The following is a 54,706-nucleotide window of genomic DNA, read 5'->3' as shown; positions in this document are numbered from 1 at the left end:
TTTAACTCCGTTTTCAGGGATTTCATATATCTAAGTCATTATTTTTCTATTTTGTATAGAATTTAACCCTGCAAAGTAGAATTTACTTCTGCAAAGTAGAAGTTACTTTTGCAACTCACCTATCAGACAAAGGCCTTGCAAAAGGAAGGGAAACATCGAAGGTACCGAAGAAGGACGCAATATTCTGAATGTGCTGGCCAAACACGATTATTTGTAAAAACTCATAAAAATCCCCTATTTGATATAAAACCCCCTAAGAAAGAAACCTCCGCTAAAACAACGCGCACCCGCACGAAACGTTTTAGCGGATGTTTCCTTATCAGGGGGGGAATTTTATTTTGTCATCTATTATTAGATCAACTGTCTTCATGATTCAATTTTGGCTTTAAACTAATTGCTCTAAGCTATTTGCCTGTTTTTATAAGCAATGGTTCCTTCTGCCAGGCATGCAGCGGCGAAAATGATGTTGATGGTAAATACAAGCTGCCAGATGTTATAGATGTCTTTGACCATGTTTGTCATGATCAGGAATACCGGCATGGCATCGACGATGAGGGCCATAAAGCCGCCAAAAAATATTCTTACTATCACCGGCAGTCCCCAGCATGCTGCAGAGATGATGACGGCTCCAAATGAACTGTTCTGATGGGCAGATACACACAGGGTAATAGCACACAATGATAAAAAGGCTTCTAAGGCAAGCATGAGTAAGACTGCCAGATATTTTGAAAACATCACTGACTGATGCCTGATGCTTTCAGACAGTACAAGTCCTGCGATGTTATTGAATCCATTTAACCCATACACAACCTGACATAAGACCAGGTTTATCACCGCAAACCACAGAAAGACAGAAATTGTAAATGTCAAAGCAGCGGCTATTTTTGCCATGACGTCCTTTCTTCTTCCCTCTTCTGTGCTGAAAATCAGCGGCAGCATTTTCGTCTGGCTCTCCTCTGCAAAAATAGTTGACACACTGCAAATAACCAGTATACTTCCCAATATCAGGCCAAACTGCAGCATTTCAACAAATATTTTCCAGCCTGTTGTGTAAGTCAGATAAGGTGTTATCCCCAGTTTTTCACAGTTTTCCCCCAGTTCTGTTTCCGCAATCATATATCTTTCTGTTGGAGTAATGCCGTTTTCCCATGCCCCATTGGTAAAATATCGTGTCACAAAATCATTTAAAAAGTTCCCGTCTCTCCATCCCGGCATATTTTCTTCCAACTTGGATGGCAGACCATATTTTTCAACAATTTGATGAACCTTTTCATCTGTCAGCTCGCCTTCAAATTCTTTCGTGATTTTCTTGTTCATCTTCACAGCCTCATAACCGGAATAAACGCTTCCATCCACTGCAGCTATTTCCCCGCCTACTTCTGCAAACCAAAAATAAGCCAACAACAATGCGGTAGCGGCAAATAGTCCGATTCTAAATATTTTGTTGTGATAGAGTTTGTATAATTCCATTCTATAAAGCCGCATTTTACGTTTCCTCCGCTGACTGTGTTTCATAAAGATAGGCATCTTCAAGAGTCCCCTCCAGAAGTTCTGCCTCCCGCATGGGCTGTTTTTCTGAAATCACTCTTAATTCGATATTTTCACCATTACTTCTCATATTGCTTACAACAAAACGCTGCCCAAGGCACTCGGCTTCTTTTTCCGAAACAATGCATTTCCAAACGTGGCCTTTCACTTTCTCTGTTAGCTCCGCCTCTGTTCCTTCCTGAATGAGTTCTCCGTTTTTCATGATTAAAATGCGGTCTGCAATATACTCTATATCCGACACAATATGAGTAGACAGCAAAACAATTCTGTCTTTGCCTAAGGAACTGATGATATTGCGAAAACGCACTCTCTCCTTCGGGTCAAGCCCTGCTGTAGGCTCATCCAAAACCAGAATTTCCGGATTGTTTAAAAGTGTCTGGGCAATGCCGATTCTTCGAAGCATCCCTCCGGAAAAAGTTTTCAGCTTTTTCCTGCGCACATTTTTCAATTCTACCATAGTCAGAAGTTCTTCAATCCGCTTTTCTGCATCATCTTTCGGCAATGCTTTTAAAGCCGCCATATACCTGAGAAAACGCTCCGCAGTAAAATCAGGATAAAATCCAAAATCCTGCGGCAAATAGCCCAGGAGTTTTCGATATTCTGCTCCCATACCGGAAATTTCAAGATTATCACAGCAAATCTTTCCCTTCGTTGGCTGCATAACACCGCAAATCAATCGCATCAATGTTGTCTTTCCTGCCCCATTTTCTCCCAACAGACCATATACCCCATTTGTAAATGTATAATCCACTTCACGGACGGCATCTTTGTCTTTGTATCTTTTCCAAACATCCATCAATTTTAATTCATGCATAACACATCACCTTTTTCCATTTTATTAAATAGCCTTTTTATCTGAATGACAAATAAAAGTAATGACAGTATAAAGCCTGCTGTCCATATCCGGTTAGCTGCCGTAAACATAATGCCCGGAATAGCCCCGAGAACACCATAGCCAATGGACATCAAAAAGCCACTGATGACAAATAGAAACGAATGCTTTTTTCCTGTTTCCATTGACAAAATTCCCAGGGCAATCATCCCCGACAACAGATAAGGTGTCAGAATATAAAGCCCCACCTGCAATAATCCAACACGCCAGAAGCCATTCAAATAACCTGCCAGCAAAAACAGCACCACAACATTGACCATCCCGGATATTACCATCCATGCAGCCACACATTGCTTTGTATTAAAATAACAGCTTGCTCCCAACTCTGCCATTTTTCCAAAAAACATCTTATCAATCACACCAATGGATGTGATGCTTAAAATTCCTGCTCCCGCCATACACACGGTGATAATTTCATTCTGACTCACTCCGGTATATTGCAGCACCGCAATAAAAATAATGCCCAGACAGATAAGGCCGCCATAAATATAGAAAAACAGTTTATCCATATACTGAAATTGCTGAAGCAGAATATTTTTAACGGACATCCTCAACTGTTCCTGTTTTTCAGTATTTCTACTCTCGACTCCCCTTATATCAATTTCTTGCTGCCTGATTTCCTGCTTCTCGATTCTCCCCGACTCAATTCTCTGCTTCTCTATTCCCTGATTCTCAATTTCCATCAGCACTATCTGATAAGCCATTTGCTTCCTTTTTTCATCAATATGTACCTGCGCATCTGCTCTTTTAAAAAGATTCTTTATTTCACTATCGCTCATCTTCATCCTCCTCCATCATCCTTTTCAACTGACTGATACCTAATCGAAACCGTGACTTTGCCGTGGACACACTGCATCCCATCATACCAGCAATATCTTTAAACTTCATTTCTTCATACATCCGCAGAACAACTACTTCCCTGATATCCGGCGAAAGCGCCTTTAACAGATTCTGCAAATAAATGATATCTTCTGTTTCCTTTATCTGATTTCCTGGTTTCGGTATCTTATCAAGTTCTTCCCATTCAACCGGGGTTTCTGTGCCTTTCTTATCCCGAAAATAATCAAAACAGAGGTTTCTTGCAATCATCAAAAGATATCCTTTGAGGTTTTGATGATGATAAAAAGTTCCGTATTTGATAAATTTTAAAAAACTTTCCTGCGCAATATCATAAGCATCCTCTTCAGATTGAACCATATAAAGACAAAAACGATAAATATCTACATAATATCTCTCAATAATCAGGCCAGCTGCTTCTTTATCTCCATTATGCAGTTTTTGTATCAATTCTCTTTCTTTCATCGTGTTTTCTCCTAATTCAATATCTGTACATATTATATAACCATTGTAAACCGGAAAAAGTTCACCGTGGACAAAAAAACAGACAGCTAAATTTATAACTGCCTGCTAAAAAAGTATTTTCCTTTTTCTGTCTCATTCATGTAACCTCATCCACTCCTCAATAAAATCCCTTATTTCATCAGGATTCTTGAATTCTCTTCGGAATAAAAAATTTGGTCATATCTGTTTTCTCTAATTCCAACAATCGTACCTTTTTGTCAATTCCGCCTGCATATCCCGTCAGGCTGCCATTTGCACCGACCACACGGTGACATGGAATGATAATAGAGACTTCGTTATGCCCTACTGCACCGCCGACTGCCTGTGCAGACATATGATCCATGCCATGCTTTTCAGCCAGTTGTCCGGCAATCTCTCCATATGTCGTTGTCTGACCATACGGAATCTGCAGCAAAATCTGCCACACTTCCTGTCTGAATGCAGATCCGATCGGATGAAGAGGCGGTGTAAAATTCGGTTCTTCGCCGGAAAAATACACATCCAGCCATCTTTTGGACTCTGCAAGAATCGGTGTTTCCCGCACAATATGTTCATCCGGAAGTATGTTGGCAAAGTATTTCTGCCCAACAAACCACAATCCTGTCAGACCGATTTCATCAGCAGCCAACAGGATATCCCCCATTGGTGACTGATATTGACATGTATATACCATCATTTTCCTCCATCTTACTTCTTCTGTGTCTTCGGTTTATAATCTCTCATTCCCGAAATAGCTCCGCCTGCTACTGCCCACAAATACAGACTGGCCACACTGCAGTAAGGACTAAACCGCCTGCGATACTTTTCAAACAACTTCCGGTCAATCTTGCGGTGATGATAAACCATACGAAGTCCACGCTGGATAGCCAGATCATCATAGCTGAATATATCCGGCCGCTGCAGACAGAAAAGCAAGATCATCTCCGCTGTCCATACACCAATTCCTTTCAGAGAAGCCAGTTCTTTGATGGCCGCCTCGTCCGACATCTGAGCGACTGTTTCCAGATCAAAGACGCCCTCATGAACCTTTCTGGCAAAGTCCGTAATATATTCTGCCTTACGAAAGGTCATCCCCAAAGACTGCAGCTTGGAAATGTCCGCTGAAAGAATAGTTACAGCATTCACTTCTCCCAAAGTCTCCTTCATCCGCTGCCAGATGGTTGCCTGTGCTTTCGTAGAAATCTGCTGACCGATAATATGATGAACCACTGCAGAAAACAAATCTGTATCCACTTCTCTTTCTATCATCCCTATCTGATCAATGACTTCTGACAGCTTTTTATCTTTATTTCGAAGATAAGTTATCTCATTTTCACCATATTCAAAATACATCCTTCATCTCCCATCCACACATTCTGCACAGGCCCTCTTCAATTTCTTCATCCAGATTATTCCTTTCATCCATGGCCCTGCATTACACGCTTTGCAGTTCTAACTACCCCCTATCATACCATGAAATATTCCCTTTTACAAGCGAAAAAGCAAACAGTTGTTCTTTTTAGTTTCAAAGGCAACTATTTGCTTCTGCAAAACACTATAAAAATCTATTATGCTGTCATCAAAAATACGTTCTATTCATCTGCACTTCTCAGCTTATGGATCATTTCCTCGCAGATTTCAAGTGCACTCTTGCCGTCAGTCTGAACAACGATATCCGCTGCTGCTTCATACTTTGCTCTTCTTGCTTCCATCAAATCCGCAATATACTCTACATTCTTGTGACCATTCAAAAGCGGACGTTCGTCACTGTCCTTCACGCGGTCAAGAATGGTCTGCGGGTCTGCTTTCAAAAGAACAACCTTGCCGTTCTTCTTCATCTCAGCCACGTTGCGTTCACGCATAGCCACACCGCCGCCACAGGAAATAATGACATTCTGCTTGGACTGCATGTCAATCAACAACTGTGTCTCAAGGTTGCGGAAGTATTCCTCTCCATAAGTCTCAAAAATTTCCGAAATGCTCATGCCCTGCTGTTCGGCGATCACCTGATCCATCTCAACCACATCCATGGCCAGTGCATCTCTCAAAAACGCAGAGATTGTACTCTTTCCTGCTCCCATGAAACCGATCAGCACAATATTGTAATCGAAAAGTTTCTTTCCCTGAATCTTCTTGCTGTTGTAGAGAACTCGCGCATAAATATCAGCAATCTCTTCCTGATGCACATTACCTTTCAATTCTATGTCCAGTGCCTCTTTCTGTCTGCTCTCCTGCTCCGGCTGAAGAATCTGCATCTGATTCTTCTCCTTCAATGCCATAATCTTCTCAACCACATCGAATCGTTTCATCAATATATCTACAAGCTGAGTATCACAGGATAAAAGTTCCTGCCGCAATAAATCCAGTTCCTTCATGTTCCGCTCTCCTTGTTTCTGTAGTTTAACGCTTTAAGTTATTACATTGTACCATAAATTTACAACTAAAGAAACCTGTAATTTCATTTATTTATTTTATTGGTTATCCTGCGCAGTTTTCATACGAACTACAACATTCACAATCATCATCTGAATTTTTCTTTCCAAAAACAGGACCCGCTTTTGCGGGTCCTGATAAAAGATTCATATGTTATGCTTCATCAATGGCTTTGCCGATATCATGACGCATATATTTGTTGTCAAATTCAATCCATTCGGTTGCTTTATAGGCATTAGCTCTTGCTTCTTTCAGCGTTGTGCCTTTAGCTGTGACACCAAGTACACGTCCACCGTTTGTCACAATGCCTTTTTCATTGCGCTTTGTGCCTGCATGGAAACAATAGTAACCTTCATCCGCATGAAATTTCTCAAAACCTGTGATCGGATAACCTTTTTCGTAGGAAACCGGATAACCATCAGAAGCCAGGACAACACAAACTGCCGCATTGTCTTCAAATTCCAGATGCTTTTCAGCCAGTTTGCCGTCGATGCATGCCTCAAACATTTCCACCAGATCTGTCTTCATTCTCGGAAGTACAACCTGTGTTTCAGGATCACCGAATCTGGCATTATATTCCAGCACCTTCGGACCGTCTTCTGTCAGCATCAAACCAACAAAAAGGATGCCCACAAAATCTCTGCCTTCTGCTTTCATCGCTGCCATCGTAGGCTTGAAAATATGCTCCATACAGAAAGCATTCACTTCTTCTGTATAGAAAGGACTTGGGGAAAATGTACCCATACCGCCTGTATTTAAGCCCTGATCGCCATCTTTTGCACGTTTATGATCCTGAGCAGATGTCATCGGTACAATATTGGTTCCGTCACAGAAGCAAAGGGCCGACACCTCACGTCCTGTCATAAACTCTTCCACAACCATCTGATTGCCAGCTGAACCGAATTTCTTGTCTTCCATGATCTCTTTAACACCGGCGCGGGCTTCTTCAAGATTCTGGCAGATAAGAACACCTTTGCCCAGGGCCAGACCATCAGCCTTTAATACGATTGGCATCTTGGCCGTTTCAAGATAATCAAGGGCTGCCTGCGGATCCGTGAAATTCTCATAAGCAGCAGTCGGAATACCATATTTTTTCATCAGATCTTTGGAAAAGGCTTTGGAGCCCTCGATAATGGCTGCATTCTTACGCGGTCCGAATACTCTCAGTCCTTCTGCCTCAAAAGCATCCACAATACCGCCCACCAGCGGATCATCCATGCCGATCACCGTCAGATCAATGGCTTTTTCCTTTGCAAAGGCAACCAGCTTATCAAATTCCATGGCACCGATCGGTACACATTCTGCAACTTCTTCAATACCGGCATTGCCCGGTGCACAGTAAACTTTATCTACAAGAGGACTTTCTGCGACCTTCCATGCGATGGCATGCTCTCTTCCACCGCCGCCAACGATTAATACTTTCATTCTGCTCATCCTTTCTTTCATATATAACTCAAATATCCGCCGATTCCACCAAATCAAAAGGCAGAATCGGCGGATGAACCTATTCAAAATCAACTCACGAATTCCGATACAGGATTCAAAGTCACATTGCAGACTTGGAGTCTTGAAGTCTACTCCTCTACAAACACTCTGCCATCCTTCACATGCACTTTGTCATGGGCGATCAGATCAATAACTTTCGGCATAATCTGCCATTCAGCCTGCTCCATAATTCTGCGCTGAAGCACCTCAGGCGTATCATCCGGGCGTACTTCCACCGGCTTCTGCATGATGATCGGGCCTGTATCAGTTCCCTCATCAACAAAATGCACCGTTGCACCGCTGATCTTCACACCACGCTTTAAGGCAGCCTCATGAACATGCAGTCCATAATAACCGGTTCCACAGAAAGACGGGATCAACGACGGATGGATATTGATCATCCTGTTTCTGTAGGCTTTGATCATCTTCTCTGGCACAACCACCATAAAGCCTGCCAATACAATGAGATCCACACCCCGGGCATTGACAGCTTCCAGCAGAGCATCATTAAAAAGCTCACGATCTGCATACTGTTTCGGAGAAATACATACTGCTTCAATACCGGCTTTCGCCGCTCTCTCCAGTGCTTTTGCCTTTGGATTATTGCTGATCACCACTTTGATCTCTGTGTCGGTGATACGTCCATCGGCAATGCTGTCGATAATGGCCTGGAGATTGGTGCCGCCGCCGGATACAAGTACTGCAATCTTTAACATAATGTCACACCCTTTTCGCCCTCTGTCAGTTCACCAACGATATAGGCTTTCTCACCTGCTTCTTCAAGAAGCTTCATTGTTTTATCAACATCTGCAGGATCAACACCAATCACCATACCAAGACCCATGTTGAAAGTATTGTACATCATCTGTTCGGCAATATCACCTTTTTCTGCAATAAGTTTGAAGATAGCCGGAACTTCATAGCTGTCTTTCTTCACAACAGCATGAACACCTTCCGGCAGCATACGTGGAATATTCTCATAAAATCCGCCGCCCGTAATATGGGAGCATCCCTTAAGCGTCACACCGCCGTCTTTAACTGCCTTCAGGGCTTTGACATAAATTCTTGTAGGCGCGATCAATGCTTCACCTAAAGTTGTGCCAAGTTCATCATAGTATGTATCCAATGATTCCTTTGTCATATTGAATACTTTGCGGACAAGGGAGAAACCATTGCTGTGTACACCGGAAGAAGCGATGCCGATAAGCACATCACCTTTCTTCAGATTCTCACCTGTGATCAGATCCTTCTTATCTACAACACCTACTGCAAAACCTGCAAGATCGTACTCATCCTCAGGCATCAGTCCCGGATGCTCCGCTGTCTCACCGCCGATCAGTGCTGCACCGGACTGCTTGCACCCTTCAGCAACACCGCTGACGATTGTGGCAATCTTCTCAGGATAGTTCTTGCCGCATGCAATATAATCAAGGAAGAAAAGCGGTTCACCGCCGGCACAAGCCACATCATTCACACACATAGCCACTGCATCAATACCGATCGTGTCATGTTTGTCCATAAGGAAAGCCAGTTTCACCTTTGTGCCGCAGCCATCTGTACCTGATAAAAGGATCGGCTCTTCCATTTTCTTGATATTTTCAAGAGAAAAAGCACCTGAAAATCCGCCGAGACCGCCAAGTACTTCCGGACGCATGGTTCCTTTGACAAATTTCTTCATGAGTTCTACTGATTCGTATCCTGCTTCAATATCTACACCGGCATTTTTGTAATCCATTTATATTTCCTCCTTGATAAAAGCACTCTGATTATGATTAATTGTTCGATTCAAAATCCGTTCCCGGATTCTTATTTCACTATTTCTATCTGCTATTTCGTTGGGTAATCACCGTTAAAACATGCCATGCAGAAACCACCTGCGGCATCCGGACATGCAGCTACCATACCCTCACTGGACAGGAAGGCAAGTGAATCCGCTCCCGTCATCTTGCAGACCGCATCCACTCCCTGCTCATGGAAGATCAGTTTCTTCTCTTCCGGCATGGAAGCGCCATAATAACATGGATGTGAAATGGTTGCTGATGCGATTCTCAGATGTACACTCTTAGCTCCGGCATGGCGAAGCAGCTCAACTAACGTCTGAGCCGTTGTACCGCGCACCATGGAGTCATCCACAACCACAATGTTCTTGTCCTTCACCTGGCTCTTAATCACAGAAAGCTTCATATGAATCTTTCTGTCAAACAAAATCCCTTCCGGCTTCACCAGATTATTACCGTAGTATTTATTTTTTACAAAAGCATCCACCATAGGGATTCCCAGTGTATCTGCATATCCGGCTGCTGCTGCCAGACCCGAATCCGGTACCCATACAACCGCATCTGCATCTGCAGGCGCTTCCTTTGCCAGATGGCATCCCATATTGTATCTCGCCTTGTAAACTTCCTGACCACCGAAGACACTGGCCGGATGTGAATAATAAATATACTCATAAATGCAGGCACGTATCGGCTGCGCCTGCATACCCTGGATGGAATGCGGGCCTTCTGCATTGATGACCACAATCTCCCCGGGCTGGATATCTCTCACATAATCAACATTCAATTCATCAAAGGCACATGTCTCTGAAGAAAGGAACCATGAATGATCTTCCCTGCCAAGTACCAGCGGACGAATGCCCTGGGGATCTCTGACACCGATCACCTTTCTCGGCGTCATCACCAGCATCGCGTATCCGCCTTTGAGCATCGGCATAATAGAAGCAATCGCCTCCTCAATGGTCGGATAATTATTTCTTGCTCTGGAAATCAACACAGAGATTACTTCCGCCGCTTCCATTGTCTGGAATACAGAACCTTTCAGTTCCAGATCATGGCGAATCTCCTCGATATTCGTCAATCCGCCGTTTAAAGCAACAGCCATATGACCGCTTGTGTAACGGATCACGATGGGCTGTGCATTCTCGCGGGCATCCGATCCGTCATATCTGAGAATGTGGCCAATACCTGCATGTCCCTGAAGCTTCTCGAGCTTCATTTCATCAAAAACTTCTGTCACAAGGCCTTCATCCTTCACATAGGAAAAATTACCCTGATTGTCATTCACACAGATACCTGCTGCCTCCATGCCGCGATGCTGCATGGAAAACAGTCCGTAATATATTAAATGGGATGTATGAAAGCCGTTATTGTCAAACATGCCAAACAAACCACATCTGTCCATCATTTTCTCCATCTGCTTACATCTCCTTTAAATACGCTTCATAGCCGATATGCTCAAGCTTGTCAGCCTTATTCAGTACCGTCTGCTCAAGCTTGCTGCTGTATGCTTTCAGTCTCTCACGCAATGCGGCATCCTCTGTGGCCAGAATCTTGGCTGCCAGAAGTCCTGCATTCTGTGCACCATTGATGGCCACTGTAGCAACCGGTATGCCCGGTGGCATCTGGACGATAGAATAAAGAGAATCCACACCGCCAAGAGCCTTTGTCTGCACCGGTACACCAATAACAGGGAGCACCGTCATAGCCGCAGTCATCCCCGGAAGATGGGCTGCCCCGCCGGCACCTGCAATAATCACTGAAAGGCCTTTTTCCTCGGCTGTCTTTGCATATTCGCATAATCTGTCCGGTGTTCTGTGTGCCGAAACAATCGTCAGTTCATAAGGCACCTGCAATTCATCCAGTATCTCTGCTGCCTTCGACATAACCGGCAGATCGGAATCACTGCCCATAATAATGCCAACCTTTACGCTCATTCCCATTACCTCCGTTAAAACTTGATCTTTGAATGCGCATAGCGCGCTTTAAAAAGTGCATCTTCAATCGTCTTATCTGTCACTGTGATATGCCCCATCTTACGGCCAACTCTGCATTCCTCTTTGCCGTAAATATGGATCTTCACTTCAGGATACTTATAAGCTTCTTCCAGTCCATGGACTTCAGCCTTCTTATTCACATTTCCGATAATATTCTTCATCACTGTCGGGCGTATCAGTTCCGTACTGCCAAGGGGCAGTCCAAGAATCGCCCGGATATGATTCTCGTACTGTGAAGTCACACAGCCCTCTATTGTATAATGTCCTGAATTGTGCGGACGCGGCGCCAGCTCATTGACAAGCACATGCTGATCCTTTGTCACAAAAAGTTCGATACAGAGCATACCATAGGCATTAAAAGCATGCACCGCTTTCCTTGCCACATCCATGGCTTCTTCCCGACAGGCTTCTGTGATATCCGCCGGTACCGTTGTCTCATCCAGAATGCTGTTCACATGCACATTTTCTGCCACCGGGAATACCGCTACATCGCCGTTAGTGCTGCGGCAGACCAAAATCGATACTTCCTTTAAAAACGGCACATATTCTTCCACCATCAGGGGCAGCCTGCCTGCGCCCAGACTCTCATAGGCCTCGCGAATATCTTCTCTTGTATGGATCACCGCATTCCCCTTGCCGTCATAACCGCCTGTACAGGTCTTCAAAATCACCGGATAACCGAAATAGTCACAATCCTCCACCAGCTGTTCATAAGAGTCTGCCTTTCGAAAATCAGGAACCGGCAGACCATGTGACATCAGCCACTGCTTCTGATCGTATTTGTTCTGAATATGCAAAAGTGTCTCACTGGAAGGATAAACAGGACATCCCTTTGCCTCCACCTGCTGCAGCGCCTTCACACTGATGTGCTCAAATTCATACGTCACCACATCCACCTTCGAGGCCAGTTCCTCAATGGCTGCCACATCATCAAAATCTGCTACAATATGTTCATCTGCAATGCTGTGAGCCGGGCAATGCAGGGTTGGATCAAGAATTACAAAATAATCATCCAGCCGCTTAGCATCAAGAATCATCATTTTGCCAAGCTGACCGCCGCCGATAATACCGATCTTATGCATGTTAAACGCTCCTTTTATAATGATATCTTATAAATAAGTGGATACTCTTATTATAAACCATTCTTATAAATTCACTTTTTCCTATCAAAAAGGCAAAATTCATCAGAATCTGACTCTATTGTAACCGTACTGAGCTTTTACGTCAATACTTAAGCGAAAAAAAGGAAAGGTTCTTTCACCTTTCCTTTTTTATTTAAAATGTATCGTCGATACTATATAAGCACAGCTTATATATCGAGTGGCTCATTCAGTGCTTCCGTACCTTCAAGGCAGAATTTGCCCTCCCGTATGATATCTACCTGCCTGCCGTCTGCAAAGCATGCTGTAATGGCACTGATCTCATCGTAAGGAATCGTAATATCCGTATGCACATTAAAATATGCCTGTTCCGGATCCGTATCTCTCAGGCGGGACTTCTCATTCTCACGGGCAACAATTTCCTTGCCGTCTGTATTATATACCTTATGATCTTCACTATGGCTGTAGCAGGTATCGCCAATGGCAAAATGCGGCCCTGTCTTCTCCATAATGAGAATCGGCATCAACTGTGTAATGTCGAATTTTCTGGCCATGGCATAGGCCGTTGTGTTCGTGCCGATGGCAAATTCTCCCATTGGCAGCGTTTCATGATTCTGAAGAAGATTCTGTCTCAGATACTTCTGATTCTCTTCCCTGTCCTCATAATTGCTGCAGTCGGCTTCAGCAACGCAGCCATCTTCAAACCGCAATGAAAGATTTCTGTAATTCAATCCATTCAGATAAACACTGCTTACATGCAGCGTTCCATTTGTTCCTGTCAATACCGGACTTGTAAAAATCTCACCCACAGGAATATTCACATCTGCGCAACAGTTTTCAAACACCGTTTCCTTCGCCGGATCCTGAAGCTGCCATAAGGCAACTTTCAAATCCGTCCGGTTGCCGTTCATACCGGTAATATGCATATATTCCGCGCCGTCAATGGCATCGATCATCTTCTGCTGAATGCTTCTGAACAGATCATTATCCAGATTGTTGACTTTGATCGTCTCATCCATAATGGCCTCAAACCGATCGCCAATGGACGGCAGTGGCCAGGCAATGATTGAAAAACTGATGGCTGACGCATCAATATACTGATTGACAATCTCTGTCAGCTGTCCTGCCATGCGAACAGCCAGCTTCTGCTGTTTATCCGACAGACGGATGTTCTCCTCTTTAGCCGCCGGTTCAAAGGGAGTCTCACCAAAAACATCCATCCAGGCCGGACCGGCATAATCCTCTGCCAGATCCGCATACTGCTCATAGGCAGACTTCGTCACACCGATGATGCGCTCACATAAAGCTTTGTCAAGATATAACCCCTTATCCATGCGGTGATCGTAATCATACTGCGGATTAGCCGAGCAGGACACAAGACCGAGCTTACCCGCTGTCTTGTTAATACTATGGATGGCATCCCTGCAGACAATCACAGAAAGTCCTAATGCTTCAAATTGCCGGATTGTTGAACGAAGCACTCGCTCAAAACCAATATTGGCTCTTAACTGGACATTCTTCTTGGCTGATAAGTCAATCTTATACAGTTCAAATCCTCTCACGTAGCCATTCACAAATGTAGCTGCCATATCGTCGATCACCGACTGATCCAGGGTGTTCAGATACGCAGCAATCGACTTTTCATTGTCAGAAATATACTCGCCATACTGATACAGATAAGACAGATCTGTCAAATCCGCCTTCATGATGATATCCCTGTAAAAGCTCAGGGCCGGATCCAGCTTCTCCCGGGTTCTCCCCGTCACAGTCTGATCACTGTAATCACTGACATACCAGTAAATGATCTGCAAAATCTCATTTCTTTCAGGTATACGGTTTTCAAACCGGTTATAAATCTCTATAAACAGTTCATTGATCGCTGTCATATCTGCCAGACGCCCCTGGAATGCCAACGGAATCAGACCTCGGATCTCCGTGACAAGCCAGGCCATCATCGGACCATAATCTGCTCCCAACATTGCTGTCGACCATTGTGGATTGGCATAGCTTTTCTCATAACCGGTTTCCCCCTCCCACACCTCAGTTTCAGGAAGAATATCCGCATAAAAGCAATGATTCATCTCAGCCAGTGCCTCCGTGGTCAGCCGTGCAAAACCACCGTCCTGACGCATTTTGTAGATATTCTCTACATACAAAATAAAGGCCGCCTGACTGTTAAAATAATCACCAAACGGGGTTGCCGCCGCATGTTCCTTGGCAATCCCGCGAATTCTCGTCACAGACAGTTCAAAGCGTTCCTGCACCCACGCCTGCACTTCTTCTCTATTTACCTCTTTCTTCACTATGCTCACCTTTCTCATCTATAATCATCCGAATTCCAGCTGAAAAACCTAATCTTCCGACCGAAACAATGTCTGCCCTACATGATAATAGACAAACAACCCGCCAAAAAAATCAGACCATGAATCATAACAGACGCCAGATTAATATAAAAAGCGCCATGCACCATCGTACCATAAGCTTCGTTATCCTTGCGGAGCTGAACAGACAACCAGAGTCCAAATACCGCCGCAAGAAAGCTCAGGTATCCGATTCCGCCGACAAATGCCGGAAGATTGCCGGCTTTAACAAAAGATGCAATTGTAAGAACGGCCATGCAGATCAAAGACGCAATGCCAAAAGCTGATGCATAAATGCCGCGCTTTGTCTGACGTTTTTCTATTTTGATGAAACTGTATATATTACGCGCCATTCCATTTTCTCCTTACTTTATTGATTATGTAAAACAAAAGATATCCGAGGATACCCCCTGAAGTATTCAAAATTAAATCATCTACATCAAAGGATCCAACCCTTGTCAGCAGCTGTGTGATCTCAATCATCAAGCTCAGTAAAAATGTCATGCCCAACATACAATACCATTTTCTGAGCCTCAATCTTAATATGGGCATAAAAAATCCAAAAGGCATAAATGCCAGTACATTACCAAATAAATTGGCGAGGAATGCCCGGATTCCTACAACATCTCTGTATATATAAAATCTTCGAATTTCCTTAAATGGGATAAAATTATATCTATAATAGGAAGTCACAACATCTCTTCCATAATCTTCACTTAAAAAGCATACATAAATTAAAACAGCGATATACAAAATAAGCAGTACGAAACTGCCGAATTTGATACACCGCTTTGTCTGTCGGCTCACGCAACTCCCCCTGCCTGAAAAAATGGCACCACGGCTGCACTGACCGGCAGCCGTGATACATTTGCAATTATTTCTGAAATGATTTACATTAAATCAGAATGATGTCTCAAAAGCCTTGCTCCATTGACAATTCCGATAATACCGAGAACCAGCCCGCCGATCACAGATAAAATTCCAAGGACAAGGCTGCATGCACCAGTCTGACACATCAACTTTGATATCTTATCTTCTATTCTCATCTTCGCTGTCCTTTCCATGTCTACGCTCGTATCTGAATGATACATCGATCAGATGTCCGCCGACATCTGATCAAAGTCTACTGTTCCTTTGCACCATACTGTTCATAGTATGCATCAATGGCAGCCTTCAGCTTGTCATCAATCACAATCTTCCCATTACACGGTTTATTATACAGGCATTCAACAACCTCTGCCATTGTAACAATGGCATTTGTCTCAAAGCCATAGAGGTCTTTCACTTCATCCAGGGCACACTTCACACCGCCCTTGCCGACTTCCATACGATCCAGAGAAACCATCAGACCGACAATCGTCACATCTGCTGCACCCTTGACCTTCGGAACAGTCTCTTCCATGGACTTGCCGGATGTTGTTACATCTTCGATCATCACAACACGATCACCGTCCTTTAAAGGGCTTCCCAGGAAATTGCCCTTATCTGCGCCATGGTCCTTTGTCTCCTTACGGTCTGAACAGTAACGGATCTCCTTGCCATACAGATCACTGAAAGCAATCGCTGTCACAACACCAAGCGGAATACCCTTGTAAGCTGGTCCGAACAGTACATCAAAATCGTCACCATACTTTGCATAAATTGCCTTTGCGTAATACTGTCCCAGACGCTTTAACTGGGAACCTGTCACATAGGCACCTGCATTCATGAAAAACGGAGACTTTCTGCCGCTCTTCAATGTAAATTCACCAAACTTCAACACATCTGCTTCCACCATAAAGTGGATAAACTCTTCTTTGTACTGTTCCATATCTATAATCTCCTTTTTGTGATTAAAAATTCACTGATCTCTTTCTGACTTTTCTTCTCTGTTATTATACTCAACTTCCAACGAAAAATCAACCAAAAACATACCTGTCCAGTCGTTCAAAAGCCTCCGTGACACGACACTTCGGCAGCGCCAGATTCATTCTGATATGATGTTCCCCATGGAATGGACGTCCATCCTGCCAGCCGACGCCCACATTCCAGCCGGCCTGAAGCAGTTCATCCATGGATTGGCCATGATCTTCACACCATTGCGTACAATCCAGAAAAAGCATATAAGTTCCCTGAGGCTTTGATACCGTCACACCCTTAAAATGTGCTGCAATGTAATCACAGGCAAATCGTACATTCTCTGTTAAAACCTGACACAGCTCATCCACCCATTCGTAACCCTCCTGTTTATAGGCACCGATCAGTGCATGCATGGACAAAACATTCATCTCATTGTAATGGGATTTACTGCCCCTTGCCTCCACTCTGTCTCTCAATGCTTCATTATATATAATATGATAGCTCCCAATCAGACCTGCAAGATTAAATGTTTTGCTTGGTGCATACAGGGCCACTGTGTGTTCCCGGGCATAATCATTTACCTGCTGTGTCGGTATATGCTTTTGTCCATCCAGTAAAATATCTGACCAGATTTCATCTGAGATCACTGTCACAGCATATTGTTCATATACCGCCATCGCCTTTTCCAGCTCCCACTGTTCCCAGACACGGCCCGTCGGATTATGAGGTGAACACATAATCGCAGCATGGATATGGTACTTCCTGATCTTCGCTTCCATATCCTCATAATCCATCCTGTAAATGCCCTCTGCATCCTTCTTCAACTCACTGTGTATCATCTTATAGCCATTGTTCTTCAGACTGGCGGTAAAGCCAATATATGTCGGGCTGTGCAAAAGGACCGCATCCCCTGGTGCCGCCAGGCACTGCAGTGCCGAAAGGATCCCTCCGAGGACACCATTCTCATAGCCAATATACTCTTTTTTCAGTCCATTTACGCCATTTCGTTTTTGATGCCATTTGATAATTTCATCAAAATAGGTATCTCTAGGTGCAAAATATCCGTAAGCCGGATGTTTTGCACGTTCAATAATGGCCTCTGGAATCGTCGGCACTGTCGGAAAGTTCATATCTGCCACCCACATCGGGATAAAATCAAAACCTCCCTTTGGTTTTGACGGTGACATTCCCGGATACATTCCAAGACCATCTACAGCCATAGCATCTTGTCCTTGTCTGTCAATGATCGATGTAAAATCATATTTCATATTATTCCTATCCTCATTTTTTCCAGCATTGATTGCAGCTGCTGACTGCCTTTCACCGCTAATTTTATCTTCTTTTCTATTTTCCTATATCTGCACCGAAAAAGCAATTCTTTCTCTGTATTTCGTTGACTTTTTTGTTCCATATCGTTATACTTTATCACAGAACTTTTGAAACATCATCTATTCGCCAAAAGTTCTGTTTTATCAAAGATTTTTACGAAAGGTGTCTATTTATGCTAACCTACATTTTATTGATCCTAGGATTTATCCTGCTTATTAAAGGAGCGGACCTGTTTGTAGACGGCAGCTCATCCATTGCCAGACTGCTTCGCATTCCCGCCGCTGTCATCGGCCTGACCATTGTTGCCTTCGGTACAAGTGCCCCGGAATTATCCGTCAGCTGTTCAGCTGCCCTGGCCGGTCAGAATGAAATTGCCATCAGCAACGTTCTTGGTTCCAACATTTTCAACCTCATGGTTGTTACCGGTGCCTGTGCTGCCATCAGTGCCATTCCGGTCAATGAAGGCATTTTGAAACGTGAGTTTCCATTTTCAATTGTTGCCGCAGCACTGCTTCTGATATTCAGCCTGTTCGGATTCGGACGGCTCAATATCGGCCGACTTGAGGGGCTGACGCTTCTTGTGCTTTTTGTTCTCTTTGTTGCCATCCAGGTCAGGGATGCTTTAAAGTCCCGCAGTGAAAATGCTGAAGATCCAATGGAAGAAGTTCTTTCTCCATTGAAAAGCATTGTATTTGTCGTCATCGGATGTATCATGATCATTTACGGCGGCAACTTTGTCGTGGACAGTGCCTCTGAAATTGCTGCCAATTTCGGTCTCTCAGAAACCCTGATCGGACTGACAGTTGTTGCTTTCGGTACTTCCCTGCCGGAACTGGTCACCTCCATCGTGGCATCCAGAAAAGGTGAGAATGATCTTGCCATCGGTAATGTGGTCGGTTCCAACATTTTCAACATCCTGATGATCCTTGGCATTTCAACAAGTATCCATCCTGTCGCACTGCAGCCTTCTGCTGTTTACGACTGTATTATCCTGATGGTTTTCAGCATCCTTGTCCTTTTCTTCTGCTGGAGCAAGAAACGATTGGCCAGAGGCGAGGGAATTTTTATGATTATTCTCTATGCGTTTTATACAGCTTATATTATTTTAAGATAAAAATACTTGCCGAATGCACAAAAACGTGATAACATTATTTCAATCAGCAAAGAGGCTGCGGAATATCCGCGGTCTCTTTTTGTTTTTCACAGATATCATGACCGGACTGCCTCTGCCTGTTCATGCCGCCTTGTCTGCTGTCTGTGAAAATAATAAAGGGAGAGGAAGATGTAAATGAGCTACGAAAAAATTTTTGATCTTGTAACGAAAGTGGATGACTTCGTCTGGGGTCCCGCTATGCTTGTCCTGCTTGTAGGCACCGGTATTTTTCTGACCATCCGCGTTGGTTTCCTTACATGGAAAAATCTCGGATACGCCATCAAAAGTACACTGAGTAAGGAGGCCCGCACTCAGAAAAGAGGCGATGGCGACGTTTCTCCGTTCTCCGCATTAACAACCGCTCTTGCAGCTACCATCGGCACCGGCAACATCGTTGGTGTTGCAACAGCCATGGTATCCGGCGGTCCCGGCGCCCTTGTCTGGATGTGGATTTCCGCCTGTTTCGGTCTGACATCCAAATTCAGTGAATGTATGCTGGCCATCAAGTATCGTGAACGCAATGAAAAAGGTGAAATGTCCGGCGGCCCTATGTACACAATGAAGAAAGCACTGCCTAAAGGATTCGGTGCAGTCCTTGGCTGGCTGTTTGCTTTATTTGCCGTTCTGGCTTCCTTTGGCATCGGCAATATGACCCAGGCCAACTCCATTTCTTCCGCTTTAAATGAAACCGTCGGCTTTTCCAAGGTGACTATTGGTGTTGTCCTGACCATTCTCTCGCTTGCTGTTATTGTCGGCGGTATTAAATCTATTTCAAAAGTTTCTTCTGTTGTCGTCCCTCTGATGGCTGTTTTCTATATTATTGCCGGTATTATTGTTATCATCGGCAATATTCAGAACATCCCGGCCGGTCTTGTCATGATCTTCAAGTATGCCTTTACACCACAGGCTGTCACAGGCGGCGTCCTTGGTAATGTTGTCGCTTCAATGATGGCGGCCATGCAGTATGGTATTGCCCGCGGATGTTTTTCTAACGAAGCTGGTATGGGTTCTGCCGCCATCACTGCTGCTGCCGCAACAACCGATCATCCTGTCCGCCAGGCCTATATCAATATGACCGGTACATTCTGGGATACAATCGTTGTCTGCTCTATCACCGGTCTTTGCATTGCAAGCTCTGGCATGCTGGGTCAGATCGATCCTGCCACAGGCAGTCTCTATACAGGTTCTGCCTTGACCATCGCCGCATTCAAAACCGTTCTTGGCCCTCTCGGCGGATGGCTTGTCACCATCGGAATTGCACTTTTTGCCTTTTCCACGATTCTCGGATGGGAATATCATGGTGAAAAGGCTTTTGAGTATCTGTTGAACACACACAAATTGAATATCATTTACCGTCTGGTTTTCTCATGTGTTGTTTTCTTCGGTGCTACCATGCAGCTAGACCTTGTATGGAAACTTTCCGATATCGCCAACGCCCTGATGGCCATTCCAAACCTGATCTGTATGCTTCTGCTGAGCGGTGAAATTGCCCGGGATATCCGTGAATTCCAGAAAATTCTGGATAAAGAACGCGGCAGATAAGATTAAAATCTATTGCCATACCAAAAGCAGCAGGTCAGCTGATCTTTTTCATCCGCTTTCCTGCTGCTTTCATTTTAAGAAATTCTGCCGTTCTTCATTTCATATACCACATCTGCCACGTTCATTGTGGATACTCTGTGGGATACCAGGACAACCGTTTTCTTCTTGGTCGATTCTTTCAATGATTTTAAGATGATTCCCTCATTTAAAGAGTCGAGGTTCGATGTAGGCTCATCGAGGAGGATTAGAGGGCATTCATGGAGAAATGCTCTTGCAATTCCGATTCTCTGTTTCTCACCGCCGGACAGCGTGTCACCCAGTTCTCCGACTTCTGTGTCATATCCTTTTGGAAGTGTCATAATGAAATCATGGATAGACGCTTTCTTTGCGGCTTCCATAATCTCTTCTCTGGATGCTCCCGGCTTTGCGATAGCAATGTTGTTTGCAATGGAATCATGGAACAGGTGCGTTTCCTGTGTGACATAACTTTCCATATCTCTTAAATGCTTGGTTGGAATCTTGCGGACATCTGTACCGTCTACCGATACACTTCCATCCTGTACATCCCAGAACCGCATCAACAGTTTTAAAAGTGTAGATTTTCCAGAACCACTCGCACCATGAATCCCTGTGATTTTACCCGGCTGTAATTTCAGTGAATAGTTATCTAAAATAACTTCTTCACCATAAGCAAATGTTACGTTCTCTGCCTCTGCTCCTGTAAATTCATATTCCATGCTCTCTTCACCGGAAGTTTCCACATTCCCCGGAATTTCTTCCACAAGCGGCGTCTCTTCCAGAAGGGAAAGAACACGTTCACCACTTGCCAATGTCTGGTTCAGGTTGTTGGAAAGGCTTGATAATGCTACTACCGGTCCGAAAGAACCCATCATTGCGATGGTACAGGTTAAGATTCCCTCGAATCCCATCTCGCCTTTTGCATACAACCAAACTGTCAGTGCCAGCATTCCAAAGGATGCAAGCAGGATAACCATGTTCGTAAATGAACGCTGTGAGCCTTCCATTTTGCTTAATAACGCCTGCATTCCTGCAAGATTTTTGGAGCGCTCAGACATCTGCTCTTTTCTCTTTTCACCCTGTCCGTACTGGATGGTCTCGTCCAATCCTCGTAAAGAGTCCAGAACAAAGCTGTTCAGTTCTCCGAAGTTTGTCCGAAATTCCATTCCCTTCTGGCTGCCACGTTTTCCATTCCACATCGGGATGGCTACTCCGACAATCAGATAAGCTGCCAGTGCAAGCACGCCTGCTAACCAGTGATATCTTCCGATAAAAATCACCATAATAATTGAGGTCAGTGTTGCAATCGCAATCGGGGAAATGGTATGTGCATAGAACACTTCCAGTAATTCGATATCGGTTGTAATAATCGAGATCAGATTTCCCTTGTCCCGTCCTTCCAGTTTTGCCGGGCAGAGTTTTCTCAGTGCTGCAAACACTTTATGGCGGATGATTGCCAACAGCTTAAATGCGATAAAATGATTACAATACTGTTCCACATAATGCAGGATTCCACGAAGCACTGCAATGACGATCATGACTGTGATAATCGTTTTTACCGGAGTCAATACCAGCCACATATTGTCCACCGGAACGTTCATTCCGGCTACTCCTGTCAGAAGTCCATACACGATAACCTGTCCTGCCAGTATCGTCAGGAAGATTGCACACAAGTAACCTAATGTTCCAAGGATGATTGCTGCCAGCATGATATGGAGCAGGGGTTTTACCAGACCAATCAGACTTCCCATGATCCGGATGGCACTTCTTCGTTTTGTTGTATTCGTATTTTCACTCATTATGCCATTCCTCCTTTTCCATAGTTTTCCAGTGCCATCTGGCTTTCATACAGATGTCTGTACGCACCATTCCGGCTCATCAGTTCGTCATGCTTTCCGCTTTCTTTGATTTCTCCGTCTTTTAAGAAATAAATCTTGTCAGACTTCACGACATTTGCCAGTCTATGGGAAATCAGAAGCACCGTCTTTGTCTTTGCCAGTTCGTGAATCACATTCATGATCAATTCTTCACTTTCCACATCAATATTGGATGCGGCTTCATCAAAAATATAAACTGCACTGTCTGTCCGAAGCAACGCTCTGGCAATCACCAGTCTCTGACACTGACCGCCGGACAGGTTGCTTGCTTTTTCCAGCAACTGTGTCTGCAAGCCATCCTGTGTCTGTAAGAACCCTAAGAGATTCACTTTCTGAAGGACAGCTTCCATCTCTTCTTTCGTTGCATCCGGTTTTGCCATCTTCAGGTTTTCTTCTACCGTACCTTTGAACAGATAGCTGTTATGGCGAACCAGAACAACCCTCTGCATCAGATTGGTTTCATTCACTTCATTAAGCGGTACACCACCGATGGTGATTTCTCCGTTATATCCCCGGTTCTTTGCTGCAAGGATTCCTGCAATCGTACTCTTACCACATCCGGATTCACCAACCAGAGATACAAAACTTCCTGCCGGAAGATTCAGATTGATTCCTTTTAAAATCTCTCTGTCCTCTTCATAAGAAAAATGCACATCTTTTAATGTAACATCTAACGCGACCTCCGGCAGTGTTTTTTCTCCAGCCTGTGGTTCCGGCAAATCTAAAATCTTGAAAATCTTATCACTCGCTGCCATACCATTCATTGCGATATGGAAGAATGAACCAAGCAGTCTGAGCGGCAGGAAAAACTCGCTGGCAAGCAGAACGATACATAACGTTCCTGCCACGCTGATATTTCCTTTTAAGAATTCGGACACCGCAACTGCCATACCGATCGCAGCTCCACCATAGGCAACAATATCCATCACGCTTGTGGAATTGAGCTGCATGGTCAGCACCTTCATCGTAATTCTGCGGAAGTTCTGGGATTCCACATCCATCTCATCTGCTTTCTGCTGGTCTGCCTGATAAATCTTCAATGTAGTAAGTCCCTGTAAATTCTCAAGGAACGAATCACCCAGTCCGGTATAGATGCTCCAATAGTTATTTAATAATCTCTTCGCCACTTTCTGTACCACCACGATAGAAATCGGAATCAGCGGTACACAAATCAGCAGGATCACACTCGCTTTCAGGCTCACTCTGCAAAGAATGATAAATAAGGTCAGTGGTGCGATCAGGCTGTAAAATAATTGTGGAAGATATTTTCCAAAGTATGTTTCCAACTGCTCCACACCCTCAGTTGACACCTGTACGACCTCCGAAGAGGATACCTGCTCACTGTAGGAAGCTCCCAGCTTTAACATTTTCTCATAAATCTTTTCACGCAGAATCCGCTTTACATCCACACACGCCAGATAGGAAGACCTTGCTCCCATCCGTTCACAGATAAATCGGATCACCACAACCAGAACTAAAATCAATATTGTCCGCTCAATGATCGGTACGGTTACTACCCGGTATACTACCCGTTCCAGTAAATCTGCGATAGAAAAGACTGCCAATACCTGCGACAGGAGGGCTGCCCACTGCCACAAAATCGTATACAAGATATACTTTTTTGCGTGGGACAACAGCCCCACCAGTCTTGTTTTAATCATAAGTAACTCCTTACTTTTTCTTCTCTTTGTTGCTACACACCAGATGCCAGATAGCAAGCACCGGATGATACAACAGCATCCTTGGTCCTGAAAACCGCATAACCTGCCTGATCTATTCTCTCATCTCCGGCTTATAACAATGTACCTTACAATTCGCACAAAACGTCTTTTCTTCCATAAATGGACACTTTTGACTTCTTTGTTTTGCATAATCTGAAAGTTTTTGACAGTCAGGACACATCTGCCCTTCCTGTCTTTTTTCTTTCGGATGTTTTTTTCGGCAATACAGCCGGATCATCTCTTCCACGACATACTGTTCTTTCTGCCGTTTCTTTTCTACTTTGTCCATCTTACTCTACGCTTTCTGCCATTTCAGCTTCAGGCTTTTCTGTCTTAACTCTTAAGAAGAAGTAAAACAGGTGGCATACCCACACAACTGCGATACAGATTCTTCCGATTGGTACATTCTTCATGCAGATAAAGCCGATGGCCATAACGACCGTTACCATTCCGATAATCTTGCATTTTGTTCCTATTGTCATGGCTCTTTTCTGAACAAAACTGTCCAGATGCTTCTTATATAAATTTGTTCCTATGAACCAATTATGTAACTTTTCCGAACTTTTCGCAAAGCAGAAAAGCGTTGCCATGTAAAACGGTACTGTAGGCAGAATCGGCAAAACAATGCCTATCGTGCCAAGTCCAAGACAAAGAAAGCCCAGGACTATCCAAACTAACCTTAAAGGATTTCTCATCTTCTTTCCTTTCCGACATCTGAACCCCAAATTGGTGTCAGTCACCTTAAAATTTTTCTAAAACTTCATTTTGTATTTATACACAATGTGATTTAATTGAGTGATTCATATTGTTTTTGACATCTGAAACTGATAAAATATTCCTAGGCTTTATGCCTGAGGTGCTGCTTCACTTTGACGTGAATGGCGGTTCGCTTTGTGCGAAGAGTTATAGCTTCGATTACATAGATTTTCTCTCATTCTTGAGAAATACTACAAAAAGGAGATATACTGCTTATGCTGACCATAACTGACCTTATCGCAGTGATTTCACTGTGTGCGACTTTTTATAGTCTTGGTTACGTGCGTGGAAAGCATGATGCCAAGACACAAAAATAACCGCCCATCGTCCTGAGAAAACATGAGCGGTTATTTTTAACCCTTATATATCAGGCGAGCCGTCATATCGGCAGCACCTTTCCTATATAATTATATTAACACCGCTTCTGTTTCATGTCAAATAGTTATTCACAACTTAATTTTTACTTCTATTACACCGCCAGTACGAACTTCCGTCCATCAACCATTGTCACACCAAGCTCAATGCCATACAGCTCCCGGATGCTTTCTTCTGTAATCACGTCTTCCGGCTTTCCTTCCACCAGTACTTTGCCGTCTTTCATACCGATGACATTGTCGGAATAAGCAATGGCCTGATTGATATCGTGCAGCACCATGATTATGGTAATGCCGAATTCCCGATTAAGCTTCCTTACAAGCTGCAAGATTTCAATCTGATACCGGATATCCAAATATGTCGTCGGCTCATCAAGAAACAGAGTCTTTGTTCCCTGACAAAGAGCCATTGTAATCCATACACGCTGACGCTGTCCACCGGAAAGTCTTGACACTTCCCTGTCACGATATTCTGTCAGATTGGTTACTTCCAATGCCCACTGGATCATACGCTCATCTTCGGCACTGTCTCCCTGCATCATTTTTTATCATAATTTGCCATCCAATGTCAATACAATTTTCACACAATTTTGTTGTCTAAATTGCAACAAACACGCCATTATTTCCTTTGGTTTTGTTGTTATTCAGGCAACAATAGACGTAAAAATGCCGTTATTGATAGTATTTTATCAGTAACGGCACTTTATTGAAATTATTTATTATTTTGTTGCATCTTATGTGCAAATGATAATTTTTCTCATTTCTCATTTATACCCAGAAATATAATAATGCAGTGCTTTCCGGCATGTGAACCGGTCCTGCACTACAGGTTACGGTAACCGGTACAATTCCCATCGTGCCAATCCCCGTCCATCGGTGGATTCTGCACGCTTCCATCGGGATTTTCACAATATTATTCTCTATTCTTGCTTCTACTAGGACTTCATTATGCTCATACTTCAATGTTTTCAGTTTTCCAGCCATCATTTTCCCGTTCGCTCTGGAGTGTGCAGCCATCTCTTTCAGTTTTAATTCCAGATAGCTTTCTCCATTCTCCTGAACGATTTCGGCTATATCTTCAAATCCGCTCATCGCCATTGAATCTCTGTCCTGCCCCGGCTTTTTATTCATTCGATAAAGCCGGAACACTACCGGATGCCTTTCACATTTCTGCAGATTGTGCTGTATCTCCTGATCCAGTTCATTCTCTTTTTTCTTGTATACTGATTTTTTTTCTGCATAGGCGTTGATCATCAGTTCCAGCATGTGAATGTCGATATTCTCCACCATAACATCCAGTGATTCATCGATTTCTTCCGGCTTTGCACCGATTTCTTCCAGATATTTTTCAAGGTTCTCATACAGGTTGGAATATCGTTCCAGCCATTCTTCTCCCGCAGGGGTAAATTCCAGTGATTCTGTCAGAATTCCTCTTTCTATGCAGTTCTTAAAATAACGATTCACCGTTGATCGGTTCACGCCATAATATTCTGCGATACTTCCCTGAGCTCCACGTTTCTTTTCTACTTTTGACAGACCTTGTAAATATTGTAGTTGCAGCATTGTAGGTCTGTTCTGTCTCTTTAGATGTTCACCTTTTTCCATTTTCTTTTTCCTCTCTTCGTCACCATACATGAATATTCAATTCCCGATAATCGATTGGCAATGGCTTCTGTTCAAAACGGGTAATCGCAATAATTGCCACTGCTTCTGTGACCGGAATTCCTGTATTCGCAGTATAGGTAAAGATGTCTGTCGGTAACTGATAAACACCTTTTTCTTCTTTCGCCTGTATCCACCCATCATCTCTTCTGTACCATACATAGCCGATAGATTCATCTTTTTTTCTCTTGAGCAGGAAGCAGTTCTGAGACTTTTTCACTCTCAATATGACCGAGTGTTCCAGTTTCCCGTACTCTGGTGCAAGGAATCTTGGATTGCGTCGTTCCGGTTCATACAGCCCAAATGCCATCGGGAAATCGCCGTCCTCATAAAAGGTATACAAGTCCATATCGTCATAAACCCTATCGTATACGTCACCGTACTGCAGAAAGTTTTCAATTCCTTTTAATCCTTCCGGACTGATATAATGTTCCACTCTACAGGCATCTTCCTGCGCCCTCTGCTGATCCATTCCACTTACCATCTGGAAGAACTGTGTCAGTTTCTCATGGCGTGCAAGGCACTCCATACCTTCCAGTTTTCCCTTATCGGTCAGTTCAAGATGTCCGTTTTCCGGCTCACACAAAAATCCTTTTTTTACCAGACTCCGCACCAGACCTGCCGCTTCATATCCGGTTATGTTCACTTCTCTGGCATACTCTTTCGATGTGATCTGTCTGCCCTGTCTCCATGTCCGGTAGACATATTCCAGAAGATCTTCTTCTAATTCGCCTCTGGCTTTTGTCACATCAATATTTCTGTTTTCAATCTTCTTTACCATTTTACCTTTCCCACCTGTCTTTTGCCACTTTCTTTGTTTCCATTACTTTTTTCCTCTATTTCTTGTTTCCCGATTACGCTTTGGTTAGTTGGTTCAAACCATGTATTTTAAATTATATTGTCCTTTTTTCAGGTTTGTCAATGCATTTTCCGCTACAACATTATAATTCCATATAAAAATATCCAAAAATATGTTTTTATTTCTTTTTTCACATACTTTTGGATATTTTCATAGTTAATTTCCTGTTTCCTTTAATTTTGACTCATCCGTAGTCTGTGCGTCAATGCAGACTGCATGGATGGCAAGCCGCTTGCTGTATCCGTTCCCTGTACATGTAGAAAGTGTCAGTATCTTATTACTGGTCTGCGGCTTTACTCCTCTATCAACATCGGAATCTTTTATCATCTGGTTCGGACTCATCATTTACATACGCTTCGGCAAGTTTGTCATAATCTCTGGCGGATTTCCATCGGTCAATGTATGGGGCAGGATATTCCAAAGTGCTACCCCGATTAAAACCACTGACAACAACACCTATAACATCATCGCAATAAAATAAAGGCCCCACAGGCAGAAATCGTTTTCTTATCGTTTTTTAACAGATTCTGTCTGCGGAGCCTCGTAAAATGAAAGCATTTTCCAAGTCTTGAAATCTCTTTGATATTCTATTGATTGTTTATCAGATATTCTATTCTGTTTTATTAATTACTTTTAATCGTCTACTGCCTAACGACTATCCGAGGCTATGACAGTCAGGAAATTGTCTTACTCTTGGCTAAAAATTCCTCCTGAGTCATATCCATAAGAGTTGCCGCTTCTTTAACAGTTACTTTTCCTGACTGGATAAGCGTTATCAAAAGCTGAAGCCTTCCTTCGGTTAAACCAACAAGTCGTCCCTCATCTCTACTATCCTGCATCATTTCTTGTATTGCTTTGCACATATTTACATTTCCCATGCTGTCCACCTCCTCTTTTTCAATTGTTACACTTGTAATAGTCTCTATCACTCTGGCTGCTTCAACCTCCATATTCATTCTTGGATTATCATAAATAAACTCTGCCAGTTTGTTTTTGTCATTTGAATATTTAATGCATCCTATCACTTCTCTCAGGCTAGAATGAAACTTCTCCAACTCATCATCAGCAATTTGCGGCGGACTGATAATATGCAGCTTATAGTCCTGCGCATATTTCTCAAAAATCGGATTTGACATATCCAGCATATTTCTAGCCGGCATTGCGTAATGCACTTCCGTCTGATTCTCTATCCCCAAAAGCACATAGGCCGCTTTCTAACTTTCTGAAAACGTTGGGCGATGAGCCCCATACACGTAAAAAATTCCCGAGGTCTTAATTCAACCTGGCTGATGATATTCTTCTGGAAACAGTGGGCGATGAGCCCGTTTCCAGAAGGATATCATCAGCCAGGTGATTAAACCTCGGGAATTATCCTCTTATTTTACAAGACCAATGAGTTCGTTGATATCTTCCACGCCATGTCTTCTCATGTACGCTTCAATACCATCAATAACTTCTAAGGTTGTATATGGATTTGCAAAGTTAGCCGTACCGATTGAAACAGCTGTTGCACCGGCCAGAATAAATTCCATGGCATCTTCAGCTGTACAGATACCGCCCATACCAATGATTGGAATCTTGACTGCATTGGCTACCTGATACACCATACGGACGGCAACCGGCTTAACAGCAGGACCGGAAAGGCCGCCTGTCTTGTTGGCAATGGCAAATGTCTGCCTTTCGATGTCAATCTTCATACCGGTCAATGTATTAATCAGAGACAGGCAGTCTGCACCGCCGGCCTCAGCAGCCTTCGCCATCACTGTGATATCTGTGACATTCGGGCTCAGTTTCATGATGATCGGCTGTTTTGCCTTGGCCTTGACAGCCTTTGTAATGGCTTCCACTGCCTTTGGATCCTGCCCAAAAGCAATACCGCCTTCCTTGACGTTCGGACAGGAAATATTAATCTCCAACATATCCACTCTCGGTTCATCTGCAAGGCGCTCAACCACATCCAGATATTCTTCTGTCGAATGGCCGCACACATTGACAATGACCTTTGTATCATATTTCTCCAAAAACGGCAGATCTCTCTTTGAAAAAAGATCAATGCCCGGATTCTGAAGTCCGATGGCATTGAGCATGCCGCTGGCTGTCTCCGCAATACGTGGTGCCGGATTGCCCGGCCATGGTACACTGGCTACACCTTTTGTCACAACCGCTCCAAGGCGATTCAGATCAACAAACTCACTGTATTCTGCACCGGAACCAAATGTACCTGAAGCAACCATCACAGGATTCTTCAGCTCAACTCCGGCAAGATTCACCTTTGTATTCATTACAGTTCCACCTCCTGTGCATTAAAGACCGGTCCATCCTTACAGATACGCTTATTGTGTACATTTGTGTGATGATCCACATCCTTTGACTTACAGACACATGCAAGGCATGCACCGATACCGCAGGCCATCTTCTCTTCAAGTGAAATCCATGCCTCAATACCCTTGTCAGCTGCATACTGTTTCAGTGCACGTAGCATCGGTGTCGGTCCACAGCTGTAAATCACCTGACCATCGACACTTTCTGCACGAATAGCATCCAGTACATTGCCCTTTGTTCCGCAGCTGCCGTCCTCTGTGGCTATAACCACTTTGCCGTATTGCTCAAATTCCTTGTTCAAAAACAGTTCATCTCTATAACCAAGAACGATGGTCTTCTCACAGTCCAGCTCTTTGGCAAGCTCCAGCATCGGAGGCACACCGATACCGCCGGCCACAAGAATTGCCTTATCTTTCTTCAATGTATAACCATTGCCAAGGGGCCCCATAATCTCCAATGTATCTCCTGCTTTGCATCCTGAGAATTCTTTTGTACCATAACCAACAACACGGTACACAATTCTCAGTCTGCCGTTTTTCCTGTCGATTTCACAGATACTGATTGGTCTTGGAAGCAGTTTACTGTCGTCATTCGAATAGACAGAGATAAACTGTCCCGGCTTTGCTTCAGAGGCTATACTGCCGACTTCCAGCCACATACTGAATACATCAGATGCAAGCTGTTCCTGAGAAAATACAGTTGCTTTGATTTTACTTACACTCATGCTTTTGTCCTTTATATAATCACTGTTGAATTGCTTTATCTGGTTTCATCATTCTATATCATCAGCAGCAAAAATCTGCTCAACCAGCCTTTACAGTACCGATGCGATATCTTTCTGCATATCAATAACTGCTGCTCTGGAAGCATCCGCAAAATGCTCTGCACCAAACTTCGCATACTTCTCCTGCTTATAGGCAGCGATAATGCCTCTTGATGAATTCACGATCGCACCAAGGCCATTCTCATCAAAATTAGGCAGCAGATCCTTCGCTGTAGCGCCCTGTGCACCATAACCAGGTACAAGAATATAAGCCTTCGGCATCAGCTTACGTGTAATTCTTGCCTGTTCAGGGTATGTGGCACCAACAACGGCACCTACATAGCTGTATCCACATTCACCTACATAGTCACTGCCCCATTCATTGACCTTCTCAGCAACGTACTCAAACAACGGACGGCCATCGATCAATCTATCCTGGAATTCACCGCTTGACGGATTCGATGTCTTGACGAGGATAAAAGCACCTTTCTTCTCTTTCTTTGCTGTATTGATAAAAGGATTGATACTGTCTGAGCCCATGTAAGGATTCAGGGTAACAAAATCTTCATTAAAACCATATAATGAACGGCTTCCTACCTTTACAGGGCCCAGATGGCCTCTTGCATAGGCTTCCGAAGTAGAACCGATATCGCCTCTCTTGATATCACCAATAATAACCAAATCCTTCTGACGGCAATACTCTACTGTTCTGTGAAATGCTTCCAGTCCAGGCAGACCAAACTGTTCATACATAGCAATCTGAGGCTTTACAGCCGGAATCAGATCATAAACAGCATCTACAATCGCCTTGTTGAACTGCCAGATGGCTTCAGCAGCACCTTCCAATGTCTCACCATATTCATCAAACGCCTTCTTCTGAATATGTTCCGGTACAAATGCCAGATTCGGATCCAGTCCGACAACGATTGGTGCATTCAGTTTCTTAATCTTTCCCACCAGTTTATCAATCATGTACGCTATATCCTCCTTAAACACAATTTTCCTTAAACATCCCTTTCATTTTAGCATATTCGCCATTTTGCCGCAAGTCTATCACCATGATAAATCCGAATCGCCGCAATAAACTGCTCTGTGCCTATTGCATCTTTTTCCATTTTCTTACATTTTTTTACATTTTATTGTTAAATCGCACGATATTTTCCAACTTTGTAAATTTACTGATTATACGACTGTTTTTTCAAAATTTCACGTACTTTTTTCTAAAATCTTCAATTTTGTAAAATTTTTATTAAATCTTTGCTCTGTCATCCCTGTTTTTTGTGGATTAATTTTCCAAATCACGGGTTGACATCTTACATACACGTCAGTATAATGTTAGACATAAAGTTTCCCACAGCATTGTGGTGAATCAATTCAATAAAGTTCTGTTACAGATGATATCGAAGGAGATATAGATGGAAAGACCGGTTATTCCATCTGTATCTCCTTTTTTGTTTCAGAAACTTGAACAGGAGGAATAGTTATGGAATCTAATGCAATCTTAGAAACAGTTAACAGTATTATTTTTGGAAGCCATGGCGTCTGGTTTCTGATCGGCGCGGCTCTGGTTTATTTCATGCAGGCTGGTTTTGCAATGTGTGAAGCTGGTTTTACAAGAGCCAAAAACGTCGGCAATATTATTATGAAGAACTTAATGGACTTCTGTCTTGGTACAGTTGCTTTCATCTTTGTTGGTTACAATATTCTTTGTGGTGACGCTTCCAAGTTCTGGGGCGGTTTTACAATGAATCCTTTTGATTTCGGCAGCATGGACTGCTATGGATTCGTATTTAACCTTGTTTTCTGTGCAACTTGTGCAACAATCGTTTCCGGTGCAATGGCTGAACGTACTAAATTCCTTACTTATTGTATTTACAGTTTTGTCATCAGTCTGCTTATCTATCCAATCGAAGCACACTGGGTATGGGGCGGCACAGCATGGTTAACCGATCTTGGCTTTACTGATTTTGCCGGATCCGCTGTTATTCATATGGTTGGTGGTGTCACCGGTTTCATCGGCGCCTGCTTCCTTGGACCTCGTATCGGTAAATATGACAAAAACGGTCATGCAAGACCAATCCTCGGACATAATATCAGTATTGCAGCACTTGGTGTTTTCATTCTCTGGTTTGGCTGGTATGGTTTCAACGGTGCCGCAGCTGCAGACGGACAGCATCTTGGACAGATTTTCTCCACAACAACACTTGCTCCTGCATGTGCAACCGTTGTCGCTATGATTTACACATGGGTACGTTTTGGTAAACCTGATGTTTCACTTTCCCTGAATGGTTCTCTTGCCGGTCTTGTAGCCATTACAGCAGGCTGTGATAATGTTGATAACGTTGGTGCTATGATCATTGGTGCTGTAGCCGGTCTCCTCCTTTGCATCTTCGTTCCGTTTATTGATAATGTTCTGAAGGTTGATGACCCGGTTGGTGCCTGCTCAGTGCATGGTGTGTGTGGCTGCTTCGGTACACTGGCCGTTGGTCTCTTCGACTACACAGACGGCCTCTTCTATGGCGGCGGTGTTCATCATCTGCTGATCCAGTTACTGGGTGTTGTCTGCATCGCAGGATGGGCCATTGTATGTGACCTGATTCTCTTCACAATCCTGAAGAAAACTGTTGGTGTCCGTGTATCTGAAAGAGAAGAACTTGAAGGTCTGGATGCAACAGAACATGGTCTTGAAACTGGTTATGCCGGATTCTTAATGGACAAAGATAACTAAAACTAAATTCGCTCACTCGTTATTTTAATAGAATTCCTTCCATATAAAATAGAGTCGATATCGTAAGATGAAAATCTGATATCGGCTCTATTTTTTACATTTTCCATATCCCATCGACATCCTGCCCATTCTATCGACACAATGTGAAAATTTATTCTTGTATCCTGCAGATTTGCATGGTATGATAAAGCTAAAGTAAGCAATATTCTTTATAACTCCTTGTTTACATGAAAGAGGTGAAATCTAATAGGAGCAATAGATACGATTACAAAAGCTTACGTAAGAGAAAATAAAATATTTGCAGATGCGTTTAATTATCTCATTTATGACGGGCATCCAGTCATAAATGCTGAGAATTTACACGAATTGGATATCACCGAAATTGCATTACCCACAAGCATTGAAAATACTCAAGATATTAAATCTCATGCATCCGTTCAACAATACCGAGATATTCTTAAATCTGCATCAATCAAGACACATCAATCCGTCGTTTACATATTATTAGGAATTGAAAATCAGACAAATGTTCATTATGCCATGCCTGTAAGAAATATGATCTATGACGCACTCCAATATGGACGTCAAGTTACAGAAATTGCATCCGCACACAAACACGCTCATACAGCCAAAATAAGTCGCGCTGAATACTTATCTGGTTTTTATAAAACCGACAAGCTCATCCCCGTCATCACACTTGTGCTTTATTTCAATACAAATGCATGGGACGGGCCATTGTCTTTATTCGATATGATGGATTCTGATATTCAAAAGCACGACTATGCAAAATATATACAAAACTACCACCTACATCTCATTGAACCATCAAAAATTTCAGATGAAGATTTGAACAAATTTGACTCCAGCTTAAGAGAAGTACTCGGATGTATCAAATACGCAAAAGACAAAAATAAATTAGCTGATTTTATTCATAATAATCCCAGAATGAATATAGATATATCAGCCGCACGTGTTATTGGCGCAATAACCAATACCCCTATTCACTTTCAGAAAGGAGATGAACAAATCGATATGTGCCAAGCAATTGAAGAGATGATACAGGATGGCAAAACCGCTGGAAAAATCGAGGGCAAAATTGAAGGTAAAATTGAACTGATATCTCAATTATTACGATTAAAGAAAATTACAATGAATGAAGCAAGTGTTCTGATGCATATGAGTAAAGAAGAATTAGAAAATAAAATCCAGTTTTTCTCTTAACCAAAATGAATGAGATGAAATATTCCCTCTATATTTCATCTCATTCGTTGCTTCTATATTGTTTCAATAGCATATACAATTTGAATTTTTTTTAACTTTTTGCCTTTTTTCTGTTGACAAATCCTCTTTCATATAGTATAGTATCCATGTGCTTGTGAATAGCACTTTTTATGCGCGAGTGGCTCAGTTGGTGGAGCACGACCTTGCCAAGGTCGGGGTCGCGGGTTCGAGTCCCGTCTCGCGCTCTTCACAAGAGTGAATATCATCTTTATGCGCGAGTGGCTCAGTTGGTGGAGCACGACCTTGCCAAGGTCGGGGTCGCGGGTTCGAGTCCCGTCTCGCGCTCTTCACAAAAAGTGAATATTATCTTTATTATGCGCGAGTGGCTCAGTTGGTGGAGCACGACCTTGCCAAGGTCGGGGTCGCGGGTTCGAGTCCCGTCTCGCGCTCTTCTTAATTCAAAAAACACATCTGCATCAGATGTGTTTTTTTCTTTACTGAGACTCGACCCCGCTCGCGGGTTCGTATCTCCGTTCCACTCCGGTCGGTGCTAACAAAGGTCCACTGGACCTTTAGCACCCCGTCTCGCTTCTACTCTACTCCATTGCCGGACTCGAACGGGTTCGTATCTCCATTTCACTCCGGTCGGTGCTAACAAAGGTCCACTGGACCTTTAGCACCCCGTCTCGCTTCTACTCTACTCCATTGCCGGACTCGAACGGGTTCGTATCTCCATTTCACTCCGGTCGGCGCTAGCAAAGGTCCTCTGGACCTTTAGCGCCCCGTCTCACGCTCTTCTTTTTAAAAAGCACATCTATGATGTGCTTTTTCTGTTTTCTGACTCGAACCCGCTCGCGGCTTCGTATCTTCGCTCCGCTTCGGTCGGTGCAATACCAACGTCCACCGGACGTTGTGCTTCTTCGCTCCGCTTCGGTCGGTGCAATACCAACGTCCACCGGACGTTGTGCTTCTTCGCTCCGCTTCGGTCGGTGCAATACCAACGTCCACCGGACGTTGTGCACCCCGTCTCGCTTCTTCTTAATTGCCGGACTCGGACGGTCATTCAGTTGTCAGGTCGGCTCTTTGCCCTCACGCTAATCAATTGGAAATTTATTTTCGATTTGAACGAAGTAAATTTTGTAAACTTTCCGCAGGCAGACACTGCACTGGAACGGCGCAGCCGCAATCTTTTTCGGTAGATTGTGACAGGAAAGACGGCTGCCGTTTCCGACAGCCGCCCTTGGGTTAAACATTTGATTTTACTTTACGCTGCGCTTTTTCTTTCTGCCGTAAACGGTTGTTGCCGTTACCGCACCGCCGCTGATAAACAGCAGAGCAATCCACAACAAAAGCTTGGAGTTATCTCCCGTCTGCGGAGACTTGTCGGCACCGGGTGTGATGGTGCCGCTGGGCCGCTTCGCCGTTACGGTATCGGCCTGCTTGATTTCCTGTGTTGCCGCAGCGTCCTTGTAATACTTCTTGCAACCGGAGCAGTACCAATACTCGATATTGCCCTCGGCAGTCTTGGTCGCCGCCACTGCCGAGAAGTGTTTCAAATCAGAGTGGTTGTTTACATTCAGCTCTCCATAGCTTTCGCCGCAGAACTCACACTTTGCCTTGTCCTTGCAGGTGGCCTTACCGCCGGAGTGCTCACTGAGTGTCTTGCCGCAGAGGTCGCACTTATGATCCTTATTGGTATCGGTGCACTCACTCAAAATCTTTTCGCAAACATCGCACTTGTGATCTTTGTTACCATCCGTGTGCTTGACTTCATCCGTTTTTGCTCTGCACTCGGTACACTCGTGCCAATGGTTGGTTTCATCCGTTGACCAATCGGGTGAGTAGCTGTGCGGTTTCAGATCGCCGTATTTCTCACCACAAATCTCACAGGTTGCCTGCTCGATGCAGGTTGCTGTTCCGCCGGTGTGCTCGTTTTGAATGGTAACCGTCTTTTCGGCAGAGAAGTCAAAGCCGTCAGCGGTCTTTGCACTTACGATCAGCTTAAAGCTGTTTTCTTCCGCCGGATATGTGGATGCTTTTATGATACCGCTGTACAAACCATTCTCAACGGTCGGCGTAAGAGGGCCATCACCAAGTCCGATAAACTCATACCCATAGGCTGCATCCGTCGCGCCTTCCGGCAGAGTAAAGCTGAATTTGTAATCCTGCGTCCGGCAAACTTTGTCGGAGCCACTGATGTTAATGGTCGGAATATCCTTTTTTGCAGTTTCGTGATTGCAGAATTTACACTTCTGCCAATACTGCCCGTTTTCACTCTGCCACTCGTAGGTGTGTCCGTCGTTCACGGTTACGATAACCCTTGTTTCATTGCCTGCCTTGTCGGTCACAACAATCGTCTGCTCACCGCTTGCGGGAGAGAGAATAAATTGACCGTTTTCATCAAGGATGACTTCCGTACCGTTCACCTTCACTGTGCCGATATATTTTTCGTCAACGGTAATAGTCTGTGCCGCGCAATAGGTTTTGCCGGCTTCAATGCCGGTGATAACGGGGCTTGTTCCGTCAAGCACAATACCGTTTGTGTTAATGTAGGCAACGTTTCCGCTGGTATCGGTCAGTTTTGCATAAATAACATACTCGTTATCGGGATTGATACTGAACGGTGCGGAATATGCCGTAAAGGTCATTCCCGCAAGTTCCGATTCGGCAAGCGCCTTTTCGCTCAGCAAGTATTCAATTGTCACCGTCTCGCCGCTGTTGTCAGTGGCCGTAACAGTTACCGTCTGCGTATCCTTAAAGAACAAACCGAAGGTGATGGTGTTGAGGAAAGACTTCCAGTCGTTTTCGGCAATCTTGATTTCGCCTGTAGGTGCTGCAATATCACGCCACTGAGCCGTGATCGTCAGATTCTCCGCAGGCATGGTTGTCGGGAATGCTTTATCCCAGCCGTTGAACTGATAGCCCTCTCTTGTCAGGGTCGGAGCGGTAATCGGTGTGCCGTAATCCTGCGTTATGGTAATATCCGCTTCGCCGTTTTCGGGCTTGACTGTGACGGTATATTGATTGATTTCCCACTTCGCCCAATATTCCTTGTTGCCCGTTTCGGTGTCGCCGATTGCCGTAACAGGAGAGCCGGTCAGATTTTCGTTGTCATACCAGCCCTTGAAGGTGTACCCGGTGCGCGTCACATCTGTCGGGAGTGTTGCGCCCACGCCGTAGGTGTAGGAGGTGACATTGCCGCTGTTGATAGTGCCGTCGCCCGCGTTCAGCGTGACGGTATAGGTCGGGGCTGTCCACTGCACCGTCAGTTCCGTCACATCAGCAGGAACACTGGCACCGGGGGCGTAGGAATTGCCATTGCTGTCAAGCCACATAAAGTAACTGCCTGTATCTCCGGCCGGGCGGGTCAAACCGCCGGATGCAGGCGCGGTAAACTTGCTGCCGTTTTTCACGATGATGTGAATAGCATCGGAGCTGCCGCCCAGCTTGCCGCCGCCAAGGTTGAGGGTAACGGCTTTCAGCCCGTCAGCGCCCAGTGTGTCAGCGTTCAGGACTTCAAGGACGGGGCGGAAGCCGAAGGTCAGGTAAGAGGTATTGTAGCTGGTCCAGAAACGGGCCGAACGTTTCCACCCGCGAACCGCACGGAACAACGCCGAAATTCTTATAGTAGTATCTTGTCCACACGAAAGCATCTTCCCCCAGTTTTTGATATATCCGTCGTCCTTATCCAGTATCTTATCCCATTCGTTGCTTTTGGGCGTGCCGCGTTCTGAATCACCTGAGCCTGTATAACTACTTCCCACAGACGGTGCGCGCAGGGTATAGTCCACGCCGCCGCTGGCATAATTTTTGCCGAAAATCAGACTCGCAGTATCTAAGTCATTCCAGCTTACCGTATGCGTTACGACATAGTCCGCCACAAACAGGCTGTGGGGATATTTTTTCTGCTGTGCATATTCCTCGGTGGTTGCCATCTCCGATGTGAGCTTGTAGGCGTTCACCGTTCCTGCGTAGGTAAAGGGAACATAATGCAGCGTGCTGTCCGGCAGATCGCCGTTTTCCGTTCCGGGTACGTTCTCGCCGGAGAGGTCAAAATAATATCTGCCGCCGGGTTTGAGGGAAAACTGCTCTGATAAAGCAAACTGCGCCGTGAGCTTGGTAACGTCCGCCGGAACAATGGCACCGGGGGCGTAGAGCTTGCCGTTGCTTCCGAGCCACATGAAGTAGCTGCCTGTATCTCCGTCCGGGCGGGTCAAACCGCCGGACATGGGAGCGGTAAATGTGCTGCCGTTTTTCACGATGATCTGAATAGCCTCGGAGCTGCCGCCCAGCTTGCCGCCGTTCAGGTCAAGGGTAACGGCCTTCATCCCGTCAGAGCCCAGTGTGTCAGGGTTCAGGACTTCAAGGACGGGGCGGAAACCGAGGTAGACGTTCCGAAACGAGGACGAGGTGTAATACCAGGAGCGGGCCGAGTTGTACCCACGGTACGCCCGGAACGACTCGGCGGAAGAAGAAGTATCCTGTCCCCACGAATACATTTTATTCCAGTTTTGGATATATCCGCTGTTCTTGTCCAGTATCCTGTCCCATTCATTATTTGACGGCGTGTCGTGTTGGGACTCACCCGAGCCTGTAGAGTTACTTCCCACAGACGGTGCGCGCAGGGTATAGTCCACGCCGCCGCTGGCATAATTTTTGCCGAAAATCAGACTTTTCGTATTTAAGTCATCCCAGCTTACCGTATGCGTTACGGCATAGTCCGCCACAAACAGGCTGTGGGGATATTTGTTCTGCTGTGCATACTCCTCGGTGGTTACCGTCGCAGACGTGAGTTTGTAGGCTTCTATCGTTCCCACATAGGTAAAGGGAACATAGTGCAGCGACGTATCCGGCAAAGAAACCGCACCATCTGAGTTTCCGCTGTTTGCTGTGCCGGGAATGTCCTCGCCGGATAGGTCAAAGTAATAGGTGTCGCCGGGTTTGAGGGAAAACTGCTCGTCAGGCGAATCATTAGCCAATAGCATTGGCGCAGCCAGCGCCCCCAATGCAGCGGCAGCTTCCGCATACCGGGTCATATCCAGCTCATCGATTTCCTCGTCGGAGAGCTTCTCCTTCGCCTCGTCGATGGCGTCAAGCTGCGCCTTGACTTCTTCGGCGTTATCTTCAGTGATTTCTTCTGCGTTCGGTAAACCGTCGATCATGGCCTGTACCTGATCTGCGGCACTCAGCTCTATGGGACCATTCGGATCATCGGCTCTCTCGGTGCTGCCGTTTTCGCCGGTTCTGTCCTCAACAGGGATGTATTGACCGCAGTTCTGCGGTATGGCATTCTCCGCTCCACAGACAGGGCATTCCTTGTTCATGTTGTCCGTCGTGCAGGCCGTTTCACAGCTGCAAACAGGCGGTCCTTCCGCACTGTCCTCCGCAAATGCCGCCGTGGGCAGCAACCCTATCAACATCACACAGCAGAGCAGAAGACTTAAAATTCGTTTTCTCATTTCGTTTCCTCCGTTTCGCTGCCGCTCGACAGCTTAAAATCGTATTTCATTTCCAGCATGGCAAACAGCTTATACATAACCTCTGTGGCGATTGCCTTAATATCTAATGACTGAATAAAGGCAAGCACATTTTCCTGTTCCGCCTCCGGTATCCGATACACCCGCATTGCCGCCGTCAAAAAGCGGCTGAGCTTGCGTTCCAACGGAAAATGAATATCACATTTTCTCGCCATATAGCTGCGCATCAATCCCGCCGTGCCAATTTCCATCTCATAAAAGTCGCTCTCGGTATCATCAGGGAAATGTTCACCAAAAATCTGCTTCAGCTCTGCTGTGGTATGCAGGTAAATATATTCCGACGTGTCGGGCAGGGAATAGGCTTCAATGTAGATTTCTCGCAGGTTCTCATTCAGTTCAGTCAGTGTCAGTTGGATCGCCGTTTCCACCGCATAGGCGTAAACCGGCGGCAGCTTGCTGTCTGCAATGCTTCTTGCCACGCCGAACTGTCCGCCGAACATCGTTTCGGTCAACTCCAGCAAAATTCTGTCCTTGGTAGGAAACAGATTCAAATAGCTTCCCCTTGCCACACCTGCCTCGTCCACAATCTGACTGACAGTGGTGTTTTTATACCCCTGCTCCAAAAAGAGACGGACGCATACGGTCAGTATTTTCCTCTTTGTTTCGCTGCTGTCTCTTCGCAAATATGTCACCCCTCTTCAATTTTGTTAGTATATATACTAATAATATCACAGCAAGTGCAAAAAGACAATCGGTATTTGAAACTTTACCTCCGTAAATTGTGACATTTCCGCAAACGCTGGCTTCTTCCATTACTCACGGAACTTTATGACTTCTTGAATACTACCCGCAAAGGAAAAGCCGCCGTCTGTTGACAGCAGCCTTTCCGATTGTTTGTTATGCGTAAATCAAATCGTTTGAAACAACCTCCATAGCAGCATTGTGGATGTTGTTCATCTTCTGCACCCACAGCATTTGGTTTTCCGCTTTGAGTGCTTCCGTTAAACCCTCCTTTTCGGCAAGTTGTTTTACCAGCCGAGAGAACATTTCCTCTGCCTGCTCGTTTAGGTCGGCAAGGTAATCGTTCAGCTTGCCACTTATCAGCAGTTCGGAATAGAGTACCTTGCGGTGCTGTTTCAGATACCGCAAGTGTCGCTGTCCCCATACGCCGATATGCCTTGATTCTTCTTTAGGCAGTTTCAGGCAGGGAAGATAGTAATCGCCCTGCAATTCATACCAAAGTCCGTTTTTCTCGTCATAAATGTACTTATCCATTTTGTAATCCTCCAATTATGATTAATTTTACCTACAATCCAATCATTCCGGCTGATTACAAAAGCCAAAGGGAGAGGACTTCCTTACGAAGCCTCTCCCTTCTAGGATACCTTTTTTTGTATAAACGAGTCCTGCCGGACTCGAACGTTCGAGGTCTTCGCTCCGCTTCGGTCGGCGCTCTTCTACCTATGCATCGAATGTAAGAACGATGTTGCCACAGCCTTCTGCCAATTTTTCACACATCATATGCACATTTTTCTGCAATGGTATTTCTTTTTTGTTCTCATCTAATAAAATAATGCTCTGTTTTGAACAGTCTGTAAAAGCTGAACTGTCAACAAAATATCTATACCACCTGCCATATATAGAATCAGTCTTCACATCTATTTGATGAACCAGTGTAAATTTCTCTCCATAAGGGCTATGTGGCACATATGTAATTTTGGCATATTTGACACGTGCATATGGTGCAATTTGTTTTTCCCATTGTTTCTGTTCATCTTCTTTATATTTATCTTCCTTATATTTACCTTCATTTTCAGATCCCATGACCACTACAGCAATAATAATTATCACCAATATCCACCACATGATTCATACCTCCTTTTATTTTTCTAATTCAGCAATGCGTTTGTCAATATCCGCAGATGCTTTGTCAAGTTCTTCATCAGACATATTCTGTATCATACTGATGATTTCTCTCTTCGTAAAACCAGCAATAAACTCATGATCAAGTTCGTCGAGTTTGTCATGTTCGTCAGACTTTTTCCAGAATAACTTCTTAAACTTCATTAATCCCAACATATGCTACCTCTTTTCTTTCTCACAATTATTTATTGTTTCTTGATGGTTTTATTTTATCAAACACATACTATTCACCTGTTCCCAGAATGCAAAAAAATCGAATAAAGATTTTCGCTCCATCTTTACCCGATTTCTTTATACTTATATCCATTTTGATGCTGCTTCTAAGTCAATCACCTTTTTATTATGCGAGAAAAAGTGCTTTATTATCCATAATTCTTTTGCCTGCTGTACAGCCTGGGCAGTCGCAGTATTCGATGCCTTTTGCCAGAAGTTCCTCTTCATGAGCAAGAATTCATTTTCAACACTAATTGTTATGGAAAAGTTTTTTGTTTTGATACTTCGGTTCGCACGTTAAATTAATACGAAGTCTTCTGAAAATATCTGTATCTACAGATGATAAAATAACTGAACAATGTGCATTGCAATTCTTTAACATCGGCAGACAATCCAGTGCTTTCTTTGCATTCTCATTGGAGGCCGCACTGACAGAAAGAGCAACCAATACTTCATCTGTATGCAGTCTCGGATTATGATTACCCAGATAATTCACCTTCAGTTCCTGAACCGGACGAATAACTTCTGATGCCAATAAATGTTCATCATCCGAAATATCCGCCAGGGCTTTCAATGCATTCAAAAGCATTGCGGATGCCGCGCCAAGCAGTGCCTTATTCTTGCCGGTAACAACTCTTCCATCCGGAAGTTCAATGGCTGCTGCCGGTTCCCCTGTCTCCTCTTCTGTTGTCTTAGCCGCAACAGCAACAGCATAATCTGCAGTTGAAAGACCTTCCTGGTTCAGAAGCATTTCCAGCTTGCTGATCTCTGCCTTATTCTCCTTGCCCTTCTTCTGCTCACAAAGGGCAATATAATAACGGCGGATCATCTCTTCTCTTGCGGCTTTCTTCACCGCTTCATCATCAATAATACAATTGCCGGCCATATTCACACCCATGTCTGTCGGTGACTGATAAGGCGATGTTCCTGAAATCGTCTTAAATATCGTCTGCAGGACAGGGAAAATCTCAACGTCTCTGTTATAATTAATGGCAACCTTGCCATAGGCTTCCAAATGGAAAGGATCAATCATATTGACATCATTCAGATCCGCAGTTGCTGCTTCATAAGCAAGATTCACTGGATGCTTCAGAGGAATATTCCAGATTGGGAAAGTCTCAAACTTCGCATAACCTGCTTTAATACCGCGCTGATGCTCATGATACAGCTGAGACAGACATGTTGCCATCTTACCGCTTCCCGGTCCCGGAGCTGTCACAACGATCAATGAACGCTCTGTCGGAATATAATCATTCTTGCCGAAGCCATCCTCACTGACAATCAGCGGAATATTCGCCGGATAACCCTCGATCATATAATGCCTGTATGCAGCCACACCAAGATCACCCAGTCGCTTAATAAATCCGTCCGCTGACTGCTGTCCCTGATACTGTGTGATCACAACACTTCCCACATAAAGTCCCACACTTCTGAAAAGGTCGATGAGTCTCAATACTTCCTGATCATAGGTAATACCGATATCGCCTCTCTTCTTGTGCTGATCAATAGCAGATGCACTGACTGCAATTACAATCTCTGCCTGGTCTTTTAACTTCAAAAGCATCTGCAGCTTACTGTCCGGCTGAAATCCCGGAAGAACCCTGGATGCATGATAATCATCAAAAAGCTTGCCGCCAAATTCCATATAAAGCTTGCCGCCGAACTGAGCCATTCTCTCTCTGATATGTTCTGACTGCATATTCAAATATTTTTCATTATCGAATCCTATCTTTCCCATCTTTTTCTCCCTTTCTTTGACATTCCTATTAATCGTAACACCTTCACCGACTTCATGCAACAAAAATTATGATTTATTTTTTCAGCTGGTTGTTTTCTATTTTTACGGATGGACATATTGATGAAAATACTATAAAATATAACCGACTAACAATGTTAAACAATGCATAAAATACAGGAGGACTTACAATGGGTAAAGAAGCCAAAACCAATGCTATGCGCATTTTGGATAAGAATAAAATCCCTTATGAAATGAACACATACACCTGTGACGAATTTATTGACGGCTGCCATATTGCCGATCAGCTTGGTCAGCCTTATGAACGCAGCTTCAAGACACTGGTCACTGTCGGCAAAAGCAAGAACTATTTCGTATTTGCTATCCCTGTTGATAAGGAACTGAACTTAAAGGCCGCTGCCAAGGCTGCCGGTGAGAAGAATGTTGAACTGATCCATGTCAAAGATATCAATGCCATCACCGGTTATATCCGGGGCGGCTGTACCCCCATCGGCATGAAGAAGCAGTTTCCGACATTTATCCATGAATCGGCCGCCGATTTTGACACGATTATTATCTCCGGCGGGCGTCTCGGTGTTCAGCTGATTCTCTCACCTCAGGATCTGATCAAAGTTACCCGGGGACAGTTTGCGGATATTATCATGCACTGATTCCGAATGGAGAGTTCATCTGCCTGCTTATAACAACAGGGACATTCTCATGACCTGCCATGAAAATGTCCCTGTATTTTATTCATCTGTTAATCAGTATTCAATGTCCTTACGCCGTAGCAAAGACATAGCTGATAAATGCATCCATGGCCTCTTTTTCTGCAAAGCGTGCCAGATAAAGTCTGTCTCCCATCGCTGATGCCAGAACTTCAGGAAGCTCTGTTGTCATCATAATGTCATCCTTATACGCAGCCATCACTTCTTCATAGCTGTGCAGATAATGTTTTTCCTTTCTGCATCCTGCCGAAACACAATAGTATTTATCCGGATACTCTTCCTTTGTCAGCCGATCAAAAGCAACCATGTCCGCCCAATCTTTGTAGACATCCGTACTACAGGCATAATTGATCATATCCGGTGTGAAACCGCCTGATGGCCTGTAATTCACTTCCAGACCAATAATCTTTCCTTTTTTTCCAAGATAGTCATGATCTTCTGTCAATCTGAAAAATTCAAAATGAACAAAACGGCTCTTTACGCCAAATGATTTCACAGCTGCTCTGCCTGCTGCGCGAACATCATCCGCAATATGTTTTTCAATATAGAACACACTGTCATCGTGATTATTGACACTATCCATGATAGAAATTGGGGTATGATTGCCTGTCTCAAATATCGGTTCTCCCTTACTGTTCATAATCGCATCATAAGAATAAATCTCTCCGGGCACAAACTCTTCCATAATAAATTGCACACCATGAAAATCTTTTTCATGGAATGCCCGCAGCTCATCCTCACTCTTCAGTTTATAAGTCGTTGTCGCACCGACGCCATTATCCGGCTTCACGATAACCGGATATCCCACCTTCTCAACAAAAGCAAGACTTTCCGTCAAATCCGTCACCAGATGATACCGGGCCGTTGGAATACCTGCCTTTGCATAATAAGGTTTCATTTTAGATTTATACTTCACATGTTCCATGTCAGCCGTCTTCATTCCCGGAATATTAAAATCTGTTCTCAGTCTGGCATCCTGCTCCAGCCAGTATTCATTATTGCTTTCAAGACCATCCATTGATCCATGCTTATAACACAGAAAAGCCACCGCCCGATACATCTGATCATAGTCTTCCATGCTGTCCACCTTATAATACTCTGTCAAAGCTGTCTTCAGGGAGTCAGTCAGGTTTTCATACGGTGTATCACCAATCCCGAATACATTCACGCCATTTTCATGCAGCTGGACACAGAAATTCTCATAATTTGTTGGAAAATGTGGCGAAATAAAAATAAAATTACGCATAATCATACCCTCTTCTTCATAGTCTCTTGTTTGACTATAAAACATCTTCCAATATCTGTCAAGTACCACATTAGCTTGATTCGGATTTAAAGGATTAAAGTGCAAAATACATTAAAACATGCTATACTGACAACAATAGAGAAAATAGCAATCAACAAAAGGAGGCGCCGCAATGATTGAATTACATGTTACTTATACCATGAAGCCCGGCATCCGGCCAAAAGCTTTCTACGATGCGTTAAACGCTGCCACTATTCCTGAAACCTGCCGACAAGAAAAAGGCAATATCCGTTATCATTATTTTCTTCCTGTTGACAACGATAACCAGCTCTTTCTGCTGGAAATATGGGAAGATAAAGACAGTCTGAAGGCTCATCAGCAGACACCGCATTTTAAGGCGATGCCTGCCATCAAAGATCAGTTTGTTGAAAAGACAGATTGTGTTCGCTATGACACACTCTAATTTTCCTCTATACATCTAAGCCTATACTATCGCCAGATCGGCAAAAGCCTAACATACGGACAGACACTGTCAGTCTGCCTGTATGTTAGGCTTTATAATGATCTCTTAATCAACATGCACTTCTGCCTTATATCCAATACCGCGCACCGCCTTCAGATCAAACTCCGGATACTTCCTGAATTTATTCCGCAGCCGGTTGACATGTACATTCAATGTTGACTGTGACGTTTCTGTCGTCAGTCCCCATATCTCATCCATCAACTGGGTTCTGGTAAAAATCTTATCCGGATAAGAAAGCAGTTTGTATAAAAGCCAGAATTCCTTTCTAGGCAAGGTCTGCCTGTCCCCTTTCCTTGTTACGGACAGAGAATCGCAATCCAGGATCACATCCCCTACCTGAAGCTTCTTATCATAATTCTTGCCAGATCTCCGAAGAACCGCACGAATTCTCAGTACAAGTTCTTCTTCATCCACATTCTTCGTCAAATATTCATCTGCACCAGCCATATAGCTTTTCCTGAGGCCATCCCGCTCTTTCTTCTCCGCCAAAAGCATCAATGGCATATCTGAATACGTATCCCGCAGCTGTCCCATCAGTTCATATACATTCAGATCCACCAGGTTATCTCCAAGGATAATAAAGTCAATGTACGATGTCTCCAGCACCTTCAAAACATCTTCGCCGCCAGAAGCCTGAAGAACAGAATAGCCTTCCCGCCTCAGCAGTTGGTAAAGTCGTCTTCTGTAAGCTCTGTCGCTATCTGCTATCAATATCTGAAACATTTTGCCTCCTTTACCTGTTCTCGTCACTTTCCGCCAGTGAAAAAAGCCTTGCCGTTAAGTTCTCCAGGTTTTCCTTCTCACTTTGAAGCTGATGTGCATCATTCTCCTGCATCTTCATCGGTTTCATCTTCACAACAGACTTCTTCAACTGGTTCATCGCTGACTTGATCTGATGCTTTTCACTGCGATCCAACTGCTTTCCAGCCTTCTTCAGCGCCTGCTCTGTCTTGGCGATCAGCACTTCTGATTCTGAGTGGAGTTCATAATAGCCTTTTCTCTCGCCATCTTCCTGCTCATACATCTCTGCCTCACGAACCGCTTGCTGTATCTCTTCCTCTGAAAGATTCGAACGCGATGTGATCGTAATCTGCTGTGCTTTTCCTGTTCCCATATCCTTGGCAGCTACCGTCAAAATACCGTTGACATCAATATCAAAGGTAACTTCAATCTGCGGTACGCCGGCCATAGCCCGCTTGATACCGCTGAGCTTGAAATTGCCAAGCAGCGTATTGTCCTTGACAAACTGGCGCTCGCCCTGATACACCTTGATATCAACCGATGTCTGGAAGTTCGCTGCTGTTGTGAATATCTGACTGTGTCTGGCCGGGATAGTCGTATTCCGTTCGATCAAATGTGTCGCAATGCCGCCCACCGTTTCAATGGACAGAGATAATGGCGTCACATCCATCAAAATAATGGAACTTGCCGCAGAATTCTCCGGCAGACTGCCGCTTAGCTTGCCGGCCTGAATAGCTGCACCCATGGCAACACATTCATCAGGATTGATACCCTTGGATGGTTCCATGCCAAGCATCCTCCGAACCTTGTCCTGAACAGCCGGAATACGTGTCGATCCGCCTACAAGCAATACCTTCGACAGATCTCTGGCTGTAATCCCCGCATCTCTCAAAGCATTCTGAACAGGTCCTGCTGTTCTGTCCACCAGATCATGGGTCAATTCATCAAACTTCGCCCTTGTCACAGTCACTTCCATATGATGCGGCGTGTCCTTCACCATTGTCAAAAAAGGCAGATTCACGGTTGTCGATGTGGATGATGACAATTCAATCTTCGCCTTCTCCGCCCCTTCACGTACTCTCTGAACGGCCGCCTCATCATGACTCAGATCAATATGGTCGCTGGCTTTAAACTCGGCTAGAAGATAATCTGTCAGGCGGTCGTCAAAATCATCCCCGCCCAGATGATTATCTCCCGAAGTAGACAATACTTCGATTAGCCCATCACCTATCTCAATCACGGATACATCAAAGGTACCGCCGCCCAGATCATAAACCAGCACCTTCTGATCTTCTCCGTTATTCAGACCATAGGCAAAGGCGGCCGCTGTCGGCTCATTGATGATCCGCGTTACATTCAATCCTGCAATCCTTCCTGCATCCTTCGTTGCCTGCCGTTGTGCATCATTAAAATAAGCAGGCACCGTAATGACCGCATCCGTCACCGTCTCACCGAGATAATCCTGTGCATCCTTCTTGAGTTTTCTCAAAATCATGGCAGAAATCTCCTGCGGAGAATAACGCTTGCCATCTATATCCGCTCTGTAATTCGTCCCCATCTGTCGTTTAATTGAAGAAATTGTCCGTTCAGCATTTGTCACCGCCTGGCGCTTTGCAGGCGCTCCCACCAGACGTTCACCTTTCTTCGTAAACGCAACAATCGAAGGGGTTGTTCTCAACCCCTCCGCACTTGTTATAATAGCAGGTTCTCCGCCTTCCAGAACAGCCACACAGCTGTTGGTCGTTCCAAGATCAATACCTATTGCTCTGCTCATATCTCAACCTCCGACATATATCTCAACAGTCTCTCATATTGTACTGTTTTATTCTATGTAGAAGTAATCATAGCCTAGAATTATTAACTTAGTATAAACTATTGCCATTTCATTGATTTTTAATACTTTTAATAAACGGCTTATATTTAAAGAGATAATTCCTTATTTAAAATATAACCTGTTGCCACATAACATGCACCTGCAAATAAAATATCAAATATAGAAAAAACAGCCATCATACCATTTGCAGATGCCATGTCTGTCCAGTTCAAAATCTGCACAACAACAGCGCTTACTGCAATATTCAACACGCAATAAATGACAAAACTGATCAGTCCCTTGCAGCGCATACCTGAAAAAATCGTAATACATAATGTGATAGCCAGAAATGCGGATGTCACCATTCCAACCCAGCTGAATACAACCTGTATAATGGACCACACAATAAGCATGCCGTCAACATTCACCTGCAAAGTAAAACTGAATAATGCTTTCATCTGATCAAACAACGTCTGCAACTCTCCGTACTTGGCACATACCATGGTGATATCTGCGAATCCAATAATTCCAAAGATAATCGCTGCTGCTGCAATAGAGAAAAAACCTGTCAGAATCTTGCTTCCCATAATTTCATAAACATTATAAGGTGTCATGAAAAGCATATAGCCGCTCTTGTCTCTTAAATCATGATAATAAGTAATAATTTCTTCCAAACCAACAATAACAAAGGTGACCGAGGCCAGAAATGTCAACATTCCGGCAGCAATGGCCATGATTTCTTCTTTGCCCAAAAGCATACCTGCCAGAAAAGCAACCTCCAGCAGCGCTAAAATTGCTCCAATAATCACTTTGGATGTTTTCTGTTTGATGAGTTCATATTTTATCAGCTTTAACATAACATTATTCCTCCTGAATTCTAACCATAAATCTGACGATACAGATCCGTAACAGATTCCCCGCGTTCCTGTCGAATCTCTTCTACATCACCCATTAATACAATCTGTCCGTCTTTCATGAAAATAGCCTTATCAATAATCCGTTCCAATTCCTCTACCAGATGACTTGAAATAACAACAGAAGCATTGTCGCTCATATTCGTCAGAATTGTGTTGACAACTTCATCTCTGGCCAGAAGATCGATCCCGTTTAACGGCTCATCCAGCAGATACAGCTCTGCCTTTCTTGACAAAGTCACAGCAATCTTCAGCTTCGCCATCATACCTGAGGATAAATTTCTCACCTTCATATTCATCTCCAGATCCATATCTGCGATCAGCTTCTCAAACTGCTGTGCATCAAAATCATCAAAGAAATCCTGATAATATCTGCCCACATCCTTAATCTTCATATAACTGTAAAAATAACCTTCCGTAGGCATATAGGCAATATGCTTCTTCGTCTCGGCACTGATCTTCACACCATCCAGTGTCATCTCTCCTTCATCCGGGACAATCAGACCGGCTGCCATCTTCATCCATGTGGACTTGCCGCTGCCATTCGGCCCAAGCAATCCATAAATATGTGCATCCTCTATAGCAACGGACATTCCATTCACCGCAAACTTACCGCCATACCGTTTCACAACATTCACACAATCAAGCATTATAACTCCTCCTTTGCATACCGCTCTCTCAGTAGCTGTATCATCTCATCCAAACCGATACCGATTGCCTGCATTCCCTGAAGAAATGTATCCAGACAATCCTCTGCCATCTCTGACTGTAACGTCTTAATCATTCCTGAATCCTCCGTAATAAATGTGCCCATGCCGCGCTTCGTATAACAAAGCCCTCTGCTCTCCATCTCTTTATAAACTCTGCTGGCTGTATTCGGATTAATCTGATACTGCACAGCCATCTCTCTGACAGAGGGCAGCTTCTCACCTAAAGCCAATTCTCCCTGAATCAGCCGCCTGCTGATATCCTCTATCACCTGCAGATAAATCGGACGATCATTCTCATATCTCAATCAAATTTCTCCTTTCCCCGTCTGTATCATTAATCTTTTAAATGCACATCACTGTACTATCATTATAGTACACTAGTATCATATGTTTGTCAACTCTTTTTATAAAATTATTGTAACCTTTTCTTTTAATGCGAAAACTCTTAATGTGAAAAGATCCCTGACTGAATCGAATTCAATCAGAGATCTTCCTGTCTGTCCATTATTTAAATGTTTCAATATTTAATCCTGCTCTGAGAGCGATCATCTCCTCTAAGCGATGCTCTCCCTCTTTTTTCCACATAGCCATAAAATAAAGTTTTGCCTCCGGTCTATGGGTGGACAATGTATGTATTTTCGGATTTTTATACTTTCTGACCATAGATGATGGAATAACGACACATCCTTCTCCGCTTTCCATGATAAAACTCATATCCAGTGTACTTTCACAGAAGCGAATGGATGGTGCGCATCCGATTGCCCCCAGCATTCGGACAACCTGGGACATACCTCGAAACTCTTTATCAATGATGTATAAAGGTTTCTCAGATAATATCTGCTTTATGCCTTCAATCCCTATGGTCTCTACCGGCTCACCACGATAGACAACAACCATTTCATCTTCGTAAAGGACTCTGTATTTCAGCAACTCATTCACATCTTCTTTCGTCCCCATAAATACACCCATGTTCAATGTTTCTTCACTGATATCACGATTAATGTCCAGATATTCACCCATTTTAAAAATAGCCCTGAGTGTAGGCATCTCCTGTCTGAGCTGATGAACAGCTTCCGCTACTCCCAGATGAAAAATCGGTGAATCTCCCACCCTGCTCTCAACACCTATAAAAACATTATGCTCTTCCTTCTTTTCTATATCCTTGGTATTTTTTAAAAGGATCGGTATCGTATCCATACGCATGAGAATCACCTTGGCTTCATTCAAAAAGACTTTGCCCGCCGGTGTCAGACGTACGCTGCGCTTGTCTCTTTGAAGAAGCACCATGCCCAGTTCCCTTTCCAGATCTGCAATCTGTTTACTGAGGGCAGACTGGGATATAAAAAGTGTTTCCGCAGCTCTGCTGAAATTAAGCGTATCAGCTACTGCCGCAAAATATTTTAACTGCCTTATTTCCATTTGTCTGACCGCCTTTCTGTTTCACTGCTTCTTATTGAAGGACTTTTTCTTTCAACACCTTCATAATATGTTCGACAGTACCTGCCTTGAAAGGATTGCTCAGATGCCCCTCTTTAAGAAGTTCAAAATAACCTTTGCTGCCGCCTAAAGAACAAAGTCTGAAATAGTCCTCCCATGCTGTCTCTCTGTCATCAATAGAACGGATATAATACTCAAGTGCTCCCATAGATGCAAGCGAATAGTCAATATAATAAAACGGACACATAAAAATATGCTGTTTCTGCATCCAGAAACCACCTGCCTCAAGAAATGGATCCCCGTCATAATCTCTCCATGGCATATATTTTTCTTCCAATGCATGCCAGAGTTGATATCTCTTATCTGTATCTGTCATCTTCTGTGCATACACCTCATGCTGAAATTCATCCACACAGGCCATATACGGAATAACTCTAAGCCCTTCCTCAAGATGCGTCTTTCTATACTGGTCGGCCGAATCTTTGAAAAAATAATCCATCCATGGATATGTCAGATACTCCATAGACATCGAATGAATCTCCGCTACTTCAGATGTTGAAAAAGCAATCTCATCCGGCACACCGTTTCTTGTAGCCGTATAGGCCTCAAAGGCATGTCCTGCTTCGTGTGTCAGAACATCCACATCTGCGGAAGTTCTGTTAAAATTGGAGAAAATAAACGGAGCCATCATATCCGGCAGAAATGTACAATATCCCCCCTGCATTTTACCTGGCTTTGTTTCAAGATCAAATAATTGATGCTGAACCATAAAGTCAAAGAACTCTCCTGTTTCCTTTGAAAGTTCATGATACATTTTCTGCGCTAATTGCACTTGTTCCTCAGTTGTTCCGTAAGGTATGGCATTGCCCTCAGGAGAGGACATATCTTCATCATAATAATATAGATGATCAATTCCCAGACGATTTCTCTGCTTCTCATATATTTCCGCAACAACCGGAACCACAAACTGCCTGATCATCTCACGGTAGCAAGAAACATCTTCACGGTCATAATCAAATCGCTCCATGGAAAGATACATCATCTCTGTATAATCCTTAAATCCCAGTACTTGTGCCTGCTTGATCCGGTTGTTGATCAGCTTTGTATAAATATCATTCAGATCATCTGCAATAGACTGATACAAATCAGACCATGCCGTCAACGCAGCTTTTCTGATTTTTCGTTCCGGATCCTGCATTTTTTTCAACAGCCCATAAAAATTAAGTTTTTCGCCTTTAAACTGTGCAACCGGCTTTGCAGCAGTTTTGTGATAGAGCTGTACAAGATTGCTTTCCTCAACCTGATTTTCGACATTCTCCTTGCTGACAAGTTTCATTAAACGTTCCATACGAATAAAATACAGCTCATCATATTCATCTTTTAATGCATCCAGATATTCTGACTGCAGAACTGTTTTCTGAAATTCCTGCATTTCAAGATCAACAAGCGGCATATTTTCATAAAAGCATTGCATTTCAGATTCATAAAAGGGATCTGTTGTATCAATAGTATTGCGAATTTCAGCCACCGTCGCCATCGTTCTCAAATGTCTTTGCTGATCATTCACTGCTTTAAATACTTTACTTACTGCTTCTTTTGTCCCGGCATTTTTGATTTTGTCAACAGATTTTCTGATCAATTCTTTGGCGTTTTCAAAATCCGGCCGAACATATTCATATTGTGAGAATGTTGTAAAATGATTCATAATCTGAAACCTCTCTATTCGTTTTATATCGGTGCATTCAGATACCTCATGCCCTCTGTTGTTCATATAGAAATTATTAGACCTAAGTGTGCGCCTGACGCGCACTTTCGCGCGTTCCCGGATAGCACAGCTATATATTCTTCTCCGCGCACTGCGCTTTCTGGCACGCAGTGCCTTTATATGTAATAGGAAATTCTGTTGGAATTTCCTATTACATAAAAAAGCATCTGAAATTCCTCAGATGCTTTAGCAGGGGTACCAGGATTCGAACCCGGACCAGCGGTTTTGGAGACCGATACTCTACCATTAAACTATACCCCTATATAACTATTTAAATTTTTAATACCATGCACCTTCAAAACTGCATATCATAAAACACTCTGCCTTTTAGAACCGCTCTCTTAACTCTGGCTCTTTTCGGGTATGTTCTCTTCGCTCCGCTCTGAGAACGACCTTCGAACTAAACT

At 43.9% G+C, this 54,706-nt stretch carries 49 protein-coding genes, 4 tRNA genes and 2 pseudogenes; 9 read left to right on the top strand and 46 right to left on the bottom strand.

Features of this window, described 5'->3' with window-relative positions; all coding sequences use genetic code 11:
• Positions 1 to 399: 399 nt before the first annotated feature.
• The 19 genes from NBH03_RS13535 to NBH03_RS13445 form a co-directional block, all read right to left on the bottom strand.
• Positions 400 to 1,485 carry an ABC transporter permease gene (locus tag NBH03_RS13535; protein WP_250799880.1) on the bottom strand — a complete coding sequence of 362 codons (1,086 nt, stop codon included), beginning with the start codon at positions 1,483 to 1,485 and terminating at the stop codon, positions 400 to 402.
• A 1-nt stretch (position 1,486) separates the two neighbouring features.
• Positions 1,487 to 2,362: an ABC transporter ATP-binding protein gene (locus NBH03_RS13530; RefSeq protein WP_215690894.1), complete on the bottom strand. Its 876-nt coding sequence runs from the start codon at positions 2,360 to 2,362 to the stop codon at positions 1,487 to 1,489.
• A complete protein-coding gene (locus NBH03_RS13525) occupies positions 2,350 to 3,219 on the bottom strand; it encodes a hypothetical protein (protein WP_250799879.1) in 870 nt (289 codons plus the stop codon). The genes NBH03_RS13530 and NBH03_RS13525 overlap by 13 nt, the downstream gene beginning before the upstream one ends.
• Positions 3,209 to 3,742 (bottom strand): RNA polymerase sigma factor, encoded by a 534-nt coding sequence (locus tag NBH03_RS13520; RefSeq protein ID WP_250799878.1) that lies wholly within the window; start codon positions 3,740 to 3,742, stop codon positions 3,209 to 3,211. The genes NBH03_RS13525 and NBH03_RS13520 overlap by 11 nt, the downstream gene beginning before the upstream one ends.
• A 178-nt stretch (positions 3,743 to 3,920) precedes the next feature.
• Complete coding sequence (locus NBH03_RS13515; RefSeq protein WP_250799881.1) at positions 3,921 to 4,454, bottom strand: methylated-DNA--[protein]-cysteine S-methyltransferase; 534 nt, start codon at positions 4,452 to 4,454, stop codon at positions 3,921 to 3,923.
• Between the two features lie 14 nt (positions 4,455 to 4,468).
• Positions 4,469 to 5,113, bottom strand: coding sequence for a DNA-3-methyladenine glycosylase family protein (locus tag NBH03_RS13510; RefSeq protein ID WP_215690897.1), 645 nt, complete (start codon positions 5,111 to 5,113; stop codon positions 4,469 to 4,471).
• Between the two features lie 239 nt (positions 5,114 to 5,352).
• A complete protein-coding gene (locus tag NBH03_RS13505) occupies positions 5,353 to 6,135 on the bottom strand; it encodes a shikimate kinase (protein ID WP_215690898.1) in 783 nt (260 codons plus the stop codon).
• 211 nt (positions 6,136 to 6,346) lie between these two features.
• Positions 6,347 to 7,618 (bottom strand): phosphoribosylamine--glycine ligase, encoded by a 1,272-nt coding sequence (purD, locus tag NBH03_RS13500; RefSeq protein ID WP_117540262.1) that lies wholly within the window; start codon positions 7,616 to 7,618, stop codon positions 6,347 to 6,349.
• A gap of 149 nt (positions 7,619 to 7,767) precedes the next feature.
• A complete protein-coding gene (gene purN, locus NBH03_RS13495) occupies positions 7,768 to 8,394 on the bottom strand; it encodes a phosphoribosylglycinamide formyltransferase (RefSeq protein ID WP_227082074.1) in 627 nt (208 codons plus the stop codon).
• Positions 8,388 to 9,413, bottom strand: a complete 1,026-nt coding sequence (gene purM / locus NBH03_RS13490; RefSeq protein WP_250799877.1) for a phosphoribosylformylglycinamidine cyclo-ligase — start codon at positions 9,411 to 9,413, stop codon at positions 8,388 to 8,390. Before purM ends, purN begins: the two co-directional genes overlap by 7 nt.
• A gap of 92 nt (positions 9,414 to 9,505) precedes the next feature.
• Positions 9,506 to 10,870, bottom strand: coding sequence for an amidophosphoribosyltransferase (purF, locus tag NBH03_RS13485; protein WP_250799876.1), 1,365 nt, complete (start codon positions 10,868 to 10,870; stop codon positions 9,506 to 9,508).
• A 4-nt stretch (positions 10,871 to 10,874) separates the two neighbouring features.
• Positions 10,875 to 11,390 carry a 5-(carboxyamino)imidazole ribonucleotide mutase gene (purE, locus tag NBH03_RS13480; RefSeq protein WP_015515041.1) on the bottom strand — a complete coding sequence of 172 codons (516 nt, stop codon included), beginning with the start codon at positions 11,388 to 11,390 and terminating at the stop codon, positions 10,875 to 10,877.
• Positions 11,391 to 11,404: 14 nt separating this feature from the next.
• Complete coding sequence (locus NBH03_RS13475; RefSeq protein ID WP_117540270.1) at positions 11,405 to 12,532, bottom strand: 5-(carboxyamino)imidazole ribonucleotide synthase; 1,128 nt, start codon at positions 12,530 to 12,532, stop codon at positions 11,405 to 11,407.
• 227 nt (positions 12,533 to 12,759) lie between these two features.
• Positions 12,760 to 14,871: an aminopeptidase gene (locus NBH03_RS13470; protein WP_250799875.1), complete on the bottom strand. Its 2,112-nt coding sequence runs from the start codon at positions 14,869 to 14,871 to the stop codon at positions 12,760 to 12,762.
• Between the two features lie 59 nt (positions 14,872 to 14,930).
• Complete coding sequence (locus NBH03_RS13465) at positions 14,931 to 15,263, bottom strand: hypothetical protein (RefSeq protein WP_117527734.1); 333 nt, start codon at positions 15,261 to 15,263, stop codon at positions 14,931 to 14,933.
• Positions 15,253 to 15,717, bottom strand: a complete 465-nt coding sequence (locus NBH03_RS13460) for a VanZ family protein (RefSeq protein ID WP_208728789.1) — start codon at positions 15,715 to 15,717, stop codon at positions 15,253 to 15,255. Before NBH03_RS13460 ends, NBH03_RS13465 begins: the two co-directional genes overlap by 11 nt.
• Positions 15,718 to 15,800: 83 nt before the next feature.
• On the bottom strand, positions 15,801 to 15,956 hold the full coding sequence (locus NBH03_RS13455) for a hypothetical protein (RefSeq protein WP_181966990.1): 156 nt from the start codon (positions 15,954 to 15,956) through the stop codon (positions 15,801 to 15,803).
• A 77-nt stretch (positions 15,957 to 16,033) separates the two neighbouring features.
• Positions 16,034 to 16,720: an orotate phosphoribosyltransferase gene (gene pyrE, locus NBH03_RS13450; protein WP_117527738.1), complete on the bottom strand. Its 687-nt coding sequence runs from the start codon at positions 16,718 to 16,720 to the stop codon at positions 16,034 to 16,036.
• Positions 16,721 to 16,808: 88 nt separating this feature from the next.
• The gene (locus NBH03_RS13445; RefSeq protein ID WP_250799874.1) at positions 16,809 to 18,017 is read right to left on the bottom strand and encodes a MalY/PatB family protein; all 1,209 of its coding nucleotides are present in this window, start codon (positions 18,015 to 18,017) and stop codon (positions 16,809 to 16,811) included.
• A gap of 233 nt (positions 18,018 to 18,250) precedes the next feature.
• Between NBH03_RS13445 and NBH03_RS13440 the strand changes: the two genes are divergently transcribed.
• On the top strand, positions 18,251 to 19,192 hold the full coding sequence (locus NBH03_RS13440; protein WP_250799873.1) for a calcium/sodium antiporter: 942 nt from the start codon (positions 18,251 to 18,253) through the stop codon (positions 19,190 to 19,192).
• A gap of 174 nt (positions 19,193 to 19,366) precedes the next feature.
• Positions 19,367 to 20,773: an alanine/glycine:cation symporter family protein gene (locus tag NBH03_RS13435; protein ID WP_250799872.1), complete on the top strand. Its 1,407-nt coding sequence runs from the start codon at positions 19,367 to 19,369 to the stop codon at positions 20,771 to 20,773.
• A gap of 74 nt (positions 20,774 to 20,847) precedes the next feature.
• Here the strand turns inward: NBH03_RS13435 and NBH03_RS13430 are convergent, their stop codons facing one another.
• The 12 genes and pseudogenes from NBH03_RS13430 to pyrF form a co-directional block, all read right to left on the bottom strand.
• The gene (locus NBH03_RS13430; RefSeq protein WP_250799871.1) at positions 20,848 to 22,590 is read right to left on the bottom strand and encodes an amino acid ABC transporter ATP-binding/permease protein; all 1,743 of its coding nucleotides are present in this window, start codon (positions 22,588 to 22,590) and stop codon (positions 20,848 to 20,850) included.
• A complete protein-coding gene (locus NBH03_RS13425) occupies positions 22,590 to 24,329 on the bottom strand; it encodes an ABC transporter ATP-binding protein/permease (protein ID WP_250799870.1) in 1,740 nt (579 codons plus the stop codon). The genes NBH03_RS13430 and NBH03_RS13425 overlap by 1 nt, the downstream gene beginning before the upstream one ends.
• A 10-nt stretch (positions 24,330 to 24,339) precedes the next feature.
• Positions 24,340 to 24,678: pseudogene (locus NBH03_RS13420) on the bottom strand (nitrous oxide-stimulated promoter family protein).
• A gap of 1 nt (position 24,679) precedes the next feature.
• The gene (locus NBH03_RS13415; protein WP_250799869.1) at positions 24,680 to 25,084 is read right to left on the bottom strand and encodes a YbaN family protein; all 405 of its coding nucleotides are present in this window, start codon (positions 25,082 to 25,084) and stop codon (positions 24,680 to 24,682) included.
• Between the two features lie 530 nt (positions 25,085 to 25,614).
• Positions 25,615 to 26,064: pseudogene (locus tag NBH03_RS13410) on the bottom strand (ABC transporter ATP-binding protein); the annotation flags it as partial.
• A gap of 223 nt (positions 26,065 to 26,287) precedes the next feature.
• Entirely contained in the window at positions 26,288 to 27,124 is an 837-nt protein-coding gene (locus NBH03_RS13405) for a hypothetical protein (RefSeq protein WP_250799868.1), read from the bottom strand.
• 19 nt (positions 27,125 to 27,143) lie between these two features.
• Positions 27,144 to 27,962 carry a metal-dependent transcriptional regulator gene (locus NBH03_RS13400; RefSeq protein WP_250799867.1) on the bottom strand — a complete coding sequence of 273 codons (819 nt, stop codon included), beginning with the start codon at positions 27,960 to 27,962 and terminating at the stop codon, positions 27,144 to 27,146.
• Between the two features lie 234 nt (positions 27,963 to 28,196).
• A complete protein-coding gene (locus tag NBH03_RS13395; RefSeq protein ID WP_215690919.1) occupies positions 28,197 to 28,385 on the bottom strand; it encodes a sortase family protein in 189 nt (62 codons plus the stop codon).
• Positions 28,386 to 28,714: 329 nt separating this feature from the next.
• Complete coding sequence (locus NBH03_RS13390) at positions 28,715 to 29,200, bottom strand: hypothetical protein (RefSeq protein WP_250799866.1); 486 nt, start codon at positions 29,198 to 29,200, stop codon at positions 28,715 to 28,717.
• A 216-nt stretch (positions 29,201 to 29,416) separates the two neighbouring features.
• Positions 29,417 to 30,322, bottom strand: a complete 906-nt coding sequence (locus NBH03_RS13385) for a dihydroorotate dehydrogenase (protein WP_250799865.1) — start codon at positions 30,320 to 30,322, stop codon at positions 29,417 to 29,419.
• On the bottom strand, positions 30,322 to 31,086 hold the full coding sequence (locus NBH03_RS13380; RefSeq protein ID WP_250799864.1) for a dihydroorotate dehydrogenase electron transfer subunit: 765 nt from the start codon (positions 31,084 to 31,086) through the stop codon (positions 30,322 to 30,324). The genes NBH03_RS13385 and NBH03_RS13380 overlap by 1 nt, the downstream gene beginning before the upstream one ends.
• A 90-nt stretch (positions 31,087 to 31,176) precedes the next feature.
• Positions 31,177 to 32,097 carry an orotidine-5'-phosphate decarboxylase gene (gene pyrF, locus NBH03_RS13375; protein WP_117529161.1) on the bottom strand — a complete coding sequence of 307 codons (921 nt, stop codon included), beginning with the start codon at positions 32,095 to 32,097 and terminating at the stop codon, positions 31,177 to 31,179.
• Between the two features lie 511 nt (positions 32,098 to 32,608).
• On the opposite strand from pyrF, the gene NBH03_RS13370 reads away from it, so the two are divergent.
• From NBH03_RS13370 to NBH03_RS13350, 5 genes are all read left to right on the top strand, one after another.
• On the top strand, positions 32,609 to 33,853 hold the full coding sequence (locus tag NBH03_RS13370; protein ID WP_215690924.1) for an ammonium transporter: 1,245 nt from the start codon (positions 32,609 to 32,611) through the stop codon (positions 33,851 to 33,853).
• Between the two features lie 366 nt (positions 33,854 to 34,219).
• A complete protein-coding gene (locus NBH03_RS13365) occupies positions 34,220 to 35,074 on the top strand; it encodes an Rpn family recombination-promoting nuclease/putative transposase (protein ID WP_227082094.1) in 855 nt (284 codons plus the stop codon).
• 172 nt (positions 35,075 to 35,246) lie between these two features.
• Positions 35,247 to 35,319 (top strand) — tRNA-Gly (locus NBH03_RS13360).
• A gap of 27 nt (positions 35,320 to 35,346) precedes the next feature.
• Positions 35,347 to 35,419, top strand: a tRNA-Gly gene (locus NBH03_RS13355).
• A 31-nt stretch (positions 35,420 to 35,450) separates the two neighbouring features.
• Positions 35,451 to 35,523, top strand: a tRNA-Gly gene (locus NBH03_RS13350).
• 810 nt (positions 35,524 to 36,333) lie between these two features.
• Here NBH03_RS13350 and NBH03_RS13345 read toward each other — a convergent pair.
• From NBH03_RS13345 to NBH03_RS13320, 6 genes are all read right to left on the bottom strand, one after another.
• Positions 36,334 to 40,533: an InlB B-repeat-containing protein gene (locus NBH03_RS13345; RefSeq protein ID WP_250799863.1), complete on the bottom strand. Its 4,200-nt coding sequence runs from the start codon at positions 40,531 to 40,533 to the stop codon at positions 36,334 to 36,336.
• Entirely contained in the window at positions 40,530 to 41,243 is a 714-nt protein-coding gene (locus NBH03_RS13340) for a TetR/AcrR family transcriptional regulator (protein WP_250799862.1), read from the bottom strand. The genes NBH03_RS13345 and NBH03_RS13340 overlap by 4 nt, the downstream gene beginning before the upstream one ends.
• 205 nt (positions 41,244 to 41,448) lie before the next feature.
• Positions 41,449 to 41,826 (bottom strand): TnpV protein, encoded by a 378-nt coding sequence (locus NBH03_RS13335; protein ID WP_215690823.1) that lies wholly within the window; start codon positions 41,824 to 41,826, stop codon positions 41,449 to 41,451.
• Positions 41,827 to 42,012: 186 nt separating this feature from the next.
• Positions 42,013 to 42,417 (bottom strand): hypothetical protein, encoded by a 405-nt coding sequence (locus tag NBH03_RS13330; protein WP_178440344.1) that lies wholly within the window; start codon positions 42,415 to 42,417, stop codon positions 42,013 to 42,015.
• Between the two features lie 15 nt (positions 42,418 to 42,432).
• Positions 42,433 to 42,630 carry a hypothetical protein gene (locus NBH03_RS13325; protein WP_250799861.1) on the bottom strand — a complete coding sequence of 66 codons (198 nt, stop codon included), beginning with the start codon at positions 42,628 to 42,630 and terminating at the stop codon, positions 42,433 to 42,435.
• Between the two features lie 307 nt (positions 42,631 to 42,937).
• Positions 42,938 to 44,425: a DUF1846 domain-containing protein gene (locus tag NBH03_RS13320; protein ID WP_250799860.1), complete on the bottom strand. Its 1,488-nt coding sequence runs from the start codon at positions 44,423 to 44,425 to the stop codon at positions 42,938 to 42,940.
• Between the two features lie 188 nt (positions 44,426 to 44,613).
• Between NBH03_RS13320 and ybaK the strand changes: the two genes are divergently transcribed.
• Positions 44,614 to 45,093, top strand: a complete 480-nt coding sequence (ybaK, locus tag NBH03_RS13315; RefSeq protein WP_015515010.1) for a Cys-tRNA(Pro) deacylase — start codon at positions 44,614 to 44,616, stop codon at positions 45,091 to 45,093.
• 109 nt (positions 45,094 to 45,202) lie between these two features.
• On the opposite strand, the gene NBH03_RS13310 is transcribed toward ybaK, so the two are convergent.
• Positions 45,203 to 46,396 carry an ATP-grasp domain-containing protein gene (locus NBH03_RS13310; RefSeq protein ID WP_250799859.1) on the bottom strand — a complete coding sequence of 398 codons (1,194 nt, stop codon included), beginning with the start codon at positions 46,394 to 46,396 and terminating at the stop codon, positions 45,203 to 45,205.
• Between the two features lie 172 nt (positions 46,397 to 46,568).
• Here NBH03_RS13310 and NBH03_RS13305 point away from each other — a divergent pair, with 172 nt between their 5' ends.
• A complete protein-coding gene (locus tag NBH03_RS13305; RefSeq protein WP_015515008.1) occupies positions 46,569 to 46,859 on the top strand; it encodes a putative quinol monooxygenase in 291 nt (96 codons plus the stop codon).
• A gap of 105 nt (positions 46,860 to 46,964) precedes the next feature.
• Here NBH03_RS13305 and NBH03_RS13300 read toward each other — a convergent pair whose 3' ends face one another.
• The 8 genes from NBH03_RS13300 to NBH03_RS13265 form a co-directional block, all read right to left on the bottom strand.
• Positions 46,965 to 47,642: a response regulator transcription factor gene (locus NBH03_RS13300; protein ID WP_117529040.1), complete on the bottom strand. Its 678-nt coding sequence runs from the start codon at positions 47,640 to 47,642 to the stop codon at positions 46,965 to 46,967.
• A 10-nt stretch (positions 47,643 to 47,652) separates the two neighbouring features.
• The gene (gene dnaK, locus NBH03_RS13295) at positions 47,653 to 49,434 is read right to left on the bottom strand and encodes a molecular chaperone DnaK (RefSeq protein ID WP_250799858.1); all 1,782 of its coding nucleotides are present in this window, start codon (positions 49,432 to 49,434) and stop codon (positions 47,653 to 47,655) included.
• Between the two features lie 146 nt (positions 49,435 to 49,580).
• Positions 49,581 to 50,330 carry a hypothetical protein gene (locus tag NBH03_RS13290; RefSeq protein WP_250799857.1) on the bottom strand — a complete coding sequence of 250 codons (750 nt, stop codon included), beginning with the start codon at positions 50,328 to 50,330 and terminating at the stop codon, positions 49,581 to 49,583.
• Between the two features lie 20 nt (positions 50,331 to 50,350).
• Positions 50,351 to 51,037 carry an ABC transporter ATP-binding protein gene (locus tag NBH03_RS13285; protein ID WP_215690835.1) on the bottom strand — a complete coding sequence of 229 codons (687 nt, stop codon included), beginning with the start codon at positions 51,035 to 51,037 and terminating at the stop codon, positions 50,351 to 50,353.
• A complete protein-coding gene (locus NBH03_RS13280; protein ID WP_215690837.1) occupies positions 51,037 to 51,402 on the bottom strand; it encodes a GntR family transcriptional regulator in 366 nt (121 codons plus the stop codon). Before NBH03_RS13280 ends, NBH03_RS13285 begins: the two co-directional genes overlap by 1 nt.
• Positions 51,403 to 51,601: 199 nt before the next feature.
• Entirely contained in the window at positions 51,602 to 52,516 is a 915-nt protein-coding gene (locus NBH03_RS13275; RefSeq protein WP_250799856.1) for a LysR family transcriptional regulator, read from the bottom strand.
• A gap of 31 nt (positions 52,517 to 52,547) precedes the next feature.
• Positions 52,548 to 54,239: a M3 family oligoendopeptidase gene (locus tag NBH03_RS13270; RefSeq protein WP_250799855.1), complete on the bottom strand. Its 1,692-nt coding sequence runs from the start codon at positions 54,237 to 54,239 to the stop codon at positions 52,548 to 52,550.
• 250 nt (positions 54,240 to 54,489) lie between these two features.
• Positions 54,490 to 54,560, bottom strand: a tRNA-Trp gene (locus tag NBH03_RS13265).
• Positions 54,561 to 54,706 lie beyond the last annotated feature (146 nt).

It is taken from the genome of Coprococcus intestinalis, from assembly GCF_023656595.1.
GTDB classification, from domain to species: Bacteria; Bacillota; Clostridia; order Lachnospirales; family Lachnospiraceae; genus Coprococcus_A; species Coprococcus_A intestinihominis.
Note: the sequence above shows the minus strand (reverse complement) of the source record. Positions and strands in the feature narration are given on the sequence as shown.

What these genes read in the sequence shown, in the direction of transcription:
- NBH03_RS13515 (WP_250799881.1), bottom strand. Translation starts at nt 4,454, where the DNA reads ATGGTATATACATGTCAATATCAGTCACCAATGGGGGATATCCTGTTG.
- NBH03_RS13525 (WP_250799879.1), bottom strand. Translation starts at nt 3,219, where the DNA reads ATGAGCGATAGTGAAATAAAGAATCTTTTTAAAAGAGCAGATGCGCAG.
- NBH03_RS13300 (WP_117529040.1), bottom strand. Translation starts at nt 47,642, where the DNA reads ATGTTTCAGATATTGATAGCAGATAGCGACAGAGCTTACAGAAGACGA.
- NBH03_RS13470 (WP_250799875.1), bottom strand. Translation starts at nt 14,871, where the DNA reads ATGAGAAAGGTGAGCATAGTGAAGAAAGAGGTAAATAGAGAAGAAGTG.
- NBH03_RS13505 (WP_215690898.1), bottom strand. Translation starts at nt 6,135, where the DNA reads ATGAAGGAACTGGATTTATTGCGGCAGGAACTTTTATCCTGTGATACT.
- NBH03_RS13435 (WP_250799872.1), top strand. Translation starts at nt 19,367, where the DNA reads ATGAGCTACGAAAAAATTTTTGATCTTGTAACGAAAGTGGATGACTTC.
- dnaK (WP_250799858.1), bottom strand. Translation starts at nt 49,434, where the DNA reads ATGAGCAGAGCAATAGGTATTGATCTTGGAACGACCAACAGCTGTGTG.
- NBH03_RS13310 (WP_250799859.1), bottom strand. Translation starts at nt 46,396, where the DNA reads ATGCGTAATTTTATTTTTATTTCGCCACATTTTCCAACAAATTATGAG.
- NBH03_RS13385 (WP_250799865.1), bottom strand. Translation starts at nt 30,322, where the DNA reads ATGAATACAAAGGTGAATCTTGCCGGAGTTGAGCTGAAGAATCCTGTG.
- NBH03_RS13510 (WP_215690897.1), bottom strand. Translation starts at nt 5,113, where the DNA reads ATGTATTTTGAATATGGTGAAAATGAGATAACTTATCTTCGAAATAAA.
- purE (WP_015515041.1), bottom strand. Translation starts at nt 11,390, where the DNA reads ATGAGCGTAAAGGTTGGCATTATTATGGGCAGTGATTCCGATCTGCCG.
- NBH03_RS13535 (WP_250799880.1), bottom strand. Translation starts at nt 1,485, where the DNA reads ATGCGGCTTTATAGAATGGAATTATACAAACTCTATCACAACAAAATA.
- NBH03_RS13290 (WP_250799857.1), bottom strand. Translation starts at nt 50,330, where the DNA reads ATGTTAAAGCTGATAAAATATGAACTCATCAAACAGAAAACATCCAAA.
- purN (WP_227082074.1), bottom strand. Translation starts at nt 8,394, where the DNA reads ATGTTAAAGATTGCAGTACTTGTATCCGGCGGCGGCACCAATCTCCAG.
- NBH03_RS13440 (WP_250799873.1), top strand. Translation starts at nt 18,251, where the DNA reads ATGCTAACCTACATTTTATTGATCCTAGGATTTATCCTGCTTATTAAA.
- purM (WP_250799877.1), bottom strand. Translation starts at nt 9,413, where the DNA reads ATGGATTACAAAAATGCCGGTGTAGATATTGAAGCAGGATACGAATCA.
- NBH03_RS13320 (WP_250799860.1), bottom strand. Translation starts at nt 44,425, where the DNA reads ATGGGAAAGATAGGATTCGATAATGAAAAATATTTGAATATGCAGTCA.
- NBH03_RS13445 (WP_250799874.1), bottom strand. Translation starts at nt 18,017, where the DNA reads ATGAAATATGATTTTACATCGATCATTGACAGACAAGGACAAGATGCT.
- NBH03_RS13415 (WP_250799869.1), bottom strand. Translation starts at nt 25,084, where the DNA reads ATGAGAAATCCTTTAAGGTTAGTTTGGATAGTCCTGGGCTTTCTTTGT.
- NBH03_RS13285 (WP_215690835.1), bottom strand. Translation starts at nt 51,037, where the DNA reads ATGCTTGATTGTGTGAATGTTGTGAAACGGTATGGCGGTAAGTTTGCG.
- NBH03_RS13380 (WP_250799864.1), bottom strand. Translation starts at nt 31,086, where the DNA reads ATGAGTGTAAGTAAAATCAAAGCAACTGTATTTTCTCAGGAACAGCTT.
- NBH03_RS13465 (WP_117527734.1), bottom strand. Translation starts at nt 15,263, where the DNA reads ATGGCGCGTAATATATACAGTTTCATCAAAATAGAAAAACGTCAGACA.
- NBH03_RS13325 (WP_250799861.1), bottom strand. Translation starts at nt 42,630, where the DNA reads ATGTTGGGATTAATGAAGTTTAAGAAGTTATTCTGGAAAAAGTCTGAC.
- NBH03_RS13400 (WP_250799867.1), bottom strand. Translation starts at nt 27,962, where the DNA reads ATGGTAAAGAAGATTGAAAACAGAAATATTGATGTGACAAAAGCCAGA.
- NBH03_RS13390 (WP_250799866.1), bottom strand. Translation starts at nt 29,200, where the DNA reads ATGCCGGCTAGAAATATGCTGGATATGTCAAATCCGATTTTTGAGAAA.
- NBH03_RS13455 (WP_181966990.1), bottom strand. Translation starts at nt 15,956, where the DNA reads ATGAGAATAGAAGATAAGATATCAAAGTTGATGTGTCAGACTGGTGCA.
- NBH03_RS13520 (WP_250799878.1), bottom strand. Translation starts at nt 3,742, where the DNA reads ATGAAAGAAAGAGAATTGATACAAAAACTGCATAATGGAGATAAAGAA.
- purF (WP_250799876.1), bottom strand. Translation starts at nt 10,870, where the DNA reads ATGGAGAAAATGATGGACAGATGTGGTTTGTTTGGCATGTTTGACAAT.
- purD (WP_117540262.1), bottom strand. Translation starts at nt 7,618, where the DNA reads ATGAAAGTATTAATCGTTGGCGGCGGTGGAAGAGAGCATGCCATCGCA.
- NBH03_RS13305 (WP_015515008.1), top strand. Translation starts at nt 46,569, where the DNA reads ATGATTGAATTACATGTTACTTATACCATGAAGCCCGGCATCCGGCCA.
- NBH03_RS13405 (WP_250799868.1), bottom strand. Translation starts at nt 27,124, where the DNA reads ATGGAAAAAGGTGAACATCTAAAGAGACAGAACAGACCTACAATGCTG.
- NBH03_RS13530 (WP_215690894.1), bottom strand. Translation starts at nt 2,362, where the DNA reads ATGCATGAATTAAAATTGATGGATGTTTGGAAAAGATACAAAGACAAA.
- NBH03_RS13425 (WP_250799870.1), bottom strand. Translation starts at nt 24,329, where the DNA reads ATGATTAAAACAAGACTGGTGGGGCTGTTGTCCCACGCAAAAAAGTAT.
- NBH03_RS13345 (WP_250799863.1), bottom strand. Translation starts at nt 40,533, where the DNA reads ATGAGAAAACGAATTTTAAGTCTTCTGCTCTGCTGTGTGATGTTGATA.
- NBH03_RS13370 (WP_215690924.1), top strand. Translation starts at nt 32,609, where the DNA reads ATGGAATCTAATGCAATCTTAGAAACAGTTAACAGTATTATTTTTGGA.
- NBH03_RS13475 (WP_117540270.1), bottom strand. Translation starts at nt 12,532, where the DNA reads ATGCATAAGATCGGTATTATCGGCGGCGGTCAGCTTGGCAAAATGATG.
- NBH03_RS13330 (WP_178440344.1), bottom strand. Translation starts at nt 42,417, where the DNA reads ATGTGGTGGATATTGGTGATAATTATTATTGCTGTAGTGGTCATGGGA.
- pyrF (WP_117529161.1), bottom strand. Translation starts at nt 32,097, where the DNA reads ATGATTGATAAACTGGTGGGAAAGATTAAGAAACTGAATGCACCAATC.
- pyrE (WP_117527738.1), bottom strand. Translation starts at nt 16,720, where the DNA reads ATGGAACAGTACAAAGAAGAGTTTATCCACTTTATGGTGGAAGCAGAT.
- NBH03_RS13275 (WP_250799856.1), bottom strand. Translation starts at nt 52,516, where the DNA reads ATGGAAATAAGGCAGTTAAAATATTTTGCGGCAGTAGCTGATACGCTT.
- NBH03_RS13270 (WP_250799855.1), bottom strand. Translation starts at nt 54,239, where the DNA reads ATGAATCATTTTACAACATTCTCACAATATGAATATGTTCGGCCGGAT.
- NBH03_RS13395 (WP_215690919.1), bottom strand. Translation starts at nt 28,385, where the DNA reads ATGATGAGTCCGAACCAGATGATAAAAGATTCCGATGTTGATAGAGGA.
- NBH03_RS13430 (WP_250799871.1), bottom strand. Translation starts at nt 22,590, where the DNA reads ATGAGTGAAAATACGAATACAACAAAACGAAGAAGTGCCATCCGGATC.
- NBH03_RS13335 (WP_215690823.1), bottom strand. Translation starts at nt 41,826, where the DNA reads ATGGATAAGTACATTTATGACGAGAAAAACGGACTTTGGTATGAATTG.
- ybaK (WP_015515010.1), top strand. Translation starts at nt 44,614, where the DNA reads ATGGGTAAAGAAGCCAAAACCAATGCTATGCGCATTTTGGATAAGAAT.